This is a genomic window from Nonomuraea salmonea (assembly GCF_042428605.1).
In the GTDB taxonomy this organism is placed as follows: domain Bacteria; phylum Actinomycetota; class Actinomycetes; order Streptosporangiales; family Streptosporangiaceae; genus Nonomuraea; species Nonomuraea salmonea.
This window is the reverse complement of sequence record NZ_JBHMCF010000011.1, coordinates 1,080,901-1,135,540: the sequence shown is the minus strand read 5'-3', so window position 1 is coordinate 1,135,540 and position 54,640 is coordinate 1,080,901. Positions and strand designations below refer to the sequence as shown.

Annotated in this window: 57 protein-coding genes (2 of these 57 running past the window's edge); 29 read left to right on the top strand and 28 right to left on the bottom strand. The window is 71.3% G+C overall.

Features of this window, described 5'->3' with window-relative positions; translation table 11 throughout:
- Together glnA and ACFFR3_RS15640 are read right to left on the bottom strand one after the other, a co-directional pair.
- Window positions 1-426: the start of a type I glutamate--ammonia ligase gene (gene glnA, locus ACFFR3_RS15645; protein ID WP_345400843.1), read on the bottom strand. Its footprint begins 999 nt before the window's first position; the window shows 426 of its 1,425 coding nt (coding positions 1-426); the start codon lies at window positions 424-426; the stop codon falls past the left edge of the window.
- A 126-nt stretch (window positions 427-552) separates the two neighbouring features.
- Entirely contained in the window at window positions 553-1,587 is a 1,035-nt protein-coding gene (locus tag ACFFR3_RS15640) for a hypothetical protein (protein ID WP_345400846.1), read from the bottom strand.
- A gap of 78 nt (window positions 1,588-1,665) precedes the next feature.
- Between ACFFR3_RS15640 and ACFFR3_RS15635 the strand changes: the two genes are divergently transcribed.
- The 3 genes from ACFFR3_RS15635 to ACFFR3_RS15625 all read left to right on the top strand — a co-directional run bounded on the left by ACFFR3_RS15635 (window position 1,666) and on the right by ACFFR3_RS15625 (window position 3,748).
- Entirely contained in the window at window positions 1,666-2,127 is a 462-nt protein-coding gene (locus ACFFR3_RS15635; protein WP_379483323.1) for an RDD family protein, read from the top strand.
- A gap of 65 nt (window positions 2,128-2,192) precedes the next feature.
- Window positions 2,193-2,813: a TetR/AcrR family transcriptional regulator gene (locus ACFFR3_RS15630; RefSeq protein ID WP_364374080.1), complete on the top strand. Its 621-nt coding sequence runs from the start codon at window positions 2,193-2,195 to the stop codon at window positions 2,811-2,813.
- Window positions 2,810-3,748: a glycoside hydrolase family 113 protein gene (locus ACFFR3_RS15625; RefSeq protein WP_345400850.1), complete on the top strand. Its 939-nt coding sequence runs from the start codon at window positions 2,810-2,812 to the stop codon at window positions 3,746-3,748. The genes ACFFR3_RS15630 and ACFFR3_RS15625 overlap by 4 nt, the downstream gene beginning before the upstream one ends.
- Here the strand turns inward: ACFFR3_RS15625 and ACFFR3_RS15620 are convergent.
- From ACFFR3_RS15620 to ACFFR3_RS15560, 13 genes are all read right to left on the bottom strand, one after another.
- Window positions 3,729-4,493 carry a class I SAM-dependent methyltransferase gene (locus ACFFR3_RS15620; protein ID WP_345400853.1) on the bottom strand — a complete coding sequence of 255 codons (765 nt, stop codon included), beginning with the start codon at window positions 4,491-4,493 and terminating at the stop codon, window positions 3,729-3,731. The two genes, ACFFR3_RS15625 and ACFFR3_RS15620, sit on opposite strands and share 20 nt — an antisense overlap.
- Window positions 4,493-5,173: a DUF4191 domain-containing protein gene (locus ACFFR3_RS15615; protein ID WP_345400856.1), complete on the bottom strand. Its 681-nt coding sequence runs from the start codon at window positions 5,171-5,173 to the stop codon at window positions 4,493-4,495. Before ACFFR3_RS15615 ends, ACFFR3_RS15620 begins: the two co-directional genes overlap by 1 nt.
- Window positions 5,174-5,382: 209 nt before the next feature.
- Window positions 5,383-6,177 carry an alpha/beta fold hydrolase gene (locus tag ACFFR3_RS15610; RefSeq protein WP_379483322.1) on the bottom strand — a complete coding sequence of 265 codons (795 nt, stop codon included), beginning with the start codon at window positions 6,175-6,177 and terminating at the stop codon, window positions 5,383-5,385.
- A 20-nt stretch (window positions 6,178-6,197) separates the two neighbouring features.
- Complete coding sequence (locus ACFFR3_RS15605) at window positions 6,198-6,584, bottom strand: VOC family protein (RefSeq protein ID WP_345400865.1); 387 nt, start codon at window positions 6,582-6,584, stop codon at window positions 6,198-6,200.
- Between the two features lie 100 nt (window positions 6,585-6,684).
- A complete protein-coding gene (locus ACFFR3_RS15600) occupies window positions 6,685-7,641 on the bottom strand; it encodes an AraC-like ligand-binding domain-containing protein (protein WP_345400868.1) in 957 nt (318 codons plus the stop codon).
- A gap of 111 nt (window positions 7,642-7,752) precedes the next feature.
- The gene (gene lipA / locus ACFFR3_RS15595; RefSeq protein WP_345400871.1) at window positions 7,753-8,682 is read right to left on the bottom strand and encodes a lipoyl synthase; all 930 of its coding nucleotides are present in this window, start codon (window positions 8,680-8,682) and stop codon (window positions 7,753-7,755) included.
- Window positions 8,683-8,724: 42 nt separating this feature from the next.
- Complete coding sequence (locus ACFFR3_RS15590; RefSeq protein ID WP_345400874.1) at window positions 8,725-9,705, bottom strand: M48 family metalloprotease; 981 nt, start codon at window positions 9,703-9,705, stop codon at window positions 8,725-8,727.
- 58 nt (window positions 9,706-9,763) lie between these two features.
- A complete protein-coding gene (gene lipB, locus ACFFR3_RS15585; protein WP_345400877.1) occupies window positions 9,764-10,456 on the bottom strand; it encodes a lipoyl(octanoyl) transferase LipB in 693 nt (230 codons plus the stop codon).
- 37 nt (window positions 10,457-10,493) lie between these two features.
- Entirely contained in the window at window positions 10,494-11,231 is a 738-nt protein-coding gene (locus ACFFR3_RS15580) for a Type 1 glutamine amidotransferase-like domain-containing protein (protein ID WP_345400880.1), read from the bottom strand.
- 39 nt (window positions 11,232-11,270) lie between these two features.
- Entirely contained in the window at window positions 11,271-12,164 is an 894-nt protein-coding gene (locus ACFFR3_RS15575; protein ID WP_364374061.1) for a TIGR01777 family oxidoreductase, read from the bottom strand.
- Window positions 12,165-12,370: 206 nt separating this feature from the next.
- Window positions 12,371-13,822, bottom strand: a complete 1,452-nt coding sequence (sucB, locus tag ACFFR3_RS15570) for a 2-oxoglutarate dehydrogenase, E2 component, dihydrolipoamide succinyltransferase (protein WP_379483321.1) — start codon at window positions 13,820-13,822, stop codon at window positions 12,371-12,373.
- 38 nt (window positions 13,823-13,860) lie between these two features.
- Entirely contained in the window at window positions 13,861-15,225 is a 1,365-nt protein-coding gene (lpdA, locus tag ACFFR3_RS15565; protein ID WP_345400895.1) for a dihydrolipoyl dehydrogenase, read from the bottom strand.
- Window positions 15,226-15,276: 51 nt separating this feature from the next.
- Window positions 15,277-16,746, bottom strand: a complete 1,470-nt coding sequence (locus ACFFR3_RS15560; RefSeq protein ID WP_345400898.1) for a leucyl aminopeptidase — start codon at window positions 16,744-16,746, stop codon at window positions 15,277-15,279.
- A gap of 105 nt (window positions 16,747-16,851) precedes the next feature.
- Here ACFFR3_RS15560 and ACFFR3_RS15555 point away from each other — a divergent pair, with 105 nt between their 5' ends.
- Genes ACFFR3_RS15555 through ACFFR3_RS15545 form a run of 3 tightly spaced genes read left to right on the top strand, consistent with a single transcriptional unit; the run spans window position 16,852 to window position 19,120 of the window.
- Window positions 16,852-17,199 carry a GntR family transcriptional regulator gene (locus ACFFR3_RS15555; RefSeq protein WP_345400901.1) on the top strand — a complete coding sequence of 116 codons (348 nt, stop codon included), beginning with the start codon at window positions 16,852-16,854 and terminating at the stop codon, window positions 17,197-17,199.
- On the top strand, window positions 17,196-18,155 hold the full coding sequence (locus tag ACFFR3_RS15550; protein ID WP_379483320.1) for an SdpI family protein: 960 nt from the start codon (window positions 17,196-17,198) through the stop codon (window positions 18,153-18,155). The genes ACFFR3_RS15555 and ACFFR3_RS15550 overlap by 4 nt, the downstream gene beginning before the upstream one ends.
- Window positions 18,152-19,120 (top strand): CPBP family intramembrane glutamic endopeptidase, encoded by a 969-nt coding sequence (locus ACFFR3_RS15545; RefSeq protein ID WP_379483319.1) that lies wholly within the window; start codon window positions 18,152-18,154, stop codon window positions 19,118-19,120. Before ACFFR3_RS15550 ends, ACFFR3_RS15545 begins: the two co-directional genes overlap by 4 nt.
- Before the next feature lie 14 nt (window positions 19,121-19,134).
- On the opposite strand, the gene ACFFR3_RS15540 is transcribed toward ACFFR3_RS15545, so the two are convergent.
- Window positions 19,135-20,112, bottom strand: coding sequence for an adenosylcobinamide-GDP ribazoletransferase (locus ACFFR3_RS15540; RefSeq protein ID WP_379483318.1), 978 nt, complete (start codon window positions 20,110-20,112; stop codon window positions 19,135-19,137).
- Window positions 20,113-20,146: 34 nt separating this feature from the next.
- On the opposite strand from ACFFR3_RS15540, the gene ACFFR3_RS15535 reads away from it, so the two are divergent.
- Window positions 20,147-20,947, top strand: a complete 801-nt coding sequence (locus tag ACFFR3_RS15535) for an ABC transporter ATP-binding protein (RefSeq protein WP_345400907.1) — start codon at window positions 20,147-20,149, stop codon at window positions 20,945-20,947.
- 15 nt (window positions 20,948-20,962) lie between these two features.
- Here the strand turns inward: ACFFR3_RS15535 and ACFFR3_RS15530 are convergent, their stop codons facing one another.
- A complete protein-coding gene (locus ACFFR3_RS15530) occupies window positions 20,963-21,958 on the bottom strand; it encodes a bifunctional adenosylcobinamide kinase/adenosylcobinamide-phosphate guanylyltransferase (protein ID WP_345400910.1) in 996 nt (331 codons plus the stop codon).
- 198 nt (window positions 21,959-22,156) lie between these two features.
- On the opposite strand from ACFFR3_RS15530, the gene ACFFR3_RS15525 reads away from it, so the two are divergent.
- Entirely contained in the window at window positions 22,157-22,369 is a 213-nt protein-coding gene (locus tag ACFFR3_RS15525; RefSeq protein ID WP_364374036.1) for a hypothetical protein, read from the top strand.
- 69 nt (window positions 22,370-22,438) lie between these two features.
- On the opposite strand, the gene ACFFR3_RS15520 is transcribed toward ACFFR3_RS15525, so the two are convergent.
- The gene (locus ACFFR3_RS15520) at window positions 22,439-23,437 is read right to left on the bottom strand and encodes an aldo/keto reductase family protein (RefSeq protein WP_345400913.1); all 999 of its coding nucleotides are present in this window, start codon (window positions 23,435-23,437) and stop codon (window positions 22,439-22,441) included.
- A 57-nt stretch (window positions 23,438-23,494) separates the two neighbouring features.
- Between ACFFR3_RS15520 and ACFFR3_RS15515 the strand changes: the two genes are divergently transcribed.
- Window positions 23,495-24,505 (top strand): SMI1/KNR4 family protein, encoded by a 1,011-nt coding sequence (locus ACFFR3_RS15515; protein WP_364374030.1) that lies wholly within the window; start codon window positions 23,495-23,497, stop codon window positions 24,503-24,505.
- 31 nt (window positions 24,506-24,536) lie between these two features.
- Here the strand turns inward: ACFFR3_RS15515 and ACFFR3_RS15510 are convergent, their stop codons facing one another.
- Complete coding sequence (locus tag ACFFR3_RS15510) at window positions 24,537-25,121, bottom strand: DUF3043 domain-containing protein (RefSeq protein WP_364374027.1); 585 nt, start codon at window positions 25,119-25,121, stop codon at window positions 24,537-24,539.
- Window positions 25,122-25,274: 153 nt separating this feature from the next.
- Here ACFFR3_RS15510 and ACFFR3_RS15505 point away from each other — a divergent pair, with 153 nt between their 5' ends.
- The 7 genes from ACFFR3_RS15505 (at window position 25,275) to ACFFR3_RS15475 (ending at window position 32,053) form a co-directional block, all read left to right on the top strand.
- Complete coding sequence (locus ACFFR3_RS15505) at window positions 25,275-26,102, top strand: PspA/IM30 family protein (RefSeq protein WP_364374024.1); 828 nt, start codon at window positions 25,275-25,277, stop codon at window positions 26,100-26,102.
- The gene (pspAA, locus tag ACFFR3_RS15500) at window positions 26,099-26,377 is read left to right on the top strand and encodes a PspA-associated protein PspAA (RefSeq protein WP_355425016.1); all 279 of its coding nucleotides are present in this window, start codon (window positions 26,099-26,101) and stop codon (window positions 26,375-26,377) included. Before ACFFR3_RS15505 ends, pspAA begins: the two co-directional genes overlap by 4 nt.
- 46 nt (window positions 26,378-26,423) lie before the next feature.
- Window positions 26,424-27,281: a zinc metalloprotease HtpX gene (gene htpX / locus ACFFR3_RS15495; protein WP_379483388.1), complete on the top strand. Its 858-nt coding sequence runs from the start codon at window positions 26,424-26,426 to the stop codon at window positions 27,279-27,281.
- A 5-nt stretch (window positions 27,282-27,286) separates the two neighbouring features.
- Window positions 27,287-27,847, top strand: coding sequence for a PspA-associated protein PspAB (pspAB, locus tag ACFFR3_RS15490; RefSeq protein ID WP_364374016.1), 561 nt, complete (start codon window positions 27,287-27,289; stop codon window positions 27,845-27,847).
- Between the two features lie 70 nt (window positions 27,848-27,917).
- Window positions 27,918-29,405 carry an alpha/beta fold hydrolase gene (locus tag ACFFR3_RS15485; RefSeq protein ID WP_364374013.1) on the top strand — a complete coding sequence of 496 codons (1,488 nt, stop codon included), beginning with the start codon at window positions 27,918-27,920 and terminating at the stop codon, window positions 29,403-29,405.
- Window positions 29,406-29,465: 60 nt separating this feature from the next.
- Window positions 29,466-31,364 (top strand): protein kinase domain-containing protein, encoded by a 1,899-nt coding sequence (locus ACFFR3_RS15480; protein WP_379483317.1) that lies wholly within the window; start codon window positions 29,466-29,468, stop codon window positions 31,362-31,364.
- Between the two features lie 65 nt (window positions 31,365-31,429).
- Entirely contained in the window at window positions 31,430-32,053 is a 624-nt protein-coding gene (locus tag ACFFR3_RS15475) for an SIMPL domain-containing protein (protein WP_379483316.1), read from the top strand.
- 8 nt (window positions 32,054-32,061) lie between these two features.
- Here ACFFR3_RS15475 and nadA read toward each other — a convergent pair whose 3' ends face one another.
- Complete coding sequence (gene nadA / locus ACFFR3_RS15470) at window positions 32,062-33,213, bottom strand: quinolinate synthase NadA (protein WP_345400946.1); 1,152 nt, start codon at window positions 33,211-33,213, stop codon at window positions 32,062-32,064.
- Window positions 33,214-33,377: 164 nt separating this feature from the next.
- Between nadA and erpA the strand changes: the two genes are divergently transcribed.
- Both erpA and ACFFR3_RS15460 read left to right on the top strand, forming a co-directional pair.
- Window positions 33,378-33,731, top strand: a complete 354-nt coding sequence (gene erpA, locus ACFFR3_RS15465) for an iron-sulfur cluster insertion protein ErpA (protein ID WP_043638338.1) — start codon at window positions 33,378-33,380, stop codon at window positions 33,729-33,731.
- Window positions 33,732-33,841: 110 nt separating this feature from the next.
- Window positions 33,842-34,828 carry a carbohydrate kinase family protein gene (locus ACFFR3_RS15460; RefSeq protein ID WP_364374004.1) on the top strand — a complete coding sequence of 329 codons (987 nt, stop codon included), beginning with the start codon at window positions 33,842-33,844 and terminating at the stop codon, window positions 34,826-34,828.
- Window positions 34,829-34,974: 146 nt separating this feature from the next.
- Here ACFFR3_RS15460 and ACFFR3_RS15455 read toward each other — a convergent pair whose 3' ends face one another.
- The 3 genes from ACFFR3_RS15455 to ACFFR3_RS15445 all read right to left on the bottom strand — a co-directional run bounded on the left by ACFFR3_RS15455 (window position 34,975) and on the right by ACFFR3_RS15445 (window position 36,866).
- Window positions 34,975-35,409, bottom strand: coding sequence for a CBS domain-containing protein (locus ACFFR3_RS15455; RefSeq protein WP_364374001.1), 435 nt, complete (start codon window positions 35,407-35,409; stop codon window positions 34,975-34,977).
- A 72-nt stretch (window positions 35,410-35,481) separates the two neighbouring features.
- Window positions 35,482-35,727 carry a sulfurtransferase TusA family protein gene (locus ACFFR3_RS15450; RefSeq protein WP_195899870.1) on the bottom strand — a complete coding sequence of 82 codons (246 nt, stop codon included), beginning with the start codon at window positions 35,725-35,727 and terminating at the stop codon, window positions 35,482-35,484.
- A complete protein-coding gene (locus tag ACFFR3_RS15445; RefSeq protein ID WP_345400951.1) occupies window positions 35,724-36,866 on the bottom strand; it encodes a cysteine desulfurase family protein in 1,143 nt (380 codons plus the stop codon). Before ACFFR3_RS15445 ends, ACFFR3_RS15450 begins: the two co-directional genes overlap by 4 nt.
- A gap of 175 nt (window positions 36,867-37,041) precedes the next feature.
- On the opposite strand from ACFFR3_RS15445, the gene ctaC reads away from it, so the two are divergent.
- From ctaC to ACFFR3_RS15425, 4 genes are all read left to right on the top strand, one after another.
- On the top strand, window positions 37,042-37,839 hold the full coding sequence (gene ctaC / locus ACFFR3_RS15440) for an aa3-type cytochrome oxidase subunit II (protein ID WP_364373994.1): 798 nt from the start codon (window positions 37,042-37,044) through the stop codon (window positions 37,837-37,839).
- Window positions 37,836-39,506 carry an aa3-type cytochrome oxidase subunit I gene (gene ctaD, locus ACFFR3_RS15435; RefSeq protein WP_379483315.1) on the top strand — a complete coding sequence of 557 codons (1,671 nt, stop codon included), beginning with the start codon at window positions 37,836-37,838 and terminating at the stop codon, window positions 39,504-39,506. Before ctaC ends, ctaD begins: the two co-directional genes overlap by 4 nt.
- Window positions 39,506-39,919 carry a cytochrome c oxidase subunit 4 gene (locus ACFFR3_RS15430; protein WP_345400957.1) on the top strand — a complete coding sequence of 138 codons (414 nt, stop codon included), beginning with the start codon at window positions 39,506-39,508 and terminating at the stop codon, window positions 39,917-39,919. The genes ctaD and ACFFR3_RS15430 overlap by 1 nt, the downstream gene beginning before the upstream one ends.
- Window positions 39,920-40,063: 144 nt before the next feature.
- A complete protein-coding gene (locus ACFFR3_RS15425; protein WP_379483314.1) occupies window positions 40,064-41,284 on the top strand; it encodes a L,D-transpeptidase in 1,221 nt (406 codons plus the stop codon).
- Window positions 41,285-41,360: 76 nt separating this feature from the next.
- Here the strand turns inward: ACFFR3_RS15425 and trpD are convergent, their stop codons facing one another.
- Window positions 41,361-42,407: an anthranilate phosphoribosyltransferase gene (trpD, locus tag ACFFR3_RS15420; protein ID WP_379483313.1), complete on the bottom strand. Its 1,047-nt coding sequence runs from the start codon at window positions 42,405-42,407 to the stop codon at window positions 41,361-41,363.
- 6 nt (window positions 42,408-42,413) lie between these two features.
- Window positions 42,414-42,839, bottom strand: coding sequence for a hypothetical protein (locus ACFFR3_RS15415; RefSeq protein WP_345400966.1), 426 nt, complete (start codon window positions 42,837-42,839; stop codon window positions 42,414-42,416).
- A gap of 179 nt (window positions 42,840-43,018) precedes the next feature.
- Here ACFFR3_RS15415 and ctaE point away from each other — a divergent pair, with 179 nt between their 5' ends.
- The 4 genes from ctaE to qcrB are packed head-to-tail and all read left to right on the top strand — an operon-like array spanning window position 43,019 to window position 47,296.
- Window positions 43,019-43,672 (top strand): aa3-type cytochrome oxidase subunit III, encoded by a 654-nt coding sequence (gene ctaE, locus ACFFR3_RS15410; RefSeq protein WP_364373985.1) that lies wholly within the window; start codon window positions 43,019-43,021, stop codon window positions 43,670-43,672.
- 14 nt (window positions 43,673-43,686) lie between these two features.
- Window positions 43,687-44,496, top strand: coding sequence for a cytochrome bc1 complex diheme cytochrome c subunit (gene qcrC / locus ACFFR3_RS15405; protein WP_364373982.1), 810 nt, complete (start codon window positions 43,687-43,689; stop codon window positions 44,494-44,496).
- Entirely contained in the window at window positions 44,493-45,605 is a 1,113-nt protein-coding gene (qcrA, locus tag ACFFR3_RS15400; RefSeq protein WP_364373979.1) for a cytochrome bc1 complex Rieske iron-sulfur subunit, read from the top strand. Before qcrC ends, qcrA begins: the two co-directional genes overlap by 4 nt.
- Window positions 45,602-47,296 carry a cytochrome bc1 complex cytochrome b subunit gene (gene qcrB, locus ACFFR3_RS15395; RefSeq protein ID WP_345400978.1) on the top strand — a complete coding sequence of 565 codons (1,695 nt, stop codon included), beginning with the start codon at window positions 45,602-45,604 and terminating at the stop codon, window positions 47,294-47,296. The genes qcrA and qcrB overlap by 4 nt, the downstream gene beginning before the upstream one ends.
- Window positions 47,297-47,610: 314 nt before the next feature.
- Here qcrB and ACFFR3_RS15390 read toward each other — a convergent pair whose 3' ends face one another.
- Window positions 47,611-47,898, bottom strand: a complete 288-nt coding sequence (locus ACFFR3_RS15390; protein WP_345400981.1) for an Lrp/AsnC family transcriptional regulator — start codon at window positions 47,896-47,898, stop codon at window positions 47,611-47,613.
- 17 nt (window positions 47,899-47,915) lie between these two features.
- Window positions 47,916-49,640 (bottom strand): DEDD exonuclease domain-containing protein, encoded by a 1,725-nt coding sequence (locus ACFFR3_RS15385; protein ID WP_364373975.1) that lies wholly within the window; start codon window positions 49,638-49,640, stop codon window positions 47,916-47,918.
- Between the two features lie 75 nt (window positions 49,641-49,715).
- Here ACFFR3_RS15385 and ACFFR3_RS15380 point away from each other — a divergent pair, with 75 nt between their 5' ends.
- Window positions 49,716-51,227 (top strand): serine/threonine-protein kinase, encoded by a 1,512-nt coding sequence (locus ACFFR3_RS15380; RefSeq protein WP_379483312.1) that lies wholly within the window; start codon window positions 49,716-49,718, stop codon window positions 51,225-51,227.
- A complete protein-coding gene (locus ACFFR3_RS15375; protein ID WP_379483311.1) occupies window positions 51,217-52,713 on the top strand; it encodes a serine/threonine-protein kinase in 1,497 nt (498 codons plus the stop codon). Before ACFFR3_RS15380 ends, ACFFR3_RS15375 begins: the two co-directional genes overlap by 11 nt.
- A 651-nt stretch (window positions 52,714-53,364) precedes the next feature.
- Here ACFFR3_RS15375 and ACFFR3_RS15370 read toward each other — a convergent pair.
- Window positions 53,365-53,493, bottom strand: a complete 129-nt coding sequence (locus ACFFR3_RS15370; protein WP_345400990.1) for a hypothetical protein — start codon at window positions 53,491-53,493, stop codon at window positions 53,365-53,367.
- A 10-nt stretch (window positions 53,494-53,503) separates the two neighbouring features.
- On the opposite strand from ACFFR3_RS15370, the gene ACFFR3_RS15365 reads away from it, so the two are divergent.
- A protein-coding gene (locus tag ACFFR3_RS15365; protein WP_364373963.1) for a hypothetical protein crosses the window boundary here: on the top strand, window positions 53,504-54,640 show its 5' portion. Its footprint extends 306 nt past the window's final position; 1,137 of the gene's 1,443 nt are visible here — the first part of the coding sequence; the start codon lies at window positions 53,504-53,506; its stop codon lies beyond the right edge, outside the window.

Sequence of the window (54,640 nt, the reverse complement as noted above, 5' to 3'; positions counted from 1 at the left end):
GCGCACGTCGTCGAAGATGTAGAACTCGGCCTCGGGGCCGAAGTAGACCGTGTCGGCGATGCCCGTGCCCTTGAGGTATTCCTCCGCCTTGCGTGCGACGTTGCGCGGGTCGCGGCTGTAGGCCTCGCCCGTCAGCGGGTCGTGCACGAAGAAGTTGAGGTTGAGCGTCTTGTGCTGACGGAACGGGTCGAGCACGGCGCTGGAGGGGTCGGGCAGAAGGAGCATGTCGGACTCGTGGATCTGCTGGAAGCCGCGGATCGACGAGCCGTCGAACATGAGTCCGTCGGTGAAGACACTCGCACTGAAGTTCTCGACCGGGAAGGTGAAGTGGTGCGTCGTCCCCGGCAGGTCGGTGAACCTGACATCGACGAACTGCACCCCTTCGTCACTGATGAACTTCAGGACGTCGTCGGCGGAGTTGAACACTCTCGAACCTCCCTGGGGACTGGCCATCATGGCGACGCTAGGGCGTGGCCGTTTCCGTACGGTGTCCCGATTGTTTCGCACGTGTTACGCGCGGTCTGCCTGGTCACAGGGCCTGCGGGGGGCCGCTCACGTCCCCTCGACGGCCTGGCATTCGCCGTCGTCCGGCGTGTCGTCCAGCTCGTACGGATCCGCGGCCTTGCCGTTCGGCACCGTCAGATCCGCCGGCGAGTCGGCGTACATGGGGTGGATGTAGTCGTCGTCCACGTCGCACCGGGCCGGCGCGATGTCCGCGCCCCACCTGTCGGCCCAGATGACCAGCTCGCCGTCCTGGCGGAAGACCGTCACCGCGCCCTCGTGCTCGGCGACCAGCCGGATGGCCGAATCGGCCTGGCCCGGCCGCTGGATCGCGTACGCGATGAGGTATCTCGTGCTGAGCCTGGCGCCGGTCCGCCCGTCCTCCTTGTACTCCGAGATCGTCGTCCGGCCCTTCACCTTGATCATCGTGGACGCGAACTCGGCGGTCTTCGGCGCGAAGATCGGCAGCCAGGTGGCCGCGCCTTCCTTGCGGAAGTTCGCCCGCTGCTCGGGGTGCAGCTGCCGCGTGAACGCCGTGGGCCGGCCGCCCATCATCATCTTCCTGTCGAGGTACGCCCCGGTCAGCAGCTTGCGCGTCCGCGCCAGGCCCCTGGCGACGTCCTGCTTCGACAGCCCGCCGACCGCCTCGGCGGGCGGCATGACGAACCCGGCGGCGCCGGTCGGCCACTTCTCGGCCGGCGAGCCCTTGAACGGCTCGGCGGAGTCACTCACGGCCGCGTCGGACGCGCCGTTCTCCTTCACCGGGCCCCGGACGGCCGTGGTCTCCTCGGGCACCACGCCCGTGAAGGGGACCAGGTCGGGGCGGAACTCCACGACCACCCAGCCCACCAGGATCACCACCGACAGCACGGCGCCCGCCCACCACGCCGCGCTCGTCCTGCGGCGTGGCGGCTCCGGCTGGTCCCACTCGGGCTCGCGGCGTAAGGGCTCGGGCTCGGTGTTCATGGCGCGCCGTGACGCCCTGGCGCCCCTCTTCGCCGCCGCGCTCATCTCGCGCTGCTGCTCGGGGCCTATCTGTCCGACGACGTCGGTGAAGCGCTGGTCAAGGTCATCTCCGTGTGGCATGGCGACCATTTTGGCGGATCTCACGACGCGCTCGGGTCACAATTCGGACCGGCCCCGCGTGCGGCTACCGTGGAGTGCATGAGCAGCAAGGAGCCTCGGTGGACGCAGACCTGGCTGGGCGGCGTCCGCGCCGCGGGGGTCGATCTCGGCTACCCGGGAGAGCGTCTGGGGCTGCCCCAGGAGGGCAGCGGGTCGGTGGCCGGATGGGGGCGCAGGATCGGCGCGCTCGTCATCGACTGGATGATCTGCACGTGGGTGGTCGTGCAACTGCTGCTCAGGATGAACCCGGCCGAGTCGCCGTGGGCGCCCGCGCTGGTGTTCGCCGTTCAATATCTGCTGCTCGTCGGCTTCATGGGGCAGACGTTCGGCCACCGGCTCATGGGCGTCAGGGTCGCCGCGATGGACGGGCGTGACCCGCGCGGGATGCCCGTCCTCGTGCGTACGGTGCTGCTCTCCCTGGCCGTGCCCGCCGTCATCTGGGACCGCGACCACCGCGGCGTGCACGACCGCGTGTCCAACACGGTCGTCGTCCGCATGTGACGCCTTCTCGGTGAAAAGTCGTACCGGGTATGGATTTTTACCCGGTACGGTTTTATGCTGTCCGCATGATGATGGCGGGGCTCAGGGAGCGGAAGAAGGAGCAGACCAGGCAGCGCATCGCCGAGACGGCGCTGCGGTTGTTCGGCGAGCGCGGCTACGACGCGGTGACCGTCAACGAGGTCGCCGAGGCGGCCGGGGTCGCCAAGGTGACGCTGTTCTCGTACTTTCCCAGCAAGGAATGCCTGGTCCTGGACGCGATCAAGGACGACTACGCCGCGGCCGTGAAGGGCCGGCGCGAGGGGCAGACGCCGCTGGGGGCACTGCGCGAGTACTGCAGGGGCATCGTCAGGCGCGGCGCCGGGACGTCCGTCGAGGCGTTGATCACCAGGGTGCAGGTGGTCGCGTCGAGTCCCGCGCTGCTGTCGGAGGTCTACAAGACGAACATGGGCGAGCGCGAGGAGCTGGCCGCCGCGCTCGAAGCCGCCATGCCGGACGCGGGCCTGGCGCCCCGGCTCATGGCGGCGCAGATCACCGCCGTCATCACCACGCTGCAGGAGACGTTCTTCCAGCGGCTCTTCACGGGCGTGCCGCTGGAGGAGGCCGAGCGGCTGCTCCAGGAGGAGGTCGAAGTAGCCTTCGACCTCCTCGAACACGGGCTTTCACCTGACGATGGGGATAAATCATGAAGAAGGGCATCAACTACGACACCGGGTTCCTGCCCGGCGACGACCTCTCACGCAAGACCTTCGACCCCGCCACCGTCGCGCGCGAGATGCGCGTCATCGCCGACGAGCTGCACTGCCAGGCGGTCCGCGTCTCCGGCGGCGACCCGCGCAGACTGGCCGTCGCGGCCGAGCAGGCCGCCGCCGCGGGCCTCGAGATCTGGTACGCGCCCTTCCCCGTCGACCTCACCGAGGACGAGATGCTCGACCTGTTCACCGACGCGGCCGCCCAGGCCGAGTCGCTGCGCAGGAACGGCGCCGCGATCACGTACGTCACCGGCTGCGAGATCACCGCCTTCGGCCCCGGCTACATCGAGGGCGCGACCTACCGCGACAGGCTCGCCGCGCTGGGCGCCGCCGACGTCGCGTGGTGGATGGACCTCATGCGGGTCATGCCGCGCTTCAACGCCTACCTGGCGCGGGTGGTGGAGGCGGTGCGGCCGCGGTTCGGCGGGCGGGTGTCGTACGCGGCCGCGCCCTGGGAGCAGGTGGACTGGACGCCGTACGACGTGGTCGGCGTCGACGCCTACCGCGCCTCCTACAACGCCCACGACTTCGCCGACGAGCTGCGCGCCCACTTCAAGCACGGCAAGCCGGTCGCCGTCACCGAGTTCGGCACCTGCCCCTACCAGGGAGCCGGCGAGCGCGGCGGCATGGCCTGGGCGGTGCCGGACGGTGCGGTGCGCGACGAGGGCGAGCAGGTGCGCTACTTCCATGAGCTGCTCGACGTCTTCGAGGCCGAGGGCGTCGAGACCGCCCTGTGGTTCACCTACGCCGCCTACACCCGCACCGGCGCGGCCGACCTCGGCTCGTACGGCGTCGTCACCATGCTCGACGGCACCCGCCATCGGCCCAGGGAGCTCTTCCACGCCATGGCGGCTAGATATTCGCGCAGCTGAAGATGGCCGTGCCGGGAAGGTGCCGGCCGCGCAGCGGGCTCCAGCCGCCCCACACCCGCTCGTGCCCCTGGGGCCACTCGGGCTCGACCAGCCCGGTGATCGTCAGACCTGACGCGGCCAGCAGGTTGACCCAGTCGGCCATCGTGCGGTGGTGCTCGACGTAGGTGAGCGTGCCGCGCTCGTCGCGCTCCTCATAGGGGGAGCGGTCGAAGTAGGACCGGTCGGAGGTCAGCCCCCGTGGCCCTGGATCGTCGGGGAAGGCCCACCTGATCGGATGGCTCACCGAGAACACGAACCGCCCGCCCGGCCGCAGCACCCTGCGCACCTCGCGGAAGACCGCCGGCGGATCGGCCACGAAAGGCAGCGCGCCGTACGCCGAGCAGACCACGTCGAACGCCTCACCGGCGAACGGCAGCAGCTCGGCGTCGGCCTGCACCACCGGGACGCGGACGCCGCTGTCGAGGTCGATGCGCTGGGAGTGGCGGAGCTGGCGGTGCGAGATGTCGAACGCCGCCACCCGCGCCCCGCGCGTCACCAGCCACCGCGCGCACTGGGCGGCGCCGCAGCCGATCTCCAGCACCCGCCGCCCGCGCACGTCGCCGAGCAGGCCCGCGTCGGCCTCGTCGAGCCCCTCAGGGCCCCACACGAAGCCGCTGTCACGCAGGAACCCGCCGTGCTCGACCTGGTAGTCGTCGGCGTTGCCGTCCCACCAGCCGCGGTTGGCCCGCGACGAAGGCGACAGCACTAGCGCATCTTGGGGCCGCGCGGAATGCGGGCGCCCTTCGGCATCGGGCCCTTCGGCATCGGCATGTTGCGCGGCAGCGAGCGCAGGCGGTCCTTCACCTCGTTGACCGACGGCTTCTTCAGGTTGCGCGGCAGCTTCATCAGGTGGCGCTGCAGCTTGCCGAGCGGCACCTGGCCCTCGCCGTCGCCGCACTGCACGTCGTAGATCTCGATGCCCAGCACCACCCGCGAGATGCGCTGCTTCTCCGCCTTGAGCATCTTCGCCACCCGGTTGCCCGGCCCCTCGGACACCAGCACCACGCCGGGATAGCCGACCACGAGGTGCACGATGTCCTGGTCACGGTTGACCGCGATGGCCGGGGTGACCTGCCAGTTGCCGCGCATGCCCTGCAGCACGGCCGCGGCCGCGCCGGTCTGGCCGTGCAGGATCGAATATTGGGCCTTCTGGGCGAGCTGCCCGAAGACCACCAGGCCGACGGTGAACGCGGCCAGGATGCCGAGGAACACCGAATACCACAAGTAGTCCGTGACCAGGCCGATCACGACGACCACCGCCAGCGTGCCCACCGCCGAAAGGAAGACGATCGGCATACCCTTGGGGTTGGCCTGCTGAATGATCTTCGCGATCATGCGGAGCTGCTTGATGCGCCCCGGCTTCTCTGGGTCCTCGGACTTTGCCATGCTCAGAAGGATACAAACCAACTGGTGCGGGAGGGAAAACGCAACCCCCGCCGTTCTTCCCTTGTGACCTAGATTTTCACGGTTACGGCCAGGGGAGGTCGGCCGCGTTACGCCCGGCGCGTACGACCTGCTCGCCCTCGACCGTCCGCCACCCGCCCTCCCGCACCTGGAACGCCCGGGAACCAGGGCAGCGGCACCGCGTCGCGCGGTCAGGCCGCCACGAAGAACTCCAGGAGTTCGGGGACCAGCGCCTCCGGGGTCACGTTGTGCGCCTGGCCCGGCAGTACGCGCCGCACCGCCCCCGGCACCGTCGCAGCCACCGCCGCGCCCGCGTTCGCCATCCAGGCCGGGCTCTCGCCCCCGTTGAGCACGAGCGTCGGCTGGGTGAGCCCGGCGAGCCGGGCGGCCGGCAGGGCGTTGCCCGGCCCGAGCACCGCCGCCTCGTACACCAGCGTGTGCGCCACCGCCTCCATGGCGGCCCAGGACGGATGCCCGCGCATCGCGTCCAGCATGGAGACCGGCACCTCGGCCGCCTCCACCATGAACCGCTCCACGACCTCGCCCCGCCGCCCGGCCGCGACGAGCGCGCCGAGCTGCCCCGCGAAGTCGCCGGGCAGCGGGGGAGCGGAGTCGTCCACGTGGTACGGCGGCTCCCACACCGCCAGATGCGTGACGGCGGACGTGACCGCGGCGGCCTCCAGCGCCAGCGCCGCCCCCGAAGAGCCGCCGAACACCATGGCCGTCCCGCCCGCCGCCCCGATCACCGCGGCCAGGTCCTCGATCTCCCGCTCGACCGCGTACGGCGCGGTGTCGCCGCTGTCACCCCGTCCCCGCCGGTCGTAGGCGTACACCGTGAACCACCGGGACAGCCCGGCCGCGATGGCCGCCATCGTGGGGTCGCTCCGGTCCGCGAAGGCGCCCTGGACCAGCACGACCGCCGGGCCTGAGCCGCAGCGCCCGAAGACGATGGGCGTGCCGTCCGCGGAAGCGACGACCGTGCTCATCGAGGGGCTCATCGAGGGGCTCACCGCGCGGGCTGAACCAGGCACAGCGCCTCCCAGTGGTGCCCGTCGAGGTCGGCGAAGCCGCGCTGGTAACGCACGCCGTCCTCCTGCCGCACGCCCGCCGGGGTGGCGCCGGCCGCCAGCGCCTTGTCCACCAGCTCGTCCACCTGCGCCGGGCTCTCCATGCCGAGCACCAGGATCGCCTCGGTCGCCGTGCCGGCGTCGGAGATCTCCTTGGTGACGTAACCGGCGAACACCGGCTCCTCCAGCAGCATGACCTGCGTCTGCTCACTGATGACCACCGACGCCATGCCGTCCATCATCCCGAAGAGGGTGAAGCCGAGGCCGGTGAAGAACTCCTTGGACTTGGCGAGGTCCTTGACGGGGAGGTTCACGAAGAGCTGCATCGCTCGGGGTCCCTTCTCTCCATCGCGCTTTTCGGATGCCATGAGCATGCCGCGCGCGGGACCCCGCGGTCTTGCACGTGAGTGCCAGGACGATTGACGTTCAGTGCACGGCGTGGGCGCGGCGGAACTCGGCGGGCGGCACGCCGTACGCGCGCCGGAACAACCTGCTGAAGTGCGCGGAGTCGGGCAACCCCCACCGCGCGCCGACGGCGCTGACCGACAGGCCGCCGCCCGCCAGCAGGTCGGCACGGCAGCGTTCGAGCCGTCGCCGCCTGATCCACGCGGCGACCGTGGTGTGCTCCGACTCGAACAGCCGGTGCAGATAGCGCACGGAGATGTGGCAGGCGGCGGCGATGGTGGCCGGGTCGAGTCCGGGGTCGCCGAGCCGTTCCTCGATGAAGGCGTGCACCTGTCGCAGCAGCGTCCGCCGCCGCGCCTCCTCGGGTAACTCGTCGGTACGGCCGGCGCGCTCGGCGACGGCGGTGCCGATGAGGTCCATCGCCACCGTGGCCAGGCGCGCGGCGCTGTCGGGACGGTAGGTCGCGTGGTCGTCGGCCACCCGCCGCAGCAGCGGCGCGGCCAGCGCGCCCGTGCCCGACGCGCTGTCGATGGGCACGGCGGTGAACGGCGCCACCTGGCCCGCGGGCAGCGCCAGCAGGTCGTGCGGGAAGCTGAACACCGCGAGCCTGACCGAGGCGTCGTAGGCCAGCTCGTACGGCCGCCCGAAGTCGTAGACGGCGAACTCGCCCGCGCCCAGCCGCGCCTGCCTGCCGTCCTGCTCCAGCCGGGCGCCGCCCGAGACCACCAGCACCACCCGGTAGAGCCCGGGGTCGTCGCGGCGGATCAGCCCGGGCGTGCGGTGCATGCTGTGGGGCGTGGAGGTGCGGACCCGGCCCACGCTCATGGGCCCGAGCCTGCCCAGCTCGATCTCGCCCCGCAGCGGCGCGCCCGGCGCGATGTGCGTGTCGAGCGGGCCGAGCGTGTCGCACACGATGGACCGCCACGCCTCGTGGCGATCCTTGGCCGGCAGATCGCTCGTGCGGATCAGGATGGCCATGCGGGTCGTCCCCTCCATCGGCTGCGCTGACATGCTAACCACGCCGCGCCCGCCCCGCATGCGGGCATGAAGGAAGCCCCGGGACACCGTCCCGGGGCTCACGTCATGGGGTCAGGCGGTCTGCCTCGCCTCGATGGCCTGCTGGTAGAGCCGGCCCGCGCGGTACGACGAGCGCACCAGCGGCCCCGACATCACGCCGGCGAACCCGATGGCCTCGGCCTCGGCCTGCAGCTCCACGAACTCCTCCGGCTTGACCCAGCGCTCCACCGGGTGGTGGCGCGGCGTCGGCCGCAGGTATTGGGTGATCGTCAGCAGGTCGGTGCCGGCCTCGTGGAGGTCGCGCATGGCCTCGACGATCTCTTCGCGCGTCTCGCCCATGCCCAGGATCAGGTTGGACTTGGTGACGAGCCCGGCCTCGCGGGCCGTGGTGAGCACGCCGAGCGAACGCTCGTAGCGGAAGGCCGGCCTGATGCGCTTGAAGATGCGCGGCACGGTCTCGACGTTGTGGGCGAACACCTCGGGCTTGCTGGAGAAGACCTCCTCCAGCTGCTCGCGGTTGCCGTTGAAGTCGGGCACCAGCAGCTCGACGCCGCAGCCGGGCAGCAGCGCGTGGATCTGCCTGGCGGTCTCGGCGTAGAGCCAGGCGCCGCCGTCGGGCAGGTCGTCACGGGCCACGCCGGTCACCGTGGCGTACTTGAGGCCCATCTGCTGGACCGACTCGGCCACCCTGCGCGGCTCGTCGCGGTCGTATTCCTTAGGCTTGCCGGTGTCGATCTGGCAGAAGTCGCAGCGGCGGGTGCACTGGTCGCCGCCGATCAGGAAGGTCGCCTCGCGGTCTTCCCAGCACTCGTAGATATTGGGACAGCCCGCCTCTTCACAGACCGTGTGCAGGCCCTCCCGGCGCACGAGCGATTTCAGCTCGGTGTATTCGGGGCCCGTCCTCAGCTTGGTCTTGATCCACGGGGGCTTGCGCTCGATAGGGGTTTCGGCGTTGCGCACCTCCAGGCGGAGGAGCTTTCGGCCTTCAGGAGCAACGGTCACGTTCTCAGCTTACGTCTCCCGGCGAAGCGCCCGGTTCCAGGGTCAGGAGATGAGCCCGAACCCGCGCACGGCCCGCGCGTAGTGGTGGGCCAGCTCCTCGTCGATCCGCTCCGACTCCTCGACCCCGAGCAGCTCCGACGGGGGCGCCGACGGCAGCACGCCGTCGGCGGTGAGCTGGAACTTGGTGAGCGCCGCCGCCCTGATCGCCGCGACGCTCTCGCCGCGTAGCGCCGCCGCCTGCATCGGCGCCAGGTAGCGCCCGCCGGCCGCCTGCTCGTCCAGCTCGGCCAGGTCCTCCTCGGGGACGGCCCGCCGGGCCAGCGCGCGCTGCCTGGCACGCACGCGCGGCTCGCCCGAGCGGGCCAGCCGCGACAGCATGTAGCGCAGCAGCAGCACAGGGCCGCCCAGCACCCGGCCGACGACCCGGCCGAGGAAGGTCGCCACGTCGTACGTCGTGTCGGGCGCCTGGGAGCCGCCCAGCGCGTACGCGATGCGTTCCTGGGCCTGCTCCCTCACCTGCAGCGGCGCCGCCCCCAGCAGCGCGTCGCGCCACGCGTCGAGGGTGTACAGCGCCTCGCTGACCACCCGCTCGTCGCCGGTCGGCAGCCGCGCGTACGCCGTCGCCAGCAGCGCCACCCGCTGCCTGGGCGGCAGCGCCAGCCACAGCGGCAGCCCGACGAGCAGGACGGGGGTGCGCGCCACGCCGACGCGGTCGTAGCTGGTCTCGGGGCTCAGGTCGACGACTGCGATCGTGGCGGGCGGCCTGACCCCGATCTCGGCCGCCACCCGGCGGGCGAGCGCGTGCAGCTCGGGAGCGCCGTCGATGCCGACCGGCTCGGCGTCGGCGGGCAACCGGCCCAGCCGGGGGCGCAGCGCCCACCCGACCGCCAGGCAGAGCAGCCCCACGAACCACCACAGGACCGAGTCGGGCTCGCGCACGATCACCCAGCTGCCCAGCGCGACGAAGGCCAGCGTCAGGAGGTGGACGGCGCACGCGAGCAGGAGGGCTGTGAGGCGCTTCACACCGGGATCGTAAGCCGAACCCAGGACATGCTTCCGCTGCTTTTCCGTGCCGATTCGATTACCGGCGCAGCAGATCCTCCTCGTGGAGGTCGAACGGCTGCCTGCCGAGCGCCTCCGCCAGCCGCTTCTCCGCGATCGGCATGACCTCTTCGACCACGATGCGCCGCCCGGTCTCGGCCGACAGCGAGGAGACGCCCACGTCGGGGAGACCGCACGGCGTGATGCGGTTGAACCAGCTCGGGTCGTTGGCGCAGTTGAGCGCGAACCCGTGCATGGTGACGCCGCGCGACAGCCGCAGCCCCACCGCGCCGAGCTGGCGGTCGGGCAGGCCGAGCGCCGGGTCACCGGCCGCCCACACGCCCGCGCGTCCAGGCACCCGCCGGGCCGTCACGCCGAAGTCGGCGCACACCTGGATCATCGTGTCCTCGAGCCGGCAGGCGTAGGCCACCACGTCGGTGACGGCCACGATGGGGTAGGCGACGAGCTGCCCCGGCCCGTGCCACGTCAGCCGCCCGCCCCGGTCGACGTCGACGACTGGGGTGCCGTCGGACGGCCGCTCGTGCGGCGCGGTGCGCTTGCCCGCGGTGTAGACGGGGGCGTGCTCGAGGATCAGGACGGTGTCGGGCAGCTCGCCTGCGGCGCGCTTGCCGTGCACCCAGCGCTGCAGGGACCAGGCCTGCTCGTAGGGGACGTCGACACCGAGGCGGACGATGGCGAGTGCGTGGGGATCGTCCCCGGGGATGGGGCGCATGAGCCTATTGTGCCGTTCCCTCACCCTTGAAGGGTAATCAGGGGGTCAGCAACCGTGGCTCGATCCTGAACTCCTTGACCCCGTCCGTGCCCTCGCGCTCCACCTTGTACGCGTAGCCGCCCGCCGACACGCTCACCGCCTGGATGAACTCGGTGCCCACGTAGTGCAGCGCCACGCCCTCGTCGGCGGCGTAACCGCCGGGCAGCTCGCCGGAGGCCACCGACGCTTGCAGCAGCGGCCGCCGCTGCGGCTCGGAGTCGTAGTGGACCCCGCACGAGTAGGGCAGCAGCGCCATGCCCTCGGCCCACACCGCCAGGTCGGGCCCGAAGGAGTCGGTGTTGCCGCCGACGTGCCAGCACAACGCGCCCGCGCTCTGGCCCGACAGCACCACCCCGGACCGCCACGCCTCCTCGAACGCCTCGTCAAGCCCGTGCAGCCGCCACAGCGTCATCAGGTTGGCCACGCTGCCGCCGCTGACGTAGATCATGTCCTGGTCGAGCATCCAGGCACGCGGGTCGGGCACGTTGGGCATCGGGAAGACCGTCAGGTGGCTGACCTCGACGTCCCAGCCGGCGAACGCGCCGTACATCTTCAGGATCCAGTCGGCGGAGTCGCCCGACGCGGTGGCCACCAAGCCCAGCTTCGGCCGGTCCTGGCCGGTGAGGTCGAGCCCGTAGCGCAGCAGCCCGCTCGCCTCCATCTGGCCGTGGCGCCTGCTCGGGCGGAACGACCCGCCCCCGATCGCCAGGATGTGCGACTGTCCGGACCGGTTCATGTCAGAGCCCCCCACGCGCGGAAAACGACGAACAGGCCACTAGAGTACGGCCCGCAGCGCCTCGTCGAGACTGGTATGGGCGAAGCCGTATCCGCCGCTCAGCAGCTTGGCCGGACGCAGGCGGTGGCTCGACAGCAGCCCCTCGCGGGCGAACTCGCCCAGCCCGGCCGACAGCGCGAACGCCGGCACCGGGATCGGCATCGTGCTCCTGCGCATCGCCTTGCCGAGCTCGCGGGTGAACGCGGTGTTGGTGACGGGGGCCGGTGAGACGAGGTTGACCGGCCCGTGCAGCTCACGCGCACCGAGCAGGTGCAGCACCGCCCCCACCCAGTCGTCCAGGCTGATCCACGACCAGTACTGCCTGCCCGTGCCGAGCGGCGCACCCAGGCCGATCCTGAAGATCGGCAGCATCCGGCCGAGCGCGCCGCCCCGCCCGCTGAGCACCAGCCCGGTCCGCAGGAACACGGTCCTGACGCCCGCCTCCCCGGCCCCCGCCGCCGCGCCCTCCCAGCGCTCGCACAGCTCGGCCAGGAATCCGCGCCCCTTGCCCTGCTCCTCGTCCACCCACCGGTCGCCGGTGTCGCCGTAGAAGTCGACGCCCGATGCCGACAGCAGCACCTCAGGCGGCCTCGACAGCCCCCGCAGCGCGTCGACCAGCACCCGCGTCCCCTCGACCCGGCTGGAGAGCAGCTCCCGCTTGTACGCGGGCGTCCACCGCCGCTCGGCGATGGGCGCCCCGGCGAGATGCACGACCGCCTCGGCCCCCTCCAGCGGCGCCAGGTCCACGACCTGTTCTGCGGGCTGCCAGAACGCCTCACCAGGCCCGCGAGGAGGCCGGCGTACCAGCCGCACGACCGCACGGCCGCGCGCCTCCAGCGCCTCGGCCAGCGCCGTCCCGAGCAACCCCGACGCCCCCGTCACGATGATCGCCATACCCGCACCCTACGCCGCCGACGGCCACCGGCCCGGCAACGCACGGCGAGCGGGCGGAGGAGGGCACGCCGGTGGGCGGGGAGGGGAAGGCGCGTCAGGGGAGCCGCCGTGGGAACGCGACGGCCGGGCGGCCCCCCGTGAGGGGAGCCGCCCGGCCGGTCGGCGAGCAGCGGGCCGCGAGGCTCCAAGGCCGCACGGCCGCGTGACTACGCGAGGCCGAGCTGGGCCTCGAAGCGGCCCTCCTCCAGGCGACGCTTGATCGTCGTCAGGAAGCGGGCGGCGTCGGCGCCGTCGACGAGGCGGTGGTCGTAGGTCAGCGCCAGGTAGACCATCGAGCGCACCGCGATGACCTCGCCCTCGGCGGTGTCGATCACCACGGGCCGCTTGACGACCGCGCCGGTGCCGAGCATGCCGACCTGCGGCTGGTTGAGTATCGGCGTGTCGAACAGCGCGCCACGGCTGCCGGTGTTGGTCAGCGTGAACGTGCCGCCGGTGATCTCGTCGGGCGTCACCTTGTTGGCGCGGGTGCGCTCGGCGAGGTCGGCCGTCTTGCGGGCCAGGCCGGCGAGGTTGAGGTCACCGGCGTTCTTGATGACCGCCGCGATCAGCCCGCGCTCGGTGTCGACCGCGATGCCCAGGTGCTCGACGTCGAAGTACGTGACCTCCATGGTCTCGTTGTTGATCGTCGCGTTGAGCTTGGGGTGCTGCTTGAGCGCCTCGATGGCGGCCAGCTCGAAGAACGGCATGAACGTGAGCTTGACGCCCTCACGCCGCTGGAACTCGGCCTTGGCCTGGTCGCGCAGCCGCGCGATCTTGGTGACGTCGACCTCGACCACGGTGGTGAGCTGGGCGGCCGTCTGCAGCGACTCCACCAGGCGCTTGGACATCGTCTGGCGCAGGCGCGACATCTTCTCGGTGCGGCCGCGCAGCGTGGTGTCGACCTCGACCGGCTCGGGACCGGCGGCGGCCGGAGCCTGAGCGGCGGCGGCCGGGGCGGCGGCGGGCGCGGCCTGGGCGGGCGCCTGGGCCGGTGCGGCGGGAGCGGCGGCGGCCTGGGCCTTCTCGCGCTGCGCCTTGGCGGCCTCGAGGACGTCCTGCTTGCGGATGCGGCCACCGACGCCGGTGCCGGTGATGGAGTCGAGGTCGACCCCGTGCTCGTTGGCGAGCTTGCGCACCAGCGGCGTCACGTAGGGGCTCTCACCCGACGGCACGGCGGGAGCGGGCTGCGCCTGCGGAGCGGGGGCGGCCTGCGGGGCGGGGGCAGGAGCGGGCGCAGGCGCGGGGGCGGGCTGCGCCGGAGCCGGCTGCGGGATCGAGGAGGCCGGGGCGGCGGGGGCGGGCTCGGGCTCCGGCTCGGGCTCGGGCTCGGGAGCCGGCGGGGCGGCCGCCTCGGGCGCCGGGGCGGCGCCGCCGGGCTGGCCGTTCTCGTCGATGACCGCGAGCTCGGCCCCGACCTCGACCGTCTCGTCCTCAGCCACGACGATCTTGGTGAGGACACCCGCGGACGGCGACGGGATCTCGGTGTCGACCTTGTCGGTCGACACCTCGAGGAGCGGCTCGTCGGCCTCGACGCGCTCGCCCTCCTTCTTCAGCCAACGGGTTACCGTGCCCTCGGTCACGCTCTCGCCGAGCTGGGGCATCTGTACGGAGACCGGCATCGTTATTCTTCTCTCGCGTTCTGATCTCGAGGGCTGGACTAGTTGTGTACGTGCAGCGGCTTGCCGGCCAGAGCCAGCATCGCCTCACCCATGGCCTCGGACTGGGTCGGGTGTGCGTGAATGAGCTGGGCGACCTCTGCGGGCAGGGCCTCCCAGTTGTAGATGAGCTGGCCTTCTGTGACGAGCTCGCCGATGCGCCGGCCCACCATGTGGACGCCGACGACGGGCCCGTCCTTCTGCGCGACGACCTTCACGGCGCCCGCCGTGCCGAGGATCTGGCTCTTGGGATTGCCCGCGAGGTCGTAGACCTGCTCGACGATCTCGATGCCGCGCTCGGCCGCCTGCGCCGAGGTGAGGCCCACCGAGGCCACCTCGGGGTCGGAGTAGGTGATGCGCGGCACGCCCGCGTAGTCGATGGGCGGCGGGTTGAGCCCGGCGATGTGCTCGGCGACCATGATGCCCTCGGCGAACCCGGCGTGGGCGAGCTGCAGCGTGGGGATGAGGTCGCCGATGGCGTAGACGCCGGGCACGGAGGTCTGGCAGTGCTCGTCGACCACGACGGCGCCGCGCTCGATGGCGATGCCCTGCTCCTCGAAGCCCATGCCGGCCGAGACCGCGCCGCGGCCGACGGCGACGAGCAGCAGCTCGGCCTCGAGGGTCTTGCCGTTGGCCAGGGTGACGACGACGCCGGTCTCGGTGGTCTTGGCTCCCTCGAAGAAGACGCCCAGCTCGTATTTGATGCCGCGGCGGCGGAAGGCCCGCTCGAGCAGCTTGGAGCTGGACTCCTCCTCGGTCGGCAGCAGGTGGGGCAGCGCCTCGACGATGGTGACCTCGGCGCCGAAGGAGCGGTAGACGCTCGCCAGCTCGACGCCGATGACGCCGCCGCCGAGGACGACCACCGAGGCGGGGACGCGGTCCATCTTGAGCGTGTGCTCGCTGGTGATGACGCGCTCGCCGTCGATCTTCAGGCCGGGCAGCGTCTTCGGCGCCGAACCGGTGGCCAGGACGATGTTGCGGCCCTCGTAGACCTCGGAGCCGACCTGGATCCGGTTGGCGCCGACGAGCTTGCCCTCGCCCTCGACGATCGTCACGCCCGCGGCCTTCAGCAGGCCCTGCACGCCCTTCCAGGCCCGAGTGACGATCTTGTCCTTGAAGGCGTGGACGCCCTGGACGTCGATGCCCTCGAAGCTCGCCTTGACGCCGTAGGACTCGCTCTCGCGGGTCTCGTCGGCGATCTCGGCGGAGTGCAGCAGGGCCTTCGTGGGGATGCATCCCCTGTGGAGGCAGGTGCCGCCGATCTTGTCCTTTTCGATCAGGGCGACCGACTTGCCCAGCTCAGCCGCCCGCAGGGCGCAGGCGTAACCGCCGCTGCCGCCTCCTAGGACGACGATGTCATAGGCCACAGGAAGGCTCCTTGTCGGGGTGTTCGTGATGCCGTCATCTTTTCATTTGTTTCAGATGCTCGCGTGCCGCTCTGCGAGTCCGATCAGGGTGCGCGTGATGGCGCCCGTGCCGCCCTTGGGCGTGTAGCCGTACGGCTCGCCCTTGTTGTACGCGGGACCGGCCATGTCGATGTGGGCCCAGCGCACCCCGTCGGGCACGAACTCCTTCAGGAAGATGCCCGCGGCGAGCATGCTGCCCCACCGCTCGGGCTGCAGGTTGGCGATGTCGGCGACCGGGGAGTCGAGGCCCCTGCGCAGCTCCTCGGGCAGCGGCATGCCCCACGCGCCCTCGCCGGCGGCGCCGGCGGCCTCGACCACCAGCTCCCTGACGGCGTCGTCGTTGGACATGACGCCGGCGGTGCGCCAGCCGAGCGAGACGATCTGGGCGCCGGTGAGGGTGGCGACGTCGACGATGAGGTCGGGCTGGTCCTCGGCGGCGCGGGCGATGCCGTCCATGAGCACGAGGCGGCCCTCGGCGTCGGTGTCGAGCACCTCGACGGTCTTGCCGCTGTAGCTGTGGATGACGTCGGAGGGACGCTGGGCGGTGCCGCTCGGCAGGTTCTCGGCCAGGCAGAGGTAGCCGACGGCGTTGACCGGCAGGCCGAGCCTGGCGATGCCGATGAGCGCGCCGAGCACGGCGCCCGCGCCGCCCATGTCGGACTTCATCCAGTCCATCGAGGCCGACGGCTTGAGCGACAGGCCGCCGGAGTCGAAGGTGATGCCCTTGCCCACGAACGCGAGGGTCTTGCTCGCCTCGGGGTGGCTGTAGGAGAGGCGGACCAGGCGCGGCGGGCGGGCCGAGCCCTGGCCGACGCCGATGAGGCCGCCGTAGCCGCCGGCCTTGAGCTGCTCGTCGTCGAGCACCTCGACGCTCACCCCGGCCTTGTCGCCGACCTGCTCGGCGATCTCGGCGAACTTCGCCGGCCACAGGTCGGACGGCGGGGTGTTGACCAGGTCGCGGACGAGGGAGACGGCGTCGGCGAGCACGCCGGCGCGCTCGGCCACGCCGTCGCCCTGCTCCGACAGCACGGTCAGCTCGGCGACCGGGGCCTTCTGGTCGCCGTCGGTGCGGTAGCGCGAGAAGGCGTACGCGCCGAGCAGGCCGCCGAGCGCGACGGCCTCCGCCTCGTCGGGGGTGCCCGCGGGCAGCGCGAGCGCGGCCCTGGAGACGCCGGCGACGGAGCGTACGGCGGCGCCGGCGGCGCGGCGCAGGCCCTCGAGGCCGGGGGAGTCGCCGAGGCCGACGGCGACGAGCACGGGGGCGGTGACCGAGCCGAACGTCGGCAGCTTGGCCAGCTCACCCGCCTTGCCGGTGAAGCCCACGGCGTCGAGTGAGGCGGCCAGCTTGCCGCCGAACGCGGATTCCAGGGACTCCACGCCCACCGCGGGGACGGGGCCGTCCTGGCCTGACCGGAAGCCGACGATCAGGGCGTCGGTGTCGATGGAGACTGGATCTGCTGAGTTCAGCCGCACTGTGGTCACGTAAACCGATGCTATCCACGGTTTCTGCGTACTCACAAACAGGGGTTCATCCCACCAATCGCAGCTCAGGACCCTGCACATAATGGTGCTAGTGTCATTGGCACCATGTTGCTGACGCTCGACCTCAACGACGCCCGGCCGCTCCACGAGCAGGTGGCCGGCGCGATCCGCCGTGCCATAGGCGAGGGCTCCTACCGGCCGGGCGACCGCCTGCCGCCGGCCCGCGACCTGGCCGGCGCTCTGGGCATCAACCCCAACACCGTGCTGCGCGCCCTGCGCGACCTGCGCGACGAGGGGCTGCTGGAGTTCAGGAGAGGCCGCGGCGTCAGCGTCGCGCGGCGCGCCGACGGGCGCGCCCTGCTCGCCCAGCGGGCCCGCGAACTGCTCGAGGAGGCCAAGAAGCACGGCTACAGCCGTGACGACCTCATCACCATCCTGGAGGAACTGACGTGATAGCCCGTGCCGTCGCCGCCGCGTGGGGGCTGGCCGTGACCGCCGCGCTCGTCCTGCCCGCCTGCGCCGTACGCGACCGGCTGCCCGATCCGATGGCCACCCACTGGTCGGGCACCTCGCCCGACGGGTCCAACTCGTTCGCCGGGCACGTGGCCGTCAGCGCCGGAATCTGGGTGGTGCTCGCGGTGGCCATGGTCGCGCTGAGCGGGCGGGCGCAGGTGCGTCGCGCGTCCAGGATGACCTGGTGGGGCCTGCTGTTCGGGACGGGCGTGCTGCTGATGGGGGCCCAGGGCTCGACGCTGTCAGCCAACCTCGACGTCCCCGACTGGACGGCCGCCACGCTGCCGGGCTGGCACATCGCCGCCATACTCGGGGGCATGCTCGCGGCCACGGCGCTCGCCGCCGTCCTCGCCAAGGGAGAGCCCGACGAGCCGGCGCCGGGCAGCCAGGCGCCGCCCGTGCTGCGGCTGCGGTCCGGCCAGCGGGCCGTCTGGGTCAGCCGGGTGGTCAACCGGGGGCTCACCGTGGCCGTCGTCGCCGTGTTCGCCGTCACCGTGGTCATGACCCTGCTCGGGCTGCGCGGCCATGGCGGCTCCCTCATGGCCGCGGTCCTGCCGGGCTCCGTCATCCTCCTCGTCGTCGGGCTCGCCACCATGGCCGTGTCCGTGCGCGTCGGCGACGGCCTGATCAGGATCGGCTTCGGGCCGTTCGGCTGGCCCGCGCGGCGGATCAGGCTGTCGTCCGTCGAGTCGGCCTGGGCCGAACGGCGCTCGCCCGCCGACGCCGGCGGCTGGGGCTTCCGCGGCGTGCCGGGAGCCGCCACCATCATGTTGCGCGGCGGCGAGTGCCTCGTGCTCCGCTACCGTTCCGGTGGGCAGCTCGCGATCAGCATCGACGACGCCGAGCGCGGCGCCGCCCTCATCAACGCCCTCGTCGCGGAGCGTGCCCAGCCATGAAGAGACCGCTGCTCGTCTACCTCGTCCTCGCCTTCGGCCTGTCCTGGGCCGCGGCCCTGCCCCTCTGGCTGAGCGACGGCCTCGGCACGCCGTCCAAGGTGCAGGCGCTCGCCGCGCTGATGATGCTCACGCCCACGATCGGCGTGCTCGGCGTGTGGATCGCCGCTCGCACCCCGCTTCGCCGGTGGGCGAAGGAGACGGGCCTGACCCTCGGCGAGAGCAGGGGCCGCACCCTGCGGCTCGTGCTGGCCGCCTGGCTCGGCGTGCCGCTGCTGACGCTGCTCGCCATGGGCTTGAGCGCCGCCGCCGGCCTGGTCTCGCTGGACCTCGGCGGGTTCAGCCTGCTCGCCGAGGTGCTGCGGGCGCGCGGCGTGCAGCCGCCTGACGAGATGACCTCCGTGGCCGTCATGCAGCTTGTGCTGGCGGCGCTGCTGGGGCCCGTGCCGATCCTGATCCCGGCGCTGGGGGAGGAGTGGGGCTGGCGCGGCTGGCTGCTGCCCCGGCTCACCGCCGCCAACGGCGCCGTCATGGGGCTGGTCTACTCCGGGCTCATCTGGGGGCTGTGGCACGCCCCGATCACCCTGCTCGGCTACAACTACCCGCGGCTCGGCTCGTGGGCGGCGCTCGCGTTCATCGGCTTCTGCACGGTGGGCGGCGTCGTCATCGGCTGGCTGCGGCTGCGGTCGGGCAGCGTGTGGCCCGCGGTGGTGGCCCACGCGTCGCTCAACGCCGTCGCCGGGCCCGTCCTGCTGCTCGGCGACGCCGCCCACCCGCCGAACGAGATCTTCGCCGGCATCACCGGCGTGGTGGGCTGGGTGCTGCTCGCCCTGGTGGGCGCGGCTCTGCTCCGCTTCCTCCCGTTGACCGGACGAACTCCCGCCGCCCCGCCGGCGCACGACGTCCCCGAGGACGCCGAGCCGGAGTCGGCTCCGTCCGGGCCTGGGCGGTCCGGCGAGGCGGGCTGAGGCGGGCTGAGGCGTCAGGCGAGCAGCGCGTACGCCACCAGCGTCACCGTGACGGCCGTCTCCACGAGCGCGCCGAGCACGTCCCCCGTGACGCCGCCGAGGCGGCGCCGCGCGCGGCCGAGCAGCAACAGGGCGGCGGCCAGCCCGGCGAGCAGCGCGACAGGGGCCGCCAGTGTCCGCCCGAGCGCCGCGACGCCGCCCGGCAGGAGACCGCTCGCCTCCTCGTAGCGCATGCCGGGCACGGCCGGCTCGGGGCAGTCGGGGAAGGCCGCGAAGTCCAAGGGGCATCCCTGGACCACCACCGCCGTCACGTTGACGAGACCGTCCACGACGAGACCGTCCACGGCCGGGCGGTCGTCCACGGGCGCCGGGCCCGGGGCGGCGAGCAGGCCGATGGCGGCGGCGGCGAGCACGGCGGCCAGCGTGACGAGCACGACGGCCGGGCGGCGTACGGTGCCCGCGACCATCGCGCCCAGGCCGTCGGGCCGGGCGGCGGGCACACCGGCCCGGCAGGCCCAGGTCAGCGCGAGCCGCCCGGCCAGGCAGGCGGTCACCAGCGCGGCGTAACGCGCGTAGGGGGCCGCGTCGGAGGCATCGCCCGGCGGGCTGACGGAGACCAGGGCCGTGACCTGGACGAGCAGCGTGAACACCAGCGTCACGACACCGAAAGGTCCGATGTCCGACTTTTTCATGATGTCGAGCGCCTGGTCGGCCGGTTTTGCGCTGCCCAGGCCGTCCGCGAGATCGGCCAGCCCGTCGAGGTGCAGCGCGCGGGTGAGCAGCGCCAGCAACGCGAGCGCCAGCGCCGCCGCCAGCAACGGCCGCTCGCCGAACAGCACCAGCGGCAGCCCCCCCGCCAGGCCGAGCACCAGCCCGACGCCCGGGGCCAGGGCCATCGCCCGGCCCGCCACCTGGCGGTCCACCCGCTCCACGCGTACGGGGAAGACGCTCAGCGTGCCCACGGCGAACCGCAGCCCGTCCATTGACCGCATAACGGAGGATCCTAGGGCCCACTAGTGTGGCGGGATGCACGTGGTTGAACTGGAAGGCGTGGGCGTCCGGGTCGTCGGCAAAACGCTGCTGGACGGCGTCGACTGGCAGGTGGACTACGGCGATCACTGGGCGGTCCTGGGGCCCAACGGGGCGGGCAAGACGACGTTGCTCTCCCTCGTGGGCGCCGTACGTCACCCGAGCGAGGGCGCGGTCAGCGTGCTCGGCCACCGGCTCGGCCGGGTCGACGTACGCGAGCTGCGCCGCCACATCGGGCTGGTCACCTCCAGCCAGCGGCTCATCGACGAGGAGCTGATGGAGGAGGAGGGGGCGAGCGCGCACACGGTGGTGCTCACCGGCCACACCGGCACGAGCGCGCCCCTGTGGGACCGGTACGGCGACGCCGAGCACGACCGCGCCCACCGACTCCTCGCCGACCTCGGCTGCAAGGAGCTGGCCGAGCGGCCCTTCCGCGTGTGCTCCCAGGGCGAGCGGGCCCGCGTCAGGGTGGCCAGGGCGCTCATGTCCGACCCCGCGGTGCTGCTGCTCGACGAGCCGTTCGCCGGGCTCGACCTGCCCGCCCGCGAAGACCTCATCAGCGCCGTCGAACACCTCGCCGCCATCAGGCCCGTGCTCACCACCGTGACCGTCACGCACCACCTGGAGGAGGTGCCCGCGACGACCACGCACGCCATGCTGATGCGCGACGCCAGGGTGCTCGCCGCCGGGCCGGTCGCCGACGTGCTCACCTCCGACCTGCTCAGCGACTGCTTCGGCCGCCCGCTCCAGGTCGACAGGATCGACGGCCGCTGGTACGCCCGCGCCACCCGCCCCTGACGCCCTGCGAAGCCCTCAGAGGGCGAGCACGCGGCCGGCGACCACCAGGGCGGCGTACTCCGATTCGGCCGCCAGGCGCTCGTTCAGGCGGCCCAGGGCGTCCCTGAACGCGCGCCCGCTGGCCGTCGCGGGCACCACGCCCATGCCGACCTCGTCCGAGACCGCCACCAAGGGCTGAGGCGTCTGCCGCCACGCGGCCACCAGCTCGTCGCAGCGGGCGATCACCGGGGCGCGGTCGCCCTCCCAGGCGCCGTGCTCGTCGAACACGGCGGCCAGCCACGTCCCCAGCCCGTCGATCAGCAACGGTGTGGTGGCGGCGCGGATCGCCGCCGCGAGCGCGGTCGTCTCCAAGGAGGCCCAGTGCGCGGGCCTGCGCTCCCGATGCGCCCGCACCCGCGCCGCCCACTCGCCGTCGCCCGTGCCGTCAGGGCCGGTGGCGACGTACGTGACGTGCGGCTCGGCCGCCAGTCTGGCCTCCGCCTCCGCCGACTTCCCCGATCTGGACCCGCCCAGCAGCAGCGCCCGGAGCGGCGTCAGCGGCGCGACCCCCTGGCCCGGCGTCACCTCCGTCCCGTCGGGGACGGTGATCGCGCCCCACAGCCGCAGCCGTCCGGCCAGCTCCTCCTCCGACCGGATCCGGTGGTCGAGCCCGACGGCCACCACCGTGGTCGCCGCGTCCGCCAGCCCGGCGCGGCGCAGCTCCCCGAGGCGCTCAGGACGGTCGAGGAGGTCGATCAGCACGACGTCGTACCGGGAGGTCTCCTGGACGGGCACGGAGGCCCCCTGAGGGAGGTGGAGGAGACGGGTGCCGTCGGGGCAGACCAGGCCCAGGCCGCCGGCGCACGGCCGGTAGCCGTCGGGCGGGTCGCGGAAGGGGTACGTCACGACGCCGTCCACCACGAAGCCGAACGGGCGGCGACGGTCAGGGGGCGGTGCGGCGCAGGAGGCGCAGCGGCAGCCGGGCTCGGGCCGGCCCGAGGCGCCCGCCGTACCGGTGAGAAGGACTTTCACCGCGCCGAGCGTACAAAAGGACCGGGGGTGAGGCGGGCACCGAACGGGGGGAGACAGAGGGAAGGCGGCCGCCGTCCAGGCGGCCCCTGCCGCAACACGGGAACGCGCGCGGCATCGATTGACCGGAAAGCTCGGGAGTAGGGTTCCCAGTGCCTGCGGAGGGTGCGCCGGCGAACCCGCGGAAAAGGAGCGTATGGCATGACATGGCGGTGGCGTTATGAAAATGCGCGTGGTGCTGAGGTGACGGATCGCCCTTTGCCGCGAGAGGTTTTTCCCAGCCAGGCGGACGCCGAGTCCTGGATCGGTGAAAACTGGCGTGAGCTGCTCGAATCGGGTGTCGAGCAGGTCGCGTTGCTTGAGGAGGACCGAGTGGAGTACACGGGATTGTCCTTGCGCCCCGAGTCACCTTAAGCAGGGGCGGGAGAAACGAAAAACCCCTTGAGCGGAAAGTCCGGCTCAAGGGGTTTCGTCGTGGAGAACCTACGGGCGGCTGCTCGGGCTCGCCGTCTTCGACGCGTCACGCTCGACCACGTCGCCGAGCACGTCGTCGATCTTCTTCAGCACGTCGGCGTCGAGCTTGACGCCCGCCGCCTTGACGTTGTCGCGCACCTGCTCGGGGCGGGTGGCGCCGACGATGGCGCTGGAGACGTTCGGGTTCTGCAGCACCCAGGCGACGGCCAGCTGCGCCATGCTGAGGCCCAGGTCGGCGGCGATGGGCTTGAGCTCCTGGACGCGGGTCAGCACGTCGTCGCGCATGAACCGGGCGATCATCGCGCCGCCGGTCTTGTCGGTCGCCCGCGAGCCCTCGGGCGCCTGCTGGCCGGGCAGGTATTTACCGGTCAGCACGCCCTGGGCGATCGGCGACCAGACGATCTGGCCCACGCCCTCCTTCTCGCTGAGCGGCACGACCTCCGACTCGATGACCCGCCACAGCATGGAGTACTGCGGCTGGTTGGACACGAGCCGGTCGAAGCCCATCTCGTCGGCGATCTTCAGGGCGCGGCCGATCTGCTCGGCCGTCCACTCGCTGACGCCGATGTAGAGGACCTTGCCCTGGCGGACGAGGTCGTCGAACGTCTTGAGCGTCTCCTCCAGCGGGGTCTCGTAGTCGAAGCGGTGTGCCTGGTAGAGGTCCACGTAGTCGGTCTGCAGGCGGCGCAGCGAGCCGTGGATCGACTCGAAGATGTGCTTGCGCGACAACCCGCGGTCGTTCTTGCCGGGCCCGGTCGGCCAGTAGACCTTGGTGAAGATCTCCAGCGACTCCCTGCGAACGCCCTTGAGCGCGCGTCCCAGCACCTCCTCGGCCTTGGTCCCGGCGTAGACGTCGGCGGTGTCGAAGGTGGTGATGCCCTCGTCGAGGGCCGCCTGCACGCACTGCTTGGCGGCGTCCTCCTCGACCTGGGAGCCGTGAGTGATCCAGTTGCCGTAGCTGATCTCGCTGACCATGAGACCGCTGCGACCAAGGTGTCGGAATTCCATGCGTCCGACTCTAATGGTGGAACATCGGATGATCTGATTCGGGATAGGGTGCGCGACGTGCTGAAGCTCGTACGGCTGGCGCTCACGGCCGCGATCCTGGCCGCCGTCGCGGTCCGGCTGCGCCGGCGCGCCCGCATGCCCGCCAGGCCGCCGGCCCCGCGCAGGGCCACTCAGGGGCCCGCCGCGTGGTGGCCGGGCCGCCCGGTGCGCAGCAGGCCGGTGTGGCCGGTCTGGGCGGCCGTCGCGGGGGTCGTGGCGGTGGTCCTGGTGGCCGCGCTGCTGCCGTACGAGGACACCTCGGGCGCCCGGCTGCAGGCTCAGCGCGAACGGCACAGCGCGCTGGTCGCCGCGGCCCAGCGGACGGCCGCGCCGCCGTCCCCTACCCCTGAGCCGGCCCCCGAGCCGGCCCCCGAGCCGGCCCCCGAGCCGGCACCGACGCCCGACCCCTACTGCTCGCCGGTCACGGGACCGGTGACCGTCCGGCCGATCGACCTCAAGGTCAGGCGGGCGGTGAACCGGCAGTGGCGGCGCATCGAGCGGTGGCTGAAAGTGAACGCGCCGCGGACGTACCGCGGGCTCGGGCGGCCCGGCAAAGCCCGCACGATCGCGATCGCCGAGGCGCAGATGGGCGTGCACTTCCCCGACGACCTGCGCGCCTCGCTGCTGCGCCACGACGGTGCGGCCGGGTTCGGGTTCGGCGCGTGGTTCGACGGCGCGTCGAATCTCAGCGTCCGCGAGATCAGGGACACCTGGCGCCATGAGTGCGGGCTCGACTCCACGGATCGCGGTGACGACCCCTGGGACGAGCTGTGGAGCGGCCGGTTGATCCCGGTCCTCGTCTTCGCCGACATGGAGGAGTACTCGCCGTACGCGCTGGTCGACTCCGCCGACGGCAGCGTCGGCTGGGACGACACGATCGGCGGCATGGCGCCACGGCGGCCGTCGTACCACGCACTCATGCGGGCCGTCGCCGACGCCCTGGAGGAAGGGAAGGATTTCGACGGCTGGCGGCCCGCGGTCGAGCGAGGCGTGCTGCGCTGGGAGATCGTGGAGCAGGGCGATCCGTGAACGGCCGCTGCTACGGCCGTTCCTGAGGCCGCTACTTCTTCGGCGGCACGGGCCGGCCGCCGGGCAGCACCCGCGGCGGCGGGAAGCGCAGCTTGCGGATCTGCAGGGCCCGCATCGCCGCGTAGAAGCCCACGCCCTTGACGCTCTCGTCGGGCAGCTTCTCGGCGACCTCCTTCTTCACCTTGAAGGCCACGAAGACCGAGGTGAACAGCACGCCGAGCATCATGATCGGCCAGCCGATCGTGACGACGTAGCCCAGCACCTGGGCGCGGATCGCCATCGGCCAGGGAATCCACGTGGCCAGCAGGATCACCAGCGAGAACGGCAGGAAGTACTGGCTCGGCAGCCGCCGGGCGTCGACCCAGTCGCGCGCGAATTTGCGGGCGGGACCCTTGTCGCGAACGGGAAGATACCGCTCGTCACCGGCGAGCATGCCCTGACGGGCCTTTTCTCGCTCGGTGGCCTGTTTGGCACGCATCTGCCGGTATGCCTCTTTGCGGTCTTTCGGCGCGGAGACGTACTGGCGGCGCCTGCCTTCGGCATCCCGGCGCTTGGGTGTGGGACGACCTTTACCCTGGGGCTTAGGATCGTCATCGGGGACGGGGGTGTCGTCCACGGAGGTTTGGGAACGGCGTCGCAACACGACGTCAACCCTACCTGGACTGCAACTTAGTGACGCCCTCGTGCGTTATGCGTAGGGTAATCCCAAGGCGGCTGCGCTGCATCGGGATTGACACCAGCACGACCTAGAAGGGGACGGCCGACGCGCATGAGCGTGATGAAGAGACTTTCGATGATCTTCAAGTCCAAGGCCAACAAGGCCTTGGACAAGATGGAGGATCCGCGCGAGACCCTTGACTACTCCTATCAGCGGCAGCTCGAGCTGCTGCAGAAGGTGCGCAGGGGGGTGGCCGACGTCGCCACCTCGCGCAAGAGGGTGGAGCTGCAGATAACCGGCTTGGAGAACCAGGCCAGGAGGCTGGAGGAGCAGGGCCGCAAGGCGCTGTCCGTCGGCCGCGAGGACCTTGCCCGTGAGGCGCTGCAGCGGCGCTCCAACCTGCAGACGCAGATGGCCGACCTGAAGGTTCAGCACGACAACCTGCAGGCCGAGGAGGAGAAGCTGACCACGGCCTCCCAGCGGCTGCAGGCCAAGGTCGACTCCTTCCGCACGAAGAAGGAGACCATCAAGGCCACCTACACCGCCGCCGAGGCCCAGACGCGCATCAACGAGGCGTTCTCCGGCATCTCCGAGGAGATGGGCGACGTCGGCCTCGCGATCCAGCGCGCCGAGGACAAGACGGCGCAGATGCAGGCCCGCGCCGGCGCCATCGACGAGCTGCTCGCCAGCGGCGCGCTCGACGACTTCAGCGGCACCCGCGGCGACGACATCCAGGCCGAGCTCGACCGCATGGGCGGCGGCATGGACGTCGAGCTGGAGCTGGCCAGGATGAAGGCCGAGCTCGGCCAGGGCTCCGCGCCGCAGCCGTCCATCGAGCAGGGACAGCCGCAGCAGCAGGCCCAGCCGCAGGCACAGCCTCAGCAGCAGCAGCAGGCCGGCCCCACCCAGCAGTACCGTCAGCCTGGGGAGGGCGCATGATCGTCAGAATCATGGGCGAGGGTCAGATCGAGATCTCCGCCGACGACATCGCCGTACTCAACGAGCTCGACACCGAGCTCGAGGCGGCCATCGACGCGGGCGACGAGAAGGCCTTCCGCGTCAAGCTGCACGCGCTGCTCGACAAGGTGCGCCACGTGGGCAAAGCGCTTCCCGACGACAGCCTTGAGCCGTCAGAGCTGATCCTTCCCCCCGCGGACGCCTCGATCGAGGAGGTCCGGGAGATGCTGGGCGACCAGGGCCTCATCCCGGGCTGACGCCGTGAGCACGCGGTTCGCGTCCGACTCCGGCCTCACCCGCCGGATGGTCGTGACGATGTTCCTGCTCGGGCTGCTCTACGTCGTGTTCGTCGGCGTCCTGATCGCCCTGGGCGCCCAGGCGCTGACCGTGCTGGTGCTGGCCGGCGCCTTCCTGCTGGTGCAGTACTTCCTGTCCGACCGCATCGCCCTGTTCGCGATGCACGGCCGGGAGGTCTCACCGCAGGAGGCGCCCGAGCTGCACGCCCTGATCGACCGGCTCTGCGCACTGGCCGACATGCCGAAACCACGGGTGGCGATCGCCGAGTCCGACGTCCCCAACGCGTTCGCCACCGGCCGTGACCAGAAGCACGCCGTCGTCTGCGTGACGACCGGCATCCTGCGCCGCCTGGAGCCGCAGGAGCTGGAGGGCGTGATCGCGCACGAGCTGTCCCACGTCGCCCACCGCGACGTGGCCGTCATGACGATCGCCTCGTTCCTCGGCATCGTGGCGGGGCTGATGACCAGGTTCGCGCTCTACACGGGGCTCGGCGGCCGCCGCAACGGCGGCCAGGGCGGATTGCCCATCGGCGTGATCATCCTGCTGGTGTCCGTCGTCGTGTACGCGATCAGCTTCCTGCTCACCCGCGCCCTGTCGCGCTACCGCGAACTGGCCGCCGACCGGGCCGGCGCCCTGCTCACGCAGCGCCCGTCCGCGCTGGCCAGCGCGCTGAGCAAGGTGTCCGGCGACATGGCCAGGATCCCGACCCGCGACCTGCGGGAGGCGGAGCCGTTCAACGCCTTCTACTTCGCGCCCGCGCTGGCCAAGGGCGCGACGCTGGCCGCGCTGTTCTCCACGCATCCGCCGCTCGAGCGCCGCCTTGAGCAGCTGGCCGCCATCTCCCGGCAACTGGGAAGGGGCTGAGGCCCATGGGCTGGCTCGACGCGCTGCTCGGCCGGTCGAAGCCGGTCAAGCCCAACCTCGACGCGCTGTTCGCGCTGCCGTCGGCGGCGGTGACGCTGCAGGCGGCGACCGGGCTCGAGCCGACCGGGCTCGGCTCGGTGGCCTTCCGCGCCGCCGAGGGCGGCGCGTTCGCCACCGTCGAACGCGACGTCAAGGCGCTGCTGGGGGAGCGCGTCGAGGAGTCCGACGACGGCTACGGCTACACCTGGCTGCTCGTCCGCCGGCCGTCCGAGGCGCTCAGCGACCTGGTCACCGAGCTGCACGCGGTCAACTCCTCGCTGGAGGGCGCCGGGTTCGGGCCGTCGCTGCTCTGCTCGCTGGTGTCGTTCGCGCGGCCTGACGGCGGCGGCCGGCTGGCCGTCGTCTACCTGTACAAACGCGGCACCTTCTACCCGTTCGCGCCGCTCGCCGGGCAGAAGCGCGACAACGCGCTCGAACTGCAGGCCAGAGGCGCTCTGGAGGGTGAGCTGCCGCTGGAGAAGGATCTCAGCCGGTGGTTCCCGGTGTGGGGGGCTCCGGGGCTCTGACGGGGCGCTGACGGGGGCGCAGTTAGGGGCGCTTACCTGCGACTTTCGCGTACAGTGATCTAATTGTCACGTGGAGCGAAGGTTGTACGTGTTCGCCGCGTGCGCGTTCATCATGGCGGCGGTGCTGGGCAGCGCCTGGATCACCGGCCAGTTCACCACGCCCGCGGTGGACAGGACCCACGGGTACGTCAGCGAGCTGGCCGCCCGTGACCAGCCGTGGAGCCGGCTGTTCCGGGTCGGCGACGCGCTGTCGGGGCTCGCGTGCGTCCTGGGGGTGCTGCTGGTGCCCAGGGTGGCCCGCGAGTGGCCGGGCTGGCTGGCGCTGGCCGCGTTCGGCGTGTCCACCTTCCTGGGCGGGCTGTTCCCGCTCGACTGCGCCACGCTCAGCGACCCCGCCTGCGGCGGCTCGGGCACTTCACTCAGCCACCTGCTGCACGCCCTGACCGGGGCGTCCGGCACGCTCGCCGTCCTCGCCGCCATGGCGCTGCTCGGCGCGCGGTGGCGGTCGTGGCTGTCATGGGCGCTCACCTGGCTGAGCCTGGTCGCCACGCTGCTGCTGGTCATCGCGCTGATCGCGGGGCACGGCGCCGGGCTCGCGCATCGCGCCCAGCTCACGGTGATCGCGTTCTGGCTGGTGTACGTGGCGCTCCACCTCCTCGTCGCCGAGCCCTCGCCGGCGCCCGTCACCGGCGACGACCCGTACGGGGAGGACGCCTGCCTGCGGGTCGCTCCCGGCCGCATGGGCGGGGTGGGCGGCGCCCGCGTGCTTCCCCCGCTCCCTCCGGACGCCGCCGCCCGCGTGCAGGTGTCCCATCACACGCAGACCCATGTCGTCGAGGAGGGGGCAGGGCCCGCCGTGCTGATCACGGCGGGTCCGGGCGGGGCGTGGTTCCACTGGGACGCCGTGGCGGGGCTGCTGGCCGGGTCCCGCCGGGTCGTGCGCTTCGATCGGCCGGGGCTCGGCCGCAGCGCCCGGCCGGTGGCGCCGCCCACCCTGTACGCCGAGGTCGCCCGCCTGGTCGCGCTCGCCCCCGCGCACCCCGAACGCGTCACCCTCGTCGCGCACGGCGTGGCCTGCTGGCACGCGGAGGCGTTCGCCCGCCTGCACCCGCTGTGCCTGGCAGGGCTCGTCCTGGTGGACCCGGCCTGCGTCGCGGGGCGCAGGCCGCTCGCCGCCGCCAGGACCGCGGGGCGGTGGCTGCCCGTGCTGGGCGGCACCTGGGGCGCGGCCGTGGTGGCCCGCCTGGCGGGGTCCGCCGCGCACCGGCTGCTCACCGGCCGGCCCGACCCGTCGGGCGTCTACACCATGGGCAAGGTGCCCGCCGCGATGGCGGGGGAGTGGCTCGCCCGCCGCGACATGGCGGCCGACCTGCTGCTGCTGCGCGCCGGCAAGCCGTTCCCCGCCGTCCCCGTCACCGTGATCAGCGGGGACGACGCCGACGCCTGCCAGACCCGGCTGGCCGCCGCCCTGGGAGCCGCCCACGTACGCCTGCCGGTGGCCGGCCGCCGCCTGCCTCTCCGCGCCCCGCAGGTGATCGCCGACGCCGTGAACGCGTGACGGCGAGGGCCCCAAGCCAGCAGAATGGCGGGAAAGTCGCCGTTTGTGGGGGTTGAGCCGATGCCTGACCTCGCGCCCCTGCGTCCAGGGGACCCGGCGGAGGCGGGCGCGTACCGCCTGACCGGGCGGCTCGGCGAGGGCGGGCAGGGCATCGTGTACCTCGCGACCGGCCCCGACGGGACGCAGGCCGCGGTCAAGCTGCTGCGCGCCGACCTGGCGGGCGACGCCGAGGCGTCCGAGCGGTTCGTCCGCGAGGTGGCGATGGCGCGGCGGGTGGCGCAGTTCTGCACCGCGCAGGTCATCGAGACCGGGCTGGCGGGCGGGCGGCCGTACATCGTGAGCGAGTACATCGACGGCCACACCCTGTCCGACGTCGTACGCGAGCAGGGCCCCCGCACCGGCGCCGCGCTGCACCGGCTGGCGGTCGGCACCGTCACCGCGCTGGTCGCCATCCACCAGGCCGGCATCGTGCACCGCGACTTCAAGCCGTCGAACGTGGTGCTCGCCCCCGACGGGCCCCGCGTCATCGACTTCGGCATCGCCAAGGCGCTCGACCTGGCCTCGACGCTCACCGGGACGGTGGTGGGCACGCCGTCGTACATGGCGCCCGAGCAGCTCGACGAGGAGGGGCCGGGCCCGAAGTCGGACATGTTCGCCTGGGCAGGCACGCTGCTGTTCGCCGCGTCGGGACGGCCGCCGTTCGGCCAGGACGGCGTGGCGGCCGTGGTGCACCGCATCCTGCACGCCGAGCCCGACGTCACCTGCATCGACGACCCGGCCCTGCGCGCGCTGGTCGCCGACTGCCTGGCCAAGGACCCGGACACCAGGCCGTCGGCCGCCGAGGCCCTCATGCGCCTGCTCGGCCACGCCCGGCCGCAGACCCCTGACCTCCTCCAGGAGGGCAGCACCGCCTCCAGGAACCCCGCGCGCGGACGGCGGATCGGGTGGGCGGCGGCGGCCGGGGTGCTGGCGCTGGCCGCCACGGGCACGCTGGTCGCCGTACGGCTGAGCGGCCCGCCGCCGCGTACCGTCACCTCCACGCCGTCGGCCGCCGCCCTCACGGCCCCGGCGACGCCCGCCACGCGGTCGTACACGCTGCCCGGCACGTCCGTGCGGATCAGCGAGCGCGACGGCGACCCGCTCAAGCTCGCCTCCTACACCCTGGACGGCGGCGAGCGCCTCTACGTCAGGAAGCACGACACCGGCGAGTTCGCCCGCGAGACCCGCTACTTCGAGTACGCCCTGGACCCCAGGACGAACCTCGCCCTGGCCACCGACGTGGACTACAGCACCGACCTGTTCGCCACCGTCTCCATCGTCGACCACGCCACCGGCGCGAGACGCGTGGTCAAGCTCAGCCCGAAGCCGGTCTACCCGGCCACGCCCCGCTGGTCGCCGGACGGCGAGCGGGCGCTGGTCACCCTCTACAAGGGCGAGGGCGGCGCCGCGCAGGCGTACGGCTTCGGCGTCATCGACGTCGCCACGGGCAGGGGCGAGGTCTTCCAGGTCGGCGAGCAGGGCGCGGGGGAGTGGCGCTTCTTCTGGGACGCCGGCGGCCGCGCGGTGGGCACCTGGACGGGCGGCGCGATGACGTTCTACGGCCTCGACGGCAAGGTCCAGCGCACGCTCAAGGACGTCGGAACCCCGGTGTGGGTGGAGGGCGACGACGTCTCGCCGTCGGGCGGCCGGTTCCTGGCGCACTGCACGGCCGCCGGCACCGCGCTGTGCGCGCACTCGACGAGTGGCGGCGCCACCGGCGCGGTGACGGTCCCGGTCGCCGCGGAACGGCTCATCGGCTGGTGGGACGACGACCACCTCGCGGTGTGGCGGGCCAAGGACGGCGGGTACGAGGCGGTCGTCGTGGACATGCGGGGCCGGGCGGGCCGGGTGCTGGCGACGGCCAGGGACAAGGCCGAGTTCGACACGATGGGTTTCCGCTTCTCCAGGCCCACCGCATGAGGCGGGGCGCGACCTACGATCGGGGCCTAGGATCGGGGCCTGGACCCAACCGCGAGGGGGCGCCCGTGGACATCACCGTGGACATCACCGTGGTCGGCGAGGGCTCGGTCCTGGCCGCGCCCGACACCCTGCGGCTCTACGCGGGCGTCGAGGTCCGCAGGTCCTCCGCCGCAGACGCGTTCGAAGCCGCCCGAGCCGCCGCCGCCCGGCTCGCCGAGGCGCTGGGACGCGCGGGCGTGGCCGCCCGCGACGTGACGACGGTCGAGCTGTCCCTGGGCCCCGAGTACGAGGCCTATCCCAAGGTCGCGGCCTACCGGGCGGCGCAGGGCGTCGAGGCCGTCGTCCGCGACGTCGGCCCATATGCGGGCAGGGCCGACCACGTCATCGACACCGTGGCGGGGGTGGGCGAGGAGGCGAGGCTGAACGGCGTGGCGTTCGAGCTGTCCGACCCGGCCGCGGCGCTGGCCGAGGCCAGGGAGCGCGCGTTCAGGGACGCCGCCGCCAAGGCCGCCCAATATGCCGCGCTGGCCGGCCGGCCGCTCGGCCGGGTGGTGTCGGTGAGCGAGCTGCGAGAGGCGCCGCCGCAGCCGATGCGCGCGGCGGCGATGGTGGCCGAGGCCGGGGCCTCGGTCAGCCCCGGCATGCGGCCGGTCACGGTCTTCGTGGAAGTGGGCTACGACTTCGCGTAGACCGGGCGTTACGGCAGCGCCAGCATGCGGTCGAGCGCGACCTTGGCCCAGTGGGTGGTGTCGTCGTCCACGGTGATCTGGTTGACGACCTCGCCGAGCACCAGCGACTCCAGCGCCCACACCAGGTGCGGCAGGTCGATGCGGTTCATCGTGGAGCAGTAGCAGACGGTCCTGTCGAGGAACGAGATGTTCTTGTCGGGGAACATCTGGGCGAGCCGCTTGACCAGGTTCAGCTCGGTGCCGACGGCCCAGCTCGACCCGGAGGGCGCGGCCTGCAGCGTCTTGATGATGTGCTCGGTGGAGCCGATGTGGTCGGCCTTGAGCACGACCTCGTGGCGGCACTCGGGGTGCACGAGCACGTTGACGCCGGGGATGCGGGCGCGTACGTCGTCCACGGACTCGGCGGTGAAGCGGCCGTGCACCGAGCAGTGGCCGCGCCACAGGATCATCTTCGCCCGCTCCAGCTCCTCCTGGGTCAGGCCGCCGTTGGGGCGGTGCGGGTTCCACACCACGCAGTCCTCGAGCGTCATGCCCATCTCCAGCACCGCCGTGTTGCGGCCCAGGTGCTGGTCGGGCAGGAACAGCACCTTCTCGCCCTGCTCGAACGCCCAGTCCAGGGCGCGCCTGGCGTTGGAGGAGGTGCACACCGCGCCGCCGTTGCGCCCGCAGAACGCCTTGATGTCGGCGCTTGAGTTCATGTACGTGACCGGCACCACCGACTCCGCCAGCCCGGCGTCCTCAAGCGCCTCCCAGCACTCCTCGACCTGGTCGTAGGTCGCCATGTCAGCCATGGAGCAGCCCGCCGCGAGGTCCGGCAGGATCACCTTCTGGGCGTCGCCGGTCAGGATGTCGGCCGACTCGGCCATGAAGTGCACGCCGCAGAAGACGATGAACTCCGCCTCGGGACGCGCCGCCGCCTGCTGGGCCAGCTTGAACGAGTCACCCGTCACGTCGGCGAACTGGATGACCTCGTCGCGCTGGTAGTGGTGGCCGAGCACGAACAGGCGGTCGCCGAGCGCCTCCTTGGCCTTGCGGGCGCGCTCCACCAGCCCGGGGTCGGAGGCGGGCGGCAGCTCGCCGGGACAGTCGACCCCCTTCTCGCTGTGCGGATCGGCGCCCCTGCCGAGGACGAAGAGCGGCAGTCCAGTCTGGGTGGCCATCGCCTTACCCCCTTATCGTCGGTTTGACGATACTCATGATGACACACCCCCGAAACGGTTTATTCCGGGGCGTCCGACACCCGGGAATGTGTGGACACCCCCAGGTGTTGGTAGCGTCATCAGTAGGACGTCGAAAACAGACAGCCGGGTTAGGGAGTCAGCAGATGACGGTTGAGAGCAGCGAGACCACGGCACAGGGCCTGATCCTGACTGACGCGGCCGCCGCCAAGGTCAAGAGCCTGCTCGAGCAGCAGGGCGAAGAGGGTCTGCAGCTGCGGGTCGCCGTGCAGCCGGGAGGCTGTTCCGGCCTGCGCTACCAGCTCTTCTTCGACGACCGTTCGATGGACGGCGACGTCGTGTCCGACTTCGGCGGTGTCAGTGTGGTCACCGACCGGATGAGCGCCCCCTACCTGATGGGCGCCTCCATCGACTTCGTCGACACCATCGAGAAGCAGGGCTTCACCATCGACAACCCCAACGCCACGGGCTCGTGCGCCTGCGGTGACTCGTTCAACTAAACGGGTCGCGCCATAAAGGCCGCCAGGTCCCGTCCGCCTTTGAGCGGGCGGGACCTTCGCGTATTCTCGTGGGGCTCTTTGGCCTGCTGACAACGAGGAAGAAGAATCCCGTGCGCATCGCCGTAACCGGCTCCATCGCGACAGACCACCTGATGACCTTCCCCGGCAGTTTCGGCGAGCAGCTCATCGCCGAGCAGCTCGACCGGGTGTCGCTCTCCTTCCTGGTCGATGACCTGCAGATCCGTCGCGGCGGTTGCGCGGCGAACATCGCCTTCGGAATGGCCTGTCTCGGCCTGCGGCCGATCCTCGTGGGCGCCGTGGGCAACGACTTCGCCGACTACCGCTCCTGGCTGGAGCGCCACGGCGTCGACTGCGACTCCGTGCACGTCTCCGAGACCCAGCACACCGCGCGCTTCCTGTGCACCACCGACGAGCACCACAACCAGATCGCCTCCTTCTACACGGGGGCCATGGCCGAGGCCAGGCTGATCGAGCTCAAGCCGGTCTCCGACCGCGTGGACGGGCTCGACCTGGTGCTGATCAGCCCCAACGATCCCGACGCGATGCTGCGCCACACCGAGGAGTGCCGCCAGCGCGGCATCCCGTTCGCCGCCGACATCTCCCAGCAGCTCGCCCGCATGGAGGACGAGCAGATCCGCCAGCTCGTCGACGGCGCCGCCTACCTGTTCTCCAACGACTACGAGAAGGGGCTCATCGAGCAGAAGACCGGCTGGTCCGACGCCGAGGTCCTCGACCGCGTGGGCGTGCGCATCACCACGCTCGGCCCCAAGGGCGCCGTCATCGACCGCAAGGGCGAGCCGGCCATCCAGGTCGCCCCCGCTCCCGAGCGCGGCAAGGCCGACCCCACGGGCGTCGGCGACGCCTTCCGCGCCGGTTTCCTGGCCGGCCTGGCCTGGGACCTGTCGCTGGAGCGGTGCGGGCAGATCGGCAACCTCACCGCCACCCACGTGCTGGAGCGCGTGGGCGGTCAGGAGTACGAGCTGGGCCAGCAGGTCTTCCTCGAGCGGTTCGCGGCCGCGTACGGCGCCGACGCGGCCGCCGAGATCGCCCAGCACGTGCGCTGCTACCACCCCTGACCCGCACGCAGGTGAGCCGGGCCGCTCAGTGGCGGTCCGGCCCCGACCCGGACACAGGTGAGCAGGAACGCTCGACGGCGGTCCGGCCCTGACCCGCATGCCGTGAGCCGGGCCGCTCGACGGCGGTCCGGCTCTTTTCCGCGCGGTCAGCGCGGGGCGTAGACGCGGTGGACGAACTCGGCGAGCTTGTCGTCGCTCAGGTGCGCGGCCAGGTCCGCCTCGCTGATCATGCCGACCAGCCGGCCGCCGTCCATCACCGGCAGCCGCTTGATCTGGTGCTCCTCCATGCGGGCGAGCGCCTCTTCCACCGAGGCGTCCGGCGGCACCCACACCAGCCCGGTGGCTAGCTCGCCCGCCGTGGTCTCGGCCGGGTCGTGGCCGGCCGCGACGCATTTGACCACGATGTCGCGGTCGGTGATGATGCCCGTCACCTGGTCGTCGGGCCCGCATACGGGCAGTGCCCCCACCTCGTGCTCGCGCATCATCTGCGCGGCGCGGTCGAGGGTCTCTTGCGCGCTGATGCACTCGGCGCCCGTGCTCATGACGTCGCGTGCGCATTCTTGCGGCTGTGCGCTGCTCATGGCTTCCCCTGGATGTCGGCGGCTTCCTTCGGAAGTCTCCTACCCGACATATCGGGACAAATCGGGCATGCTCTAGTAATTGCGCCGGACGTGGATCGCCCAGCCCCCGTCCGGCAGCTCGTACGAGCCCACGTGGCGATGCGACTTCAGCCTGCACCACGCCGGCACGTCCGTGTACGCCGCGGGATCGTCGGCCAGCACCGCCACCACCGCGTTGAGCGGGACGTAGTTGATCTGCTCGGCGAGCATGATGATCGGGATCGGGCACTTCTTCCCGAGCGCGTCGATCGTCAAAGCCGGCTGGGTAACCTCGGTCATGCGACTCCTGCGTCCTGGCGGATGCGGCGCACCAGCTCGGGCAGCACGGCGAGGAACTCGTCGACCTCGGCCGCTGATGTGCCCCTGGGCAGCGACACCCGGACATTCCCATGCGTCAGCACGCCCATCGCTTCAAGAACGTGCGATGGACGAAGCGTACTAGCGGTGCACGAACTCCCGGACGATACGGCGAATCCGGCCTTGTCGAGCTCGGTCAGCAGCGCCTCGCCGTCGACGTAGAGGCACGAGAAGGTCACGATGTGCGGCGCCCGCTCGACCGGCTCGCCGATGACCTCGACGTCGGGCACGATCTTCGGGACGGTCTCCCTGATCCGGTCGACCAGCGCGGAGAGCCGCGCCTGCTCACGCTCCGCCTCGTCGAGCGAGGCGCGCAGCGCCGCCGCCGCCGCGACCGCCGCGGGCACGTTCTCGAACCCCGGCACCCGCCGCCGCTCGCGCTCGTCGTCGGGCAGGTGGGAGCGGAACCTGGTGCCCTTGCGCACCGCCAGCACGCCCACCCCGGCGGGGCCGCCCCACTTGTGGGCGCTGGCCGTCAGCACCGACCAGCCCTGCGGGACGGGCAGCCGGCCGGCCGTCTGCGCCGCGTCCACCAGCAGCGGCACGCCGTGCTCGCGGCACGCCTCGGCCGCCTCGGCGACCGGCTGCAGCGTGCCGACCTCGTGGTTGGCCGTCTGCAGGCAGGCCAGCGCCGTGCCAGGACGCGCCACGGCCGCGGCGAACGCGCCGGCGTCGACCCGGCCGGTCAGGCTCACGCCCACCGTCTCGACCGTGCCGCCCGCGCGTTCGTGCACCTCGCCGGCGTGCAGCACGCTCGAATGCTCGACCGCGCTCGTGACCATGTGGCTCCCGGCCCTGCGCCTGCCGTGTAGGGTGCCGAGGACGCCGAGATGCACGGCCTGCGTGCCGGATGAGGTGAACGACACCTCGTCGGGCCGCGCGCCGAGCAGCTCGGCCACCTCTGTGCGGGCCTGCTCCAGCAGCAGGTGCGCGCGGCGGGCAGCGCCGTAGAGTCTCGCGGGGTCGGCCCAGCCGGCGTCGACGGCCGCCAGCAGCGCCTCGCGCGCCTGGGGGTGCAGCGGCTCGGTTGAAGCCGCGTCGAAATACGCCACGAGACTCATCGTCCCACTTCCGGCGCCATGGAGGGGTCGCGCGGTGGGGCAAGGCACCTGCACGCTAATGTGTCTGCAATCAGCTGTGCATCTGGAAATACGAGCGCCCAAGGGAAAGACTCTTGGGCTTCATCTGTGGGGTAGGCGATCCGTGAGTCCGACTCGCCGTACGACGCGGCGTTCGTTGGCCCGGCGCAGGGTGCCGCGCGCCGCCGCTTTGGCGTTGCTGCTGGCCACTGCTACGGCGTGTGCTAATGACGTCCCCGAGGCCTCCTGGTCTCGCGGCCTTCTTCCCGAACACGTCACCGAGCAGGGCGGCGTCGTTCAGAGCCTGTGGAACGGGGCCTGGATCGCCGCACTCGCCACGGGCGCAGTGGTCATCGTCCTGATCTTGTGGGCCTCGATGTTCCACCGCAAGCGCAGGGCCAAGGCCGAGCTTCCGCCGCAGGTGCGCTACAACCTGCCCATCGAGATCCTTTACACCGTGATCCCGCTGGTCATGGTCTCGGTGTTCTTCTTCTTCACCGCGCGCGACAGCGAGACGCTCACCAAGGTGAGCGGCGACGCGCCGGTCAAGGTCAAGGTCGAGGCGTTCCAGTGGAGCTGGCGCTTCACCACGACCGTCAACGGCAAGACGATCGAGCCGGTCGCGGGCGTGCCGGTCAGCGACTACAACCAGGGCCCCCAGCTGGTCCTGCCGACGAAGACGAAGGTCGAGTTCGACCTGTCGACCGACGACGTCATCCACTCGTTCTGGGTGCCGGAGTTCCTCTTCAAGCGTGACGTCATCCCCGGCATCCCCGAGGACAACCCCGGCCGCAAGTTCGAGATCACCACGCTCGACAGGACCGGCACCTTCGCCGGCCGCTGCGCCGAGCTCTGCGGTGTCGACCACAGCCGGATGCTCTTCTCGGTGAAGCTCGTGCCGCAGGCTGAGTTCGACCAGTACATCGCGACCCACCAGGCTGGGAGTGCCCAGTGACCGCCATCCAAGAACCACCCCTGACGACGACGCCGCGGGTCCGGCCCACCACCAAGGGCCAGATCATCGCCAAGTGGATGTCCTCGACCGATCACAAGATCATCGGGCACATGTACTTGATCACGTCGTTCGCCTTCTTCCTCATCGGCGGCGTGATGGCCCTGGTCATGCGGGCCGAGCTGGCGCAGCCCGGCCTGCAGTTCACCAGCAACGAGCAGTTCAACCAGCTGTTCACCATGCACGGCACGATCATGCTGCTGATGTTCGCGACGCCGCTGTTCGCCGGCTTCGCCAACGAGCTGATGCCGCTGCAGATCGGCGCCCCCGACGTGGCGTTCCCGCGCCTCAACATGGTGAGCTACTGGCTCTACCTGTTCGGCAGCCTCATCGCGGTCTCCGGCTTCTTCACCCCGGGCGGCGCCGCCTCGTTCGGCTGGTTCGCCTACACGCCGCTGTCCAACGCGATCAACTCGCCGGGCATCGGCGGTGACCTGTGGATCATGGGCCTGGCCCTGTCGGGTCTGGGCACCATCCTCGGCGCGGTCAACTTCATCACCACGATCATCTGCATGCGCGCGCCCGGCATGACCATGTTCCGCATGCCGATCTTCACCTGGAACGTCCTGCTCACCAGCATGCTCGTGCTGATGGCGTTCCCGGTGCTGGCCGCCGCGCTGCTGGCGCTGGAGTCCGACCGCAAGCTCGGCACCCACATCTTCGACTCCGAGAACGGCGGCGCGCTGCTCTGGCAGCACCTGTTCTGGTTCTTCGGACATCCCGAGGTCTACATCATCGCGCTGCCGTTCTTCGGCATCGTGACGGAGGTCCTGCCGGTCTTCAGCCGCAAGCCGATCTTCGGTTACATCAGCCTCGTGGCCGCGACGATCTCGATCGCCGGTCTGTCCATCACGGTCTGGGCGCACCACATGTTCCCGACCGGGCAGGTGTTGCTGCCGTTCTTCTCGTTCATGACGTTCCTCATCGCGGTGCCCACCGGTGTGAAGTTCTTCAACTGGATCGGCACGATGTGGCGCGGGCACCTGACGTTCGAGTCGCCGATGCTGTTCTCGGTCGGCTTCCTCATCACGTTCCTGCTCGGCGGCCTGACCGGCGTCATCCTGGCCTCGCCGCCGCTCGACTTCCACATCAGCGACACCTACTTCGTCGTCGCCCACTTCCACTACGTGGTCTTCGGCACCGTCGTGTTCGCGATGTTCGCCGGGTTCTACTTCTGGTGGCCCAAGTTCACCGGCAAGATGCTCGACGACAAGCTCGGCAAGCTGCACTTCTGGCTGCTGTTCATCGGCTTCCACGCGACGTTCCTCGTCCAGCACTGGCTCGGCATGCTCGGCTTCCCGCGCCGCTACGCCGACTACAGCGCGGCCGACGGCTTCACCGACCTCAACATGCTCTCGTCGGTGGGCGCGTTCGTGCTCGGCGCCTCGACGCTGCCGTTCTTCTACAACGTCTGGAAGACCTGGCGCAGCGCGCCCAAGGTCACCGTCGACGACCCCTGGGGCTACGGCGGCTCGCTCGAATGGGCGACCTCCTGCCCGCCGCCGCGGCACAACTTCACCTCGCTGCCGCGCATCCGGTCCGAGCGTCCCGCGTTCGACCTGCACTACCCGCACGCGTCCAGCAAGTCCGCCGGGGAGGTTGAGGCCTGATGAAGGTCCAGGGTTGGCTGTTCCTGCTGTGCGGGATCTTCTTCGCCGGCGTCGACATCGCGTACTGGTTCTGGACCAAGGCGGCCACCGGGCAGGGTGAGCCGGTCGGCACCACCGCGATGGCCATCTCGGTCGGGTTCGCCTTCATGGTGGGCTACTACCTGATGTTCACCTCGCGCCGCATCGGCGCGCAGCCGGAGGACGACAAGCAGGCCGACATCAGCGAGGGCGCCGGCGAAATCGGCTTCTTCAGCCCGAGCAGCTGGTGGCCGTTGTTCCTGTGCCTGGCGGCGGCGTTCGCCTTCGCCGGGTTCGTGATCGGCTTCTGGATGTTCCTGATCGGGCTCTTCCTGGTCATCATGGCCATGATCGGGTTCGTGTTCCAGTACTACCGGGGCCACTTCTCGCACTAGGCCGTACGTCTGGGAACGGGCGTCCTCCCTTGGGGGAGGACGCCCGTTTTTTGGTGTTCTTTACCGGTGTACGGATGTGGTGATTCGATCACTCAGGGTAATAAAGGAGGCAGAAGCGGTTCGATAGTGGGCGAGGGAGTACTCGTGGGGCGCAGTACGTATGGATGCGGCCTGCTGGCCATGGCCCTGCTGGCGGCGTGCTCGGCCGGGTGCTCGGCGAGTGAGCCGGCCGGCGCCCCCAAGGAGGGCGTCGCGATGGCGGGCGGCGCGCAGAGCGCCCCCGTGGGGGTCTCTCCGGCGGACAAGGCCGCGAACGTCCCCACCGACCGGCCCGTGGTCGTCGCCGCCAACGGCGGCACGCTGAAGAGCGTCAAGGTGGACGGAGGCAAGGCGGGGCCGCTCAAGGGCGTGCTGAGCGCCGACCGTACGCGCTGGCGCAGCCTCGGCACCGCCAAGCCGAGCGCGTCGTACACGGTGACCGCGGTCTCCCTGGACGCCACGGGCAAGGAGAGCAGGACCACCAGCGCCTTCTCCACGGCCAAGGGCACCAAGACGTTCGACATCGAGCGGATCACCCCGAACAAGGACGACACAGGACTGACCGTCGGGGTCGGCATGCCCGTCATGATCGCCTTCGACCAGCCCATCGCCGACCGGGTCGCCGTCGAGCGCAACCTCACCGTGCGCAGCTCCAAGCCGGTGGAGGGGGCCTGGCACTGGTTCGACGACCAGCACGTGGACTTCCGGCCGAAGAAGTACTGGCCGGCCAGGACCAAGGTGCGGGTGGAGGCCAAGCTGGCGGGGGTGCGCGGCGGGCCCGGCATGTACGGCAAGCGCGACGTACGGCTCGACTTCAGGATCGGCCGCCAGCAGATCACCAAGGGCAGCGTCAACGAGCACGTGCTGGTGGTCAGGCGGGACGGCAAGAAGGTCAGGACGATGCCCATGAGCGCCGGCCAGGGCGGCCAGTGGAAGTACCACACGACCTCCGGCATCCACCTGGCCATGTCGCGTGAGCCCGTCACGATCATGACCTCGCCCGGCATCGGGCCCGGCTCGCCCGGCTACTACCGGCTGACCGTCTACAACACCGTCCGCATCTCCAACAGCGGCGAGTACGTGCACAGCGCGCCCTGGTCGGTCGGCTCGCAGGGCCACGCCAACGTCAGCCACGGCTGCGTGAACGTCAGCCCGGCCAACGCGATCTGGTTCCTGAAGAACACGCTGATCGGCGACCCGATCATCATCACCGGCTCGCCCCGCAAGCTGGAGCCCACGAACGGCTGGGGGCACTGGCAGGAGGACTGGAAGCAGTGGCTCAAGTGGAGCTCGCTCAAGGCGGGCCCCACCGTCACGCTGCCCTGAGAGCGCCGCTCAGAGCACGGGAACGGCGCCGCCACTCCGAGTGAGGGCGGCGCCGTTACTCGTGCTCAGGGGCTGCTCAGGAGCGCGGGAAGGCGCTGCTGACCTCGATCCAGCGGTCGAGGGTGGCCGCGGCGGCGCCGGAGTCGATCGCCTGGACCGCGCGGGCGTAGCCGTCGATCATGGCGGAGTCGAGGTCGTCGCCCGGCCCGTCGAGCGCCACCAGCGCGGCCGCCGCGTTGAGCAGCACCGCGTCGCGCACCGGCCCGGTCTTGCCCTGTACGAGGTCGTGCACGGCCTGGGCGTTGAAGCCGACGTCGCCGCCGCGCAGCGCGCCCACGTCGGCGCGCGGGATGCCGAGCACCGCAGGGTCGAACGTGGTCTGCGTGGCCGTGCCGTCCTTGACCACCCAGACGGTGGAGGTGGCCGCGATGGTCAGCTCGTCGAGGCCGTCGTCGCCGCGGAAGACCAGGGCGGACACGCCCCGCTCGGCGAACACACCGGCCAGCACCGGCAGCATGCCGGCGTCGTAGACGCCGATGGCCTGCGCCGAGGGGCGGGCCGGGTTGGTCAGCGGACCGAGGAAGTTGAAGATCGTCGGAACGCCGATCTCCTTGCGCGTCGGCCCGGCGAAGCGCAGCGCGGGGTGGTAGACGGGCGCGAAGCAGAACGCGATGCCCGCCTCGCTCGCCACCCGCGCCGTCTGCTCGGGCCTGAGGTCGAGCCTGATGCCGAGGTGCTCCAGGACGTCGGCGGCGCCGCACGAGGACGACGCGGCGCGGTTGCCGTGCTTGACCACCCTGGCGCCCGCGGCGGCGGCCACGATGGCGGCCATCGTCGAGACGTTGACGGTGTGGGCGCGGTCGCCGCCGGTGCCCACGATGTCGACCACCGGGCCCTCGACGCGGAGCGGAGTGGCGAGGTCGAGCATCGTGCGGGCCAGGCCCACGACCTCGGCCACGGTCTCGCCCTTGGCGCGCAGCGCGATCACGAAACCGGCGATCTGGGACGGCGTCGCGGCGCCGGACATGATCTCCCGCATCGCCCAGGCCGACTCGTCAGAGGTGAGGTGCTCTCCTGACAGGAGGGCGTTGAGCAGGGTGGGCCAGGTCGTCCGGGAGTCCATGGGCACCTACTTAGCGTTGAGACGGGTGGCGGAGCGGCGGCGCATGAGGTCGGCCACGGTGTCGGCGAGCACCAGGGGCTCGAGAGGCTGGGCCACCACGGCGTCGGCCTTCGACCAGTCGGCCAGCCACCTGTCGTCGCGCCTGGCGATGATCAGGCAGATGGGCGGGCAGTCGTAGACCTCGTCCTTGGCCTGGCGCGAGACGCCCATGCCGCCGGCCGGCTGGGTCTCGCCGTCGAGGACGGCGACGTCGATCTCACCGGAGCCGAGCCACTGGTGCACCTTGGGCTCGGTGGCGCACTCCACGATCTCCACGAGGGGTAGGTCGGCCGCGGGGCGCCTGCCGATGGCCTGGATCACCTCGGCCCTGGTGGCGGCGTCGTCGCTGTAGACGAGGACTTTCATCTTCTCGTCGGTGCTCCCACTGGACATCGGTCGCGCTCACTATCAGTCGAAGAGGTATGGTCACCTGGGATCGTACCGGTGCGTGGGCATGCGTACCCAGGCCACCATGCCTGGTGGGCGTTTTATGGCAATTATCCCAGGTTGGTCGGTGGTTCGTACCTGCTAACGGGGGGTCGTGCGCCGGACCGACCACCGGAGCCGCAATAATGCTGCCCGTGGCGACAGCATCCGCAATAACTTCGACGACGACAGCACAGTCGTACCGCAGACCCAACTTGGTCAGCGTGGGCACGATCGTGTGGCTGTCCTCTGAGCTCATGTTCTTCGCGGCGCTGTTCGCGATGTACTTCACCATCCGGTCGGTGAGCGTCGGCAAGGGCCTCGAGTGGGGCCCGGCGCTGCTTCCTGCTGGCGCGCACGCAGCAGAGGCCGCTCACCTGAACATCCCGTTCGCGACGGTCAACACGATCATCCTGGTTCTGTCGAGTGTGACGTGCCAGCTGGGCGTGTGGGCCGCAGAGAAGGGGCAGGTCGGAAAGCTCCGCTTCTGGTACATCGTCAGCTTCCTCATGGGCGCGATCTTCGTGGCCGGGCAGCTGTACGAGTACATTGAGCTGGCGTCAGAGGGCGCGACCCTGTCCGCTAACGCTTACACTTCGGTGTTCTACCTGACGACGGGCTTCCACGGCCTGCACGTGACCGGTGGCCTGATCGCGTTCCTGTTCATGCTGGGACGCACGTACGCCGCGAAGCGCTTCACGCATGAGCAGGCCACCAGCGCGATCGTCGTGTCCTACTACTGGCACTTCGTAGACGTCGTCTGGATCGGTCTTTTCGCGACCATCTACATCATTCGTTAAGGAACGGGATCTCTGTGACTAGGATCACCGCTTGGCGGCGGCATCCCCTCGCGAGATACGCCGTCCTGATTTTGGCGTTGGCGCTGGTCGGGATGGTATACGCCGCCTTTGTCCAGGCGGGTAAGCCTGCCGACGCGGCATTGGCGGCAGGCAAGGTCGATGACGTGGCCGAGGGCAAGAGCCTGTTCGTCCAGCACTGCTCCAGCTGCCACGGCATGAACGCGCAGGGCACCGGCACGGCGCCCACGCTCATCGGCGTCGGCGCCGCGGCCGTCGACTTCCAGATGAGCACCGGGCGCATGCCGGCGGGCGCTCCTGGCCCGCAGGCGCCGCGCAAGCCGCTCGCGCCCTGGGTCAACGAGACCACGACCCGCCAGATCGCCGCCTACGTGCAGTCGCTCGGCGGCGGCCCGCAGGTGCCGGGGCACGAGCAGGTCGACCCCAAACTCGGTGACGCCGGCAAGGGTGGCGAGCTGTTCCGCGCCAACTGCATCCAGTGCCACAACTGGGCAGGCGCGGGCGGCGCGCTGACGCAGGGCAAGTACGCGCCCAACCTGAACGAGGCGACGCCCACGCAGATCTACGAGGCGATGGTCACCGGCCCGCAGGCGATGCCGGTCTTCAACGACACGACGATCACGCCCGAGGAGAAGCGGAGCATGATCGCGTACATCACCCAGGTCCGCGAGCAGCGGGACCCGGGCGGCTTCGGCCTCGGCCGCATCGGCCCGGTCACCGAAGGTCTCGTGGCGTGGATCGTGGGCCTGAGCGCCCTCGCACTCGCCGCCATCTGGATCACCGCGAAGAAGCGACAGAAGCCATGACAGACAACGAGCACGAGATCGAGCAGCCGGACGAGCGCGTCCCCAAGCGCGTCATCGGCACCCCCGCACCGGGCACCTCGATGCTCGGCACGGCGGAGACCGAAGAGGTCGAGCGCGACGTCCCCGGCGTGACGCTGCAGGACGAGGCCAAGGCCCGCAAGGCCGAGAAGATCGTGGCGCTCTGCTTCACGATCACCTTCCTGGCCGCCATCGCGTTCATCATCTCCTACGTGGTGTTCCAGGTCGGCAGTCCCGAGGCCACGGGCACCTCCACCTTCGCGCTGGGCACCTCGCTCACCGTCGCGATCCTCGGCCTGGCGGTCGGCATCGTGATCTGGGTCCGCCAGATCATGCCGAAATACTCGCTGGTCCAGGAGCGCCACACGATGGCCTCCGAGGAGGACGACCGCGAGGTCGTGAGCGACACCTTCGTGCAGGGCGCCAACGAGAGCGGCTTCGTCAAGCGCAAGCTGCTGCGCCGCACCCTGCTGCTGGCCGCCGCGCCGCTGGGCCTGGTCCCCCTGGTCCTGCTGCGCGACCTCGACAACAGCAAGATGCCGGGCGCCAAGTTCAACAAGACGCTGCGGCACACGGTCTGGGGCGGGACCACCAAGGAGGGCAAGCCGCTCAGGCTCGTCGTCGAGGGCACCGGCCAGCCCATCAGGGCGGCCGACTTCAACTCGCCCGGCGGCATCCTGTCGGTCGTGCCCGAGGGTTACGAGCACGACCTCAACGCCCTGGCCAAGGCCACGCTGATCCTGATCAAGTTCCGCCCTGAGGAGATCAAGGGCGGCACCAACAGAAACTGGACGCACGACGGCATCGTCGCGTACTCCAAGATCTGCACCCACGTGGGCTGCCCCGCGGCCCTGTACGAGCAGAACACCCACCACATCCTCTGCCCGTGCCACCAGTCGACGTTCGACGCCGCCGACGGCGCGAAGGTCATCTTCGGCCCGGCTGCCCGGCCGCTGCCGCAGCTGCCCATCACCGTCGACGCCGAGGGCTACCTCATCGCCAAGGGCGATTTCCCGGTGCCCCCCGGGCCCAGCTACTGGGAACGCGGTGACGCGGAGGCCGAGGCCAGGTCGAAGGGAGGCCAGGCATGAGCACCGAGCTGAAGGCCCCGCCCAAGGCCATCGCCGGCCCGTCGAACTGGCTCGACGAGCGCCTTGGCGGTGCCAGCTTCCTCAAGCGCAACATGCGCAAGATCTTCCCGGACCACTGGTCGTTCCTCCTGGGTGAGATCGCGCTCTACTCCTTCGTCGTGCTGCTGCTGACCGGGACGTTCCTGACGCTCTGGTTCAAGCCCAGCATGATGGAGATCGCCTATGACGGCTCGTACGCGCCGCTCAAGGGCGTCATGATGTCCGAGGCCTACGCGTCGTCGCTGGAGATCAGCTTCGACGTCCGCGGTGGTCTGCTCATGCGGCAGATGCACCACTGGGCGGCCCTGCTCTTCGTGGCCGGCATGATGGTCCACGCGCTGCGCGTGTTCTTCACCGGCGCCTACCGCAAGCCGCGCGAGATCAACTGGATCATCGGCGTGCTGCTGCTGACGCTGGCGCTGGCCGAGGGTCTGACCGGCTACTCCCTCCCCGACGACCTGCTCTCCGGCGCCGGTCTGCGGATCACCGAGGGCGTGGCGATCTCGCTGCCGCTGGTCGGCACGTACATCACGTTCTTCCTGTTCGGCGGCGAATATCCGGGTGAGGATGTCATCTCCCGGTTCTACTCGCTGCACATCCTGCTCATCCCGGGCATCATCCTGGCGCTGGTCTCCGCCCACATGGTCCTCATGTGGGTGCAGAAGCACACCCAGATGCCGGGCAAGGGCCGGACGAACAAGAACGTCGTCGGCGCGCCGTTCTACCCGGCCTTCATGGCGAAGGCGGGCGCGTACTTCCTGTTCACGCTGGGCGTCATCACCGGTCTGGCGACCTTCACCCAGATCAACCCGATCTGGCTGTTCGGTCCCTACACGCCGGCCGACGTCTCGGCGGGTTCGCAGCCCGACTTCTACATGGGCTTCCTCGAAGGCGCGCTGCGCATCATGCCGCCGTGGGAGATCAACCTCTTCGGCACCTCGCACGCCGGCACGCTGCCGCTGAGCGTCATCATCCCGGCGCTGGTGCCGATGGGCATCATCATGACCGGCCTGGCGCTCTACCCGTTCCTCGAACGCTGGGTCACCGGCGACAACCGTGAGCACCACGTCGTCGACCGTCCGCGCAACAACCCCCACCGCACCTCGATCGGCATCTCGGCGATCACCTTCTACGGGGTGCTGTGGCTGCTCGGCGCCAACGACGAGATCGCGGCGAACTTCCACATCAGCCTCAACGTGACGACCTACGCCGGTCGAGTGCTGATCTTCGTCGCCCCGGCGCTCGCCTACCTGATCACGTACCGCATGTGCCTCGGCCTGCAGCGCGCTGACCAGGCGATCATCTCGCACGGTGTGGAGTCCGGCGTGATCAAGCGGCTGCCGCACGGTGAGTTCATCGAGATCCACACGCCGCCGTCCGAGGACATGGAAGCGCACATGCGCGGCAAGGCGACCGTGCCGATGCTTCCAGTGGACGAGGACACCTCGGGCATCCCGCCGAAGGGGATGCGCGGGCCGCTCGGCAAGCTCCGCGGCCGGATGTCGCGTGCCTACGGCGGAGAGAAGATCCCGCTGGAGGACCCGCACGGGCACCACGGCCACGGCGAGCACGACGAGCACGGCGAGCACGAGGAAGAACACGCCGCCGTCGGCGCCGGTGCGAGCGACGAGCAGCACAGCATCACCCGCTGATCCCTGACGCCACACAACCGAAGGGCCCGGCCGAGCACCAGCTCGACCGGGCCCTTCGGCGTCCCCGGACATCCACGATCCTGAGCGCGGGGCCTCGTCGGGGCAGCGTGAGGCGGTCCGGCGGCGTCAGGTGTCTGAGCGGCGAGGGCGCAGGATGCCCGGCGAAAGGCTCAGGGAGCCACGGAAGGTGGCCGGCGGCCCGGGGACGGCGTCCCTGAGGCGTGCGGCTGGGGCGCGGGGCCTGGGCGCGGATCCTGAAACCGCGTTCGCCTGGGCGCGCCGGGGTGCTGAGCCTTGGGCGGGGGCCGGGGAAGTCAGTCGGCTTCGGGGAAGCCGATGGAGAAGGCGGCGTCGAGGTCGTGGCGGGAGTAGGCGCGGAAGGCGATGTGGGTCTCCGTGTGGAGCACGCCCGCCACCTTGTTGATCCGCCCCGGGACGACCTCGGCGATCTCCTCGTAGGCGGCGACCCTGACCATGGCCAGCAGGTCGTATTCGCCGGTGATGGAGTAGACCTCGCTGACTCCTTGAATCTCGGCGATCGTCTGGGCGACCTCCGGGATCCGGTCTACCTCTGCATTGATGTGGACGATAGCCGTGACCATGCATCAACTCTATCGTTTCACCTCAAAGGTCGCCCCTCCCGAGGACGCCGCTGATCGAGATGCCGGTACGCCAGCTCGATGCGCGCCTTGTGCCGGGCCGCACCCCGCGCCGGCAGGCTCCACTCGCCGTCGACCTCCACCAGCCGCACCCCAGGTGACTCCAGCCAGCGCAGGATGCACTCGGTCTCCTCGGCGCTGGCCGCGGGGACCGGCCCGGGACCGGGCAGCACCGCCTCGGCGGCGGCCTTGAGCGAGGCCACGAAAGGGGTCGGGTGGGCGCCCTTGGGCATGACCCCGGCGGCGGCCAGGCGGCCGTAGCGGACGACGTGGATGTCCCAGCCGCCCCCGAAGGCGGGGCTGGCGGCCACCAGCTCGGGGATGCGGGTGATGGCGCTCAGCCGCTGCATGCGGGCCGCCGTACGGACGAAGGAGGCCAGCCGGTCGCGGTCGACCGAGGCCTCCTCGTAGCGCTGCTCGACCGACAGCCGCTCCATGCGGGCGGCCACGGCGCTGAAGACGGTGCCGGCGTCGAGCGTCATGGCGCGGCGCGCGGTCTCGACGTGGACGGCGTATTCCTCCGGGCTCTCGCGCCCCTCGCACGGCGCCCCGCAGCGGCCCATCTCGTGCAGCACGCACGCCGAGCGCCGGGTGCGCAGCGTCACCGGCTGCGTGCACTGGCGCAGCGGGACGGCCTCGTGCAGCGCGATGCGGGCGTCGTCGGCCAGCCGGGTGCTGGTGAAGGGGCCGAGGTAGGTGGCGTCGTCGTCTTTGACCTCGCGCACGATCGACAGGCGGGGGAACACCTCGCGCGTCAGCTTCAGCCACACCATCTTCTCGGGGAAGCGGGAGCGGCGGTTGTAGCGCGGCTTGGCGCCGCCGATCAGGCGCAGCTCCCTGACCTCGGCCTCCAGCGCGGTGGCGCAGACGATGTGGCGCACCCGCTCGGCGATGCCGATCATCTCGCGGATGCGCGGCCGGGTCTCGCCCGCGGTGAAGTAGGAGCGTACGCGGTTGCGCAGGTTGGTGCTCTTGCCGATGTAGAGGACCTCGCCGCGCTCGTCCTCGAACAGGTAGACGCCGGGCGCGTGGGGCACGGAGTCGGCGAGATGGCGCTTGCGCTGCTGCTCTGGCGTGGGGGCGCGGACGAACGACTTGAGCTCTTCCAGCGTGTGGACCTGGAAGGACCCGGCCCGCTCGATCAGCCCGTGGAGCACGTCGACGGTGGCCCTGGCGTCCTGCAGCGCGCGGTGGCACGGCTCGACGGGGCTGCGGAAGAACCTGGCCAGTGTGGCCAGCTTGGCGTTGGGCGTCTCGTCGCGGGTCAGCACCCGCCTGGCCAGATCGACGGTGTCGACCACCGGGTTGGCGGGCGGCGGATAGCCGAGCGCGGCGCAGGCCGCCTTGATGAAGCGGGTGTCGAACCCGGCGTTGTGCGCCACCAGGGTGGCGCCGCGGATGAACTCGAGGAAGCTCGGCAGCACCGACTCGATCGTGGGCGCGGCCATGACCATGGCGTCGGTGATGCCCGTCAGCACGGAGATGAACGGCGGGATCGGCCCCCCGGGATCGACCAAGGTGGAGAACTCGCCGAGCACCTCACCGGCCCGCACCTTGACCGCGCCGATCTCGGTGATCGCGTCCTCGGCGGGCGCGCCGCCGGTCGTCTCGAGGTCGAACACGACGAACGTGACATCGCTCAGCGGCGTGCCGAGCTCGTCGAGAGTGCCTTGAACCGGGTCCACGAACCAAGACCATAGAAGGACGGACCGACAGGAACGAGTAAGCACCCCCCTTGATCCTTAGTTACCCTTCCCTTTATGTCCGCGGGAAGACTTGCCGGCCGCTACTCCCTGCTGCGCCCGCTGGGCGCCGGTGGCATGGGGAAGGTGTGGCTGGCCAGGGACGAGATGCTTGAGCGCGATGTCGCGGTCAAGGAGCTCACGCTGCCCGAGGGCATGCCGGACAAAGAGCGCTCCGAAGCGGTGACGCGGGCGGTGCGCGAGGCGCAGGCCACCGCGCGGCTGCGCCACCCCGGCATCGTGGCCCTGCACGACGTGGTGGTCGAGCAGGACAGGCCGTGGCTGGTCATGGAGCTGCTGCGGGGCCGCACGCTGGGCGACACCGTACGCGACTTCGGCCCCATGCCCCCCGACTACGCGGCCAGGGTGGGCGCCGACGTGCTCGAGGCGCTGATGGTCGCCCACGCCCAGGGCCTGCAGCACCGCGACGTCAAGCCGGGCAACGTGTTCCTGACCGAGAGCGGCCGGGTGGTGCTGACCGACTTCGGCATCGCCAGGCAGGAGGGCCAGGCCACGCTCACCGAGCAGGGCCTGATGATCGGCTCGCCCGGGTTCATCGCGCCTGAGCGGCTCGAGGGCCACCCCGGCGGCCCCGCCAGCGACCTGTGGTCACTCGGCGCCACCCTCTACGTCGCGCTTACCGGCGCGCCGGCCTACTCGGGGTCGATGGCCGACCGCGTCCGCGCCACGCTCACCCAGCCGGTCCCGGTCGCGCCGGGCCCGCTCGGGCCCGTGGTGGCCGCCATGATGGCCCAGCATCCCGGCGCCCGCCCCGACCCGCGGCTGGTCGTGGACGCGCTCAGGCAGGTCGCCGCGGGCCTGCCCGCGCCCAAGCTGCCGGCCGGCGAGATGGCGACCGCGCCCAGCGGGTCCGGAGGGCGCGGCAAGCTCGGCGTGCTGGTCGCCGCCGTCGTCGTGGTGGCGCTGGCCGCCGCGGCCACGACCGGGTTCCTGCTGCTGCGCGACCGCGACGGCGCCGCCGCCTCGGCGTTCACCACCCCCATGGACGTCTGCACGCTGATCGGCGCGCAGGACCTCGGCGGCATCCTGAAGACCGCCAACCCGCCCAAGGCGCAGCCCGACTCCGACGACGCGGGCCCGGAGTGCGGCTACCCGCTCTCGGCGGCGAAGACCGGCGTGAGCCTGCAGGTGCAGAAGGACTCCGACACCGTCGATCCGTGGTCGATGACCGAGGTGTCGGCGCGCAAGCTGTTCCAGAGCCAGAAGCGCACCTGGGGCAGGAACGACACGATCAGCTGGACCTGGCCGGAGATCGGCGTGGCGGGCAACCAGCGGGCCACCCGCACCCCGGTGCACGACGTCAAGGGAGTCGGCGAGGAGGCGTTCGGCTTCGAGCTGCGGGGCCCCGACGGCCGTATGCACTCCGCCTACGTCTTCTACCGGCTGGCCAACCTCGTCGTGAGCGCCTCGTACACCACGCTCAGCGACCGGCCGACCGACGACCAGATCATGCAGTCGGCGCTGAGAGCCGCGCAGGCGAGCGAGCGGACGTTGCGCGATGGCGGGTGACCTCTACCTCCTGGCGAGCCGCTACCGGCTGATCGAGCGGCTCGGGCAGGGCGGCGCCGGCACGGTGTGGCGGGCCATCGACGAGGTGCTCGACCGGCAGGTCGCCGTCAAGCAGGTACGCGTGCCGGAACGGCTGAGCCCGCAGGAGCACGCCGAGTTCATCGACCGCGCCATCCACGAGGCGCGGTCGGCCGGACGCCTGCGCGACCCGGCCATCGTGCTGGTCCACGACGTCGTCATCGAGGGCGCCCAGCCGTGGATCATCATGGACCTGGTCACCGGCCGCTCGCTCGACAAGGTGATCAAGCAGAGCGGGCCGCTGCCCCCCGAGTACGTCGCCGCGATCGGCCTGCGCGTGCTGTCGGCGCTGGAGGTCGCGCACGCCCACGGCATGCTGCACCAGGACGTCAAGCCGGCCAACATCCTGCTCGACGGCGACGGCTCGGCGATGCTCACCGACTTCGGCATCGCGGCGCCCATCAGCGGGGTGGGCGACCGGTTCGGCAGCGCGGGCTCGCCCGGCTACATGGCTCCCGAGCGGCTCAACCAGCAGCCCTCCGGGCCCGCGTCCGACCTGTGGTCGCTCGGCGCCAGCCTGTACACCGCGGTCGAGGGGCGCGCGCCGTTCGAGCGCGGGCTGCCCGCCGCGATCGCCGCGGCGGTGCTGCTGCACGAGCCGCCCTACCCCGCACGTGCCGGCCGCCACCTGGGCGACCTGCTGATGGCCATGCTCGCCAAGGACCCCGCGGTACGCCCCACGGCGGCCCAGGTGCGTCATGCGCTGCACAAGGTGGTCGGCATCTCCACGGGCACCTTCACCGGCACCGGCAATCTCCCCGGCGCCGGAAGGGGCACCGGCACTGGGCCCGGGCCCGCCAAGGCGCGCCGCCGGTGGCTGCTGCCCGTCGTGCTCGCCGCCGTCGCGGTGCTGGGCGCGGGCGGCTGGGTCGCCGTCAACGCGCTCGGCACGTCCACCGCCCCGCCCGGTCGCTACGCCACCGCGCCCGAGCCCTGCCGCTTGCTCACCGACGACCAGGCCGCCAAGCTCATCAAGGGCGCGCCCCGGCGTTCGTCCCCCAAGCCGGGCGAGTGCGAGTGGCTCAACGACTCCACCCGCGGCAAGCTCATCGTGCGGGTCTGGGCCGAGCGGCCCACCGAGGACCTCAGCGGGCCCCAGGTGGCCGAGCGCCGCATGGCCAGCGAGGAGCGTACGCGGGCCGCCGCCGAGGGCACCAGCCAGCGCCAGATGTGGGGAGGAGTCAACGAGGTCGCCGGTGTGGGGGAGCGGGCGATCGTCCAGAACGGCTTGCGACTGTATATCAACTCCAATGAATCGGGCATCGCGGACAGCCGGTTGCTTTTCCGTACCAGTAACCTGCTGGGCGAAGTCATCTGGCATCGTGAGGACGTCCCGACCGACAAGCCCAACGATCAGAAGACCGCGATCGCCGCCGCCCGCCTGGTCGTCGCGGCGCTGCCGGAGTGAGAGGCCTATCGCGCCGCAAGCACCCCGCAAGGGGTGTGACTAGCATGTTTCCCCGCAAGCCAGGGCAACCTCAGGAGTCGCAGTGAATCCCGGTAGTGAGTACGGGCCGCCGAACCCCTATCAGGACCCCGGCAGGCGATCCCAGCCTCCCCACCAGCCCCCGGACGGCCCCCCGCCCCAGGACCCGCAGGCCGGCCCTCCAGGCGCGAACCAAGGCCCGCCTCCGAACACCCCCTACGGTGGCCCTCCGCCTGGCGCGCAGGCCGGCCCCCCGAACGGCCCTCAGGCCGGCTCTCCAACCCGGCCCCCACACGGCCCCCAAGGTCCCCCGAACGGACCTCATAACGGGCCGCAAGACTGGTCTCAGAACGGGCCGCAGGGCTGGCCGCAGGACGGGCCTTACGGTGGTTTCCCCAGCGGCCCCCGAAGCGGGCCACCCAGTGATCCCCAGGCCGGCCCCCCGAATGGCCCTCAAGGCGGCTCTCCGAGCTGGCCGCCGCACGGTCCCCAAGGCGGGCCTCCCAGCGGCCCTCAGGGTGGGCCTTCGGGCTGGCCTCCGAACGAACCTCAGGGCGGCTCTCCGAGCTGGCCCCCGAGCGGTCCCCAAGGCGGGCCTCCGAGCGGGCCTCAAGGCGGGCCTCCGAGCGGGCCTCAAGGCGGGCCGCCGAGCGGGCCGCCGAGTGGGGCGCCGTATCTGCCGCCTACCCTGCCGCCCGCCATGCCGTCGTCGATGCCGCCGCGCATGCCGGACCAGGCGTTGCCGCCGACGTTGCCTCCCACCCTTCCCCCGATGCCCTCGCCGCAGGGCCCCCAGCGGCCGTCGTGGCTGATGCCCACGCTCGCCGCGGCGCTCGTGGTGCTGGTGGCCGCGACCGGGGTGGGCCTGTTCCTCCTGTATGGCAACAAGGACGACGAAGGCGGCGGTGGCACGCCCCCGGTGGCAGGGACGTCGTCCGCCTCCGGCAGCCCGTCCGCGGCGGCCGTGGGCGTGGACGTGTGCTCGATGCTGCCCAAGGACGAGGCCGACCGGCTGGTGCCCGACGCGACCGTGGACAAGCGGTCCCGTGACAACGACTACACGGTCAACTTCGGCTGCAACTGGACGAACCGCCGCATCTCGTTCGGTGAGTTCTGGCGCAGCAGGGAGATCGACGTCAAGGTCGACCAGCACAAGCCCGACGGCGTGAAGACGGGCCGCGCGATGGCGCAGAACTCGTACGAGGCCGACTACAGCAGCGGCAAGTACCGCGAGACCGCGAAGCCGACCCTCGACGAGGACGAGAAGGAGTACATCTCCCCGGTCAAGGACATCCCGAACGTCGGCGACAGCGCCTTCGCCCAGTACACGTGGCGCCGTTCGGGCAAGATGCTCTGGTACGCGTACGGCACCGCGTACGCGCGGGTCGGCGACATGACGATCGAGGTCAAGTACCAGGCGGGCCAGCAGCGTAAAGACGCCCAGATCCTGACGAACGAGTCCGCCCAGGCCGTCACGGAGGAGAACGCGATCCGCGAGGTGAGCGGCCTGGTCGTGCACTTCGCCAAGGGCGTCGCCGAGTGGCAGCGCAAGCACCCCGACGTGCTGGCCCAGGCCGAGCCGTCGGCCACGCCCACCGCGCCGCCCTCCCGCTCGCCGAGCTCCACGCCGACGCCGTCGCCGACCGTGCTGGCCTCCTTCCCCGCCGACTGCGGGGCCGTCAGCGGCACCGCAGTCAAGCTGGTGCCCGACGCCACCACCCGGGCGCGCGGCAACAGGATCGGCGACGACGACCGTACCGAGTGCCGCTGGCTCAACCTGGACCTGCCGGACGGCGAGGGCAGGAAGAAGGTCCGCAGCGCGCTCATCACCGTGCACCGGTTCACCAACCGGGCGGGGGCCGTGGACGAGCCGGCCGCCAAGGAGTTCTACGCGACGGACAGGGGCCGG

What these genes read in the sequence shown, in the direction of transcription:
- ACFFR3_RS15640 (WP_345400846.1), bottom strand. Translation starts at nt 1,587, where the DNA reads ATGCCACACGGAGATGACCTTGACCAGCGCTTCACCGACGTCGTCGGA.
- ACFFR3_RS15635 (WP_379483323.1), top strand. Translation starts at nt 1,666, where the DNA reads ATGAGCAGCAAGGAGCCTCGGTGGACGCAGACCTGGCTGGGCGGCGTC.
- ACFFR3_RS15630 (WP_364374080.1), top strand. Translation starts at nt 2,193, where the DNA reads ATGATGATGGCGGGGCTCAGGGAGCGGAAGAAGGAGCAGACCAGGCAG.
- ACFFR3_RS15625 (WP_345400850.1), top strand. Translation starts at nt 2,810, where the DNA reads ATGAAGAAGGGCATCAACTACGACACCGGGTTCCTGCCCGGCGACGAC.
- ACFFR3_RS15615 (WP_345400856.1), bottom strand. Translation starts at nt 5,173, where the DNA reads ATGGCAAAGTCCGAGGACCCAGAGAAGCCGGGGCGCATCAAGCAGCTC.
- ACFFR3_RS15610 (WP_379483322.1), bottom strand. Translation starts at nt 6,177, where the DNA reads ATGAGCACGGTCGTCGCTTCCGCGGACGGCACGCCCATCGTCTTCGGG.
- ACFFR3_RS15605 (WP_345400865.1), bottom strand. Translation starts at nt 6,584, where the DNA reads ATGCAGCTCTTCGTGAACCTCCCCGTCAAGGACCTCGCCAAGTCCAAG.
- ACFFR3_RS15600 (WP_345400868.1), bottom strand. Translation starts at nt 7,641, where the DNA reads ATGGCCATCCTGATCCGCACGAGCGATCTGCCGGCCAAGGATCGCCAC.
- lipB (WP_345400877.1), bottom strand. Translation starts at nt 10,456, where the DNA reads ATGCGCCCCATCCCCGGGGACGATCCCCACGCACTCGCCATCGTCCGC.
- ACFFR3_RS15580 (WP_345400880.1), bottom strand. Translation starts at nt 11,231, where the DNA reads ATGAACCGGTCCGGACAGTCGCACATCCTGGCGATCGGGGGCGGGTCG.
- ACFFR3_RS15575 (WP_364374061.1), bottom strand. Translation starts at nt 12,164, where the DNA reads ATGGCGATCATCGTGACGGGGGCGTCGGGGTTGCTCGGGACGGCGCTG.
- sucB (WP_379483321.1), bottom strand. Translation starts at nt 13,822, where the DNA reads ATGCCGGTCTCCGTACAGATGCCCCAGCTCGGCGAGAGCGTGACCGAG.
- ACFFR3_RS15555 (WP_345400901.1), top strand. Translation starts at nt 16,852, where the DNA reads ATGTTGCTGACGCTCGACCTCAACGACGCCCGGCCGCTCCACGAGCAG.
- ACFFR3_RS15545 (WP_379483319.1), top strand. Translation starts at nt 18,152, where the DNA reads ATGAAGAGACCGCTGCTCGTCTACCTCGTCCTCGCCTTCGGCCTGTCC.
- ACFFR3_RS15540 (WP_379483318.1), bottom strand. Translation starts at nt 20,112, where the DNA reads ATGCGGTCAATGGACGGGCTGCGGTTCGCCGTGGGCACGCTGAGCGTC.
- ACFFR3_RS15535 (WP_345400907.1), top strand. Translation starts at nt 20,147, where the DNA reads ATGCACGTGGTTGAACTGGAAGGCGTGGGCGTCCGGGTCGTCGGCAAA.
- ACFFR3_RS15525 (WP_364374036.1), top strand. Translation starts at nt 22,157, where the DNA reads ATGACATGGCGGTGGCGTTATGAAAATGCGCGTGGTGCTGAGGTGACG.
- ACFFR3_RS15520 (WP_345400913.1), bottom strand. Translation starts at nt 23,437, where the DNA reads ATGGAATTCCGACACCTTGGTCGCAGCGGTCTCATGGTCAGCGAGATC.
- ACFFR3_RS15505 (WP_364374024.1), top strand. Translation starts at nt 25,275, where the DNA reads ATGAGCGTGATGAAGAGACTTTCGATGATCTTCAAGTCCAAGGCCAAC.
- pspAA (WP_355425016.1), top strand. Translation starts at nt 26,099, where the DNA reads ATGATCGTCAGAATCATGGGCGAGGGTCAGATCGAGATCTCCGCCGAC.
- htpX (WP_379483388.1), top strand. Translation starts at nt 26,424, where the DNA reads ATGGTCGTGACGATGTTCCTGCTCGGGCTGCTCTACGTCGTGTTCGTC.
- pspAB (WP_364374016.1), top strand. Translation starts at nt 27,287, where the DNA reads ATGGGCTGGCTCGACGCGCTGCTCGGCCGGTCGAAGCCGGTCAAGCCC.
- ACFFR3_RS15480 (WP_379483317.1), top strand. Translation starts at nt 29,466, where the DNA reads ATGCCTGACCTCGCGCCCCTGCGTCCAGGGGACCCGGCGGAGGCGGGC.
- nadA (WP_345400946.1), bottom strand. Translation starts at nt 33,213, where the DNA reads ATGGCCACCCAGACTGGACTGCCGCTCTTCGTCCTCGGCAGGGGCGCC.
- erpA (WP_043638338.1), top strand. Translation starts at nt 33,378, where the DNA reads ATGACGGTTGAGAGCAGCGAGACCACGGCACAGGGCCTGATCCTGACT.
- ACFFR3_RS15455 (WP_364374001.1), bottom strand. Translation starts at nt 35,409, where the DNA reads ATGAGCAGCGCACAGCCGCAAGAATGCGCACGCGACGTCATGAGCACG.
- ACFFR3_RS15450 (WP_195899870.1), bottom strand. Translation starts at nt 35,727, where the DNA reads ATGACCGAGGTTACCCAGCCGGCTTTGACGATCGACGCGCTCGGGAAG.
- ACFFR3_RS15445 (WP_345400951.1), bottom strand. Translation starts at nt 36,866, where the DNA reads ATGAGTCTCGTGGCGTATTTCGACGCGGCTTCAACCGAGCCGCTGCAC.
- ACFFR3_RS15430 (WP_345400957.1), top strand. Translation starts at nt 39,506, where the DNA reads ATGAAGGTCCAGGGTTGGCTGTTCCTGCTGTGCGGGATCTTCTTCGCC.
- trpD (WP_379483313.1), bottom strand. Translation starts at nt 42,407, where the DNA reads ATGGACTCCCGGACGACCTGGCCCACCCTGCTCAACGCCCTCCTGTCA.
- ACFFR3_RS15415 (WP_345400966.1), bottom strand. Translation starts at nt 42,839, where the DNA reads ATGTCCAGTGGGAGCACCGACGAGAAGATGAAAGTCCTCGTCTACAGC.
- ctaE (WP_364373985.1), top strand. Translation starts at nt 43,019, where the DNA reads ATGCTGCCCGTGGCGACAGCATCCGCAATAACTTCGACGACGACAGCA.
- qcrA (WP_364373979.1), top strand. Translation starts at nt 44,493, where the DNA reads ATGACAGACAACGAGCACGAGATCGAGCAGCCGGACGAGCGCGTCCCC.
- qcrB (WP_345400978.1), top strand. Translation starts at nt 45,602, where the DNA reads ATGAGCACCGAGCTGAAGGCCCCGCCCAAGGCCATCGCCGGCCCGTCG.
- ACFFR3_RS15390 (WP_345400981.1), bottom strand. Translation starts at nt 47,898, where the DNA reads ATGGTCACGGCTATCGTCCACATCAATGCAGAGGTAGACCGGATCCCG.
- ACFFR3_RS15380 (WP_379483312.1), top strand. Translation starts at nt 49,716, where the DNA reads ATGTCCGCGGGAAGACTTGCCGGCCGCTACTCCCTGCTGCGCCCGCTG.
- ACFFR3_RS15375 (WP_379483311.1), top strand. Translation starts at nt 51,217, where the DNA reads ATGGCGGGTGACCTCTACCTCCTGGCGAGCCGCTACCGGCTGATCGAG.